The organism is Amycolatopsis sp. NPDC059021, from assembly GCF_042739895.1.
GTDB lineage: Bacteria > Actinomycetota > Actinomycetes > Mycobacteriales > Pseudonocardiaceae > Amycolatopsis.
Genome location: NZ_JBHYIQ010000022.1, coordinates 1 through 57,671, shown reverse-complemented (window position 1 = coordinate 57,671; position 57,671 = coordinate 1). Strand labels below are relative to the sequence as shown.

At 70.1% G+C, this 57,671-nt stretch carries 49 protein-coding genes (1 of these 49 running past the window's edge); 35 read left to right on the top strand and 14 right to left on the bottom strand.

What is annotated here, in order from left to right:
• Positions 1–420, bottom strand: the 5' portion of a protein-coding gene (locus ACFWX1_RS15855) for a PPOX class F420-dependent oxidoreductase (protein ID WP_378387815.1). Its footprint begins 18 nt before the window's first position; the window shows 420 of its 438 coding nt (coding positions 1–420); the start codon lies at positions 418–420; its stop codon lies off the left edge, out of view.
• Positions 421–483: 63 nt separating this feature from the next.
• Here ACFWX1_RS15855 and ACFWX1_RS15850 point away from each other — a divergent pair, with 63 nt between their 5' ends.
• From ACFWX1_RS15850 to ACFWX1_RS15820, 7 genes are read left to right on the top strand one after another with little or no spacing between them, the layout of a single operon-like run.
• A complete protein-coding gene (locus tag ACFWX1_RS15850; RefSeq protein ID WP_378387813.1) occupies positions 484–1,962 on the top strand; it encodes a hypothetical protein in 1,479 nt (492 codons plus the stop codon).
• Positions 1,962–2,762, top strand: coding sequence for a hypothetical protein (locus ACFWX1_RS15845; protein ID WP_378387811.1), 801 nt, complete (start codon positions 1,962–1,964; stop codon positions 2,760–2,762). The genes ACFWX1_RS15850 and ACFWX1_RS15845 overlap by 1 nt, the downstream gene beginning before the upstream one ends.
• Positions 2,763–2,778: 16 nt before the next feature.
• Complete coding sequence (locus tag ACFWX1_RS15840) at positions 2,779–7,254, top strand: hypothetical protein (RefSeq protein ID WP_378387810.1); 4,476 nt, start codon at positions 2,779–2,781, stop codon at positions 7,252–7,254.
• Positions 7,255–7,307: 53 nt separating this feature from the next.
• Positions 7,308–7,589: a type II toxin-antitoxin system Phd/YefM family antitoxin gene (locus ACFWX1_RS15835; protein WP_378387808.1), complete on the top strand. Its 282-nt coding sequence runs from the start codon at positions 7,308–7,310 to the stop codon at positions 7,587–7,589.
• Positions 7,579–8,004 carry a type II toxin-antitoxin system VapC family toxin gene (locus ACFWX1_RS15830; RefSeq protein WP_378387806.1) on the top strand — a complete coding sequence of 142 codons (426 nt, stop codon included), beginning with the start codon at positions 7,579–7,581 and terminating at the stop codon, positions 8,002–8,004. The genes ACFWX1_RS15835 and ACFWX1_RS15830 overlap by 11 nt, the downstream gene beginning before the upstream one ends.
• A gap of 29 nt (positions 8,005–8,033) precedes the next feature.
• Positions 8,034–9,137, top strand: coding sequence for an LLM class flavin-dependent oxidoreductase (locus ACFWX1_RS15825; protein WP_378387804.1), 1,104 nt, complete (start codon positions 8,034–8,036; stop codon positions 9,135–9,137).
• On the top strand, positions 9,134–9,952 hold the full coding sequence (locus ACFWX1_RS15820) for a TIGR03620 family F420-dependent LLM class oxidoreductase (protein ID WP_378387802.1): 819 nt from the start codon (positions 9,134–9,136) through the stop codon (positions 9,950–9,952). Before ACFWX1_RS15825 ends, ACFWX1_RS15820 begins: the two co-directional genes overlap by 4 nt.
• Positions 9,953–9,956: 4 nt before the next feature.
• Here the strand turns inward: ACFWX1_RS15820 and ACFWX1_RS15815 are convergent, their stop codons facing one another.
• Complete coding sequence (locus tag ACFWX1_RS15815; protein ID WP_378387800.1) at positions 9,957–10,445, bottom strand: YybH family protein; 489 nt, start codon at positions 10,443–10,445, stop codon at positions 9,957–9,959.
• 37 nt (positions 10,446–10,482) lie between these two features.
• Here ACFWX1_RS15815 and ACFWX1_RS15810 point away from each other — a divergent pair, with 37 nt between their 5' ends.
• Positions 10,483–10,863, top strand: coding sequence for an ArsR/SmtB family transcription factor (locus ACFWX1_RS15810; protein ID WP_378387798.1), 381 nt, complete (start codon positions 10,483–10,485; stop codon positions 10,861–10,863).
• A 343-nt stretch (positions 10,864–11,206) separates the two neighbouring features.
• Here ACFWX1_RS15810 and ACFWX1_RS15805 read toward each other — a convergent pair whose 3' ends face one another.
• Complete coding sequence (locus tag ACFWX1_RS15805; protein ID WP_378387797.1) at positions 11,207–11,851, bottom strand: LysE family translocator; 645 nt, start codon at positions 11,849–11,851, stop codon at positions 11,207–11,209.
• Between the two features lie 44 nt (positions 11,852–11,895).
• Here ACFWX1_RS15805 and ACFWX1_RS15800 point away from each other — a divergent pair, with 44 nt between their 5' ends.
• Complete coding sequence (locus ACFWX1_RS15800) at positions 11,896–12,387, top strand: hypothetical protein (RefSeq protein WP_378387795.1); 492 nt, start codon at positions 11,896–11,898, stop codon at positions 12,385–12,387.
• 55 nt (positions 12,388–12,442) lie between these two features.
• On the opposite strand, the gene ACFWX1_RS15795 is transcribed toward ACFWX1_RS15800, so the two are convergent.
• Positions 12,443–14,011: a hypothetical protein gene (locus tag ACFWX1_RS15795; RefSeq protein ID WP_378387793.1), complete on the bottom strand. Its 1,569-nt coding sequence runs from the start codon at positions 14,009–14,011 to the stop codon at positions 12,443–12,445.
• 9 nt (positions 14,012–14,020) lie between these two features.
• On the bottom strand, positions 14,021–15,640 hold the full coding sequence (locus ACFWX1_RS15790) for a hypothetical protein (RefSeq protein ID WP_378387792.1): 1,620 nt from the start codon (positions 15,638–15,640) through the stop codon (positions 14,021–14,023).
• Positions 15,641–16,302: 662 nt separating this feature from the next.
• Here ACFWX1_RS15790 and ACFWX1_RS15785 point away from each other — a divergent pair.
• The 6 genes from ACFWX1_RS15785 (at position 16,303) to ACFWX1_RS15760 (ending at position 21,482) form a co-directional block, all read left to right on the top strand.
• The gene (locus tag ACFWX1_RS15785) at positions 16,303–17,499 is read left to right on the top strand and encodes a winged helix DNA-binding domain-containing protein (protein ID WP_378387790.1); all 1,197 of its coding nucleotides are present in this window, start codon (positions 16,303–16,305) and stop codon (positions 17,497–17,499) included.
• Positions 17,500–17,682: 183 nt separating this feature from the next.
• Complete coding sequence (gene gap / locus ACFWX1_RS15780) at positions 17,683–18,687, top strand: type I glyceraldehyde-3-phosphate dehydrogenase (RefSeq protein ID WP_378387788.1); 1,005 nt, start codon at positions 17,683–17,685, stop codon at positions 18,685–18,687.
• Positions 18,688–18,692: 5 nt separating this feature from the next.
• Positions 18,693–19,916, top strand: a complete 1,224-nt coding sequence (locus ACFWX1_RS15775) for a phosphoglycerate kinase (RefSeq protein ID WP_378387786.1) — start codon at positions 18,693–18,695, stop codon at positions 19,914–19,916.
• Positions 19,917–20,702, top strand: a complete 786-nt coding sequence (gene tpiA / locus ACFWX1_RS15770; RefSeq protein ID WP_378387784.1) for a triose-phosphate isomerase — start codon at positions 19,917–19,919, stop codon at positions 20,700–20,702.
• 116 nt (positions 20,703–20,818) lie between these two features.
• Entirely contained in the window at positions 20,819–21,049 is a 231-nt protein-coding gene (secG, locus tag ACFWX1_RS15765; protein WP_378324964.1) for a preprotein translocase subunit SecG, read from the top strand.
• An 88-nt stretch (positions 21,050–21,137) separates the two neighbouring features.
• Positions 21,138–21,482, top strand: a complete 345-nt coding sequence (locus ACFWX1_RS15760) for an RNA polymerase-binding protein RbpA (protein WP_378387782.1) — start codon at positions 21,138–21,140, stop codon at positions 21,480–21,482.
• Between the two features lie 9 nt (positions 21,483–21,491).
• Here ACFWX1_RS15760 and ACFWX1_RS15755 read toward each other — a convergent pair whose 3' ends face one another.
• Positions 21,492–22,658, bottom strand: coding sequence for a sensor histidine kinase (locus ACFWX1_RS15755; RefSeq protein ID WP_378387904.1), 1,167 nt, complete (start codon positions 22,656–22,658; stop codon positions 21,492–21,494).
• 211 nt (positions 22,659–22,869) lie between these two features.
• Positions 22,870–24,348 (bottom strand): FAD-dependent monooxygenase, encoded by a 1,479-nt coding sequence (locus tag ACFWX1_RS15750; RefSeq protein ID WP_378387780.1) that lies wholly within the window; start codon positions 24,346–24,348, stop codon positions 22,870–22,872.
• Between the two features lie 75 nt (positions 24,349–24,423).
• On the opposite strand from ACFWX1_RS15750, the gene ACFWX1_RS15745 reads away from it, so the two are divergent.
• Entirely contained in the window at positions 24,424–25,176 is a 753-nt protein-coding gene (locus ACFWX1_RS15745) for a TetR/AcrR family transcriptional regulator (protein ID WP_378387778.1), read from the top strand.
• A gap of 63 nt (positions 25,177–25,239) precedes the next feature.
• On the opposite strand, the gene ACFWX1_RS15740 is transcribed toward ACFWX1_RS15745, so the two are convergent.
• Together ACFWX1_RS15740 and ACFWX1_RS15735 are read right to left on the bottom strand one after the other, a co-directional pair.
• Positions 25,240–26,184 carry an NmrA/HSCARG family protein gene (locus ACFWX1_RS15740; RefSeq protein WP_378387776.1) on the bottom strand — a complete coding sequence of 315 codons (945 nt, stop codon included), beginning with the start codon at positions 26,182–26,184 and terminating at the stop codon, positions 25,240–25,242.
• Positions 26,185–26,302: 118 nt separating this feature from the next.
• Complete coding sequence (locus ACFWX1_RS15735) at positions 26,303–27,217, bottom strand: alpha/beta hydrolase family protein (RefSeq protein ID WP_378387775.1); 915 nt, start codon at positions 27,215–27,217, stop codon at positions 26,303–26,305.
• A 153-nt stretch (positions 27,218–27,370) separates the two neighbouring features.
• On the opposite strand from ACFWX1_RS15735, the gene ACFWX1_RS15730 reads away from it, so the two are divergent.
• Positions 27,371–28,240: a helix-turn-helix domain-containing protein gene (locus tag ACFWX1_RS15730; protein ID WP_378387773.1), complete on the top strand. Its 870-nt coding sequence runs from the start codon at positions 27,371–27,373 to the stop codon at positions 28,238–28,240.
• Positions 28,241–28,691: 451 nt separating this feature from the next.
• On the opposite strand, the gene ACFWX1_RS15725 is transcribed toward ACFWX1_RS15730, so the two are convergent.
• The 5 genes from ACFWX1_RS15725 to ACFWX1_RS15705 all read right to left on the bottom strand — a co-directional run bounded on the left by ACFWX1_RS15725 (position 28,692) and on the right by ACFWX1_RS15705 (position 34,932).
• On the bottom strand, positions 28,692–29,489 hold the full coding sequence (locus ACFWX1_RS15725; protein WP_378387772.1) for a pentapeptide repeat-containing protein: 798 nt from the start codon (positions 29,487–29,489) through the stop codon (positions 28,692–28,694).
• A 255-nt stretch (positions 29,490–29,744) separates the two neighbouring features.
• Complete coding sequence (locus ACFWX1_RS15720; RefSeq protein WP_378387770.1) at positions 29,745–30,548, bottom strand: thioesterase family protein; 804 nt, start codon at positions 30,546–30,548, stop codon at positions 29,745–29,747.
• 94 nt (positions 30,549–30,642) lie between these two features.
• Entirely contained in the window at positions 30,643–33,717 is a 3,075-nt protein-coding gene (locus ACFWX1_RS15715) for a toll/interleukin-1 receptor domain-containing protein (RefSeq protein WP_378387768.1), read from the bottom strand.
• Positions 33,714–34,610: a DUF4231 domain-containing protein gene (locus tag ACFWX1_RS15710; RefSeq protein ID WP_378387767.1), complete on the bottom strand. Its 897-nt coding sequence runs from the start codon at positions 34,608–34,610 to the stop codon at positions 33,714–33,716. Before ACFWX1_RS15710 ends, ACFWX1_RS15715 begins: the two co-directional genes overlap by 4 nt.
• Positions 34,611–34,737: 127 nt before the next feature.
• The gene (locus ACFWX1_RS15705) at positions 34,738–34,932 is read right to left on the bottom strand and encodes a hypothetical protein (protein WP_378387765.1); all 195 of its coding nucleotides are present in this window, start codon (positions 34,930–34,932) and stop codon (positions 34,738–34,740) included.
• Between the two features lie 176 nt (positions 34,933–35,108).
• Between ACFWX1_RS15705 and ACFWX1_RS15700 the strand changes: the two genes are divergently transcribed.
• The 18 genes from ACFWX1_RS15700 (at position 35,109) to ACFWX1_RS15615 (ending at position 57,600) form a co-directional block, all read left to right on the top strand.
• On the top strand, positions 35,109–36,806 hold the full coding sequence (locus ACFWX1_RS15700) for a phage tail sheath family protein (RefSeq protein ID WP_378387764.1): 1,698 nt from the start codon (positions 35,109–35,111) through the stop codon (positions 36,804–36,806).
• Between the two features lie 20 nt (positions 36,807–36,826).
• On the top strand, positions 36,827–37,351 hold the full coding sequence (locus ACFWX1_RS15695; RefSeq protein WP_378324847.1) for a phage tail protein: 525 nt from the start codon (positions 36,827–36,829) through the stop codon (positions 37,349–37,351).
• A gap of 2 nt (positions 37,352–37,353) precedes the next feature.
• Complete coding sequence (locus tag ACFWX1_RS15690; RefSeq protein ID WP_378387762.1) at positions 37,354–38,067, top strand: hypothetical protein; 714 nt, start codon at positions 37,354–37,356, stop codon at positions 38,065–38,067.
• Positions 38,064–38,843 carry a hypothetical protein gene (locus ACFWX1_RS15685; RefSeq protein ID WP_378387760.1) on the top strand — a complete coding sequence of 260 codons (780 nt, stop codon included), beginning with the start codon at positions 38,064–38,066 and terminating at the stop codon, positions 38,841–38,843. Before ACFWX1_RS15690 ends, ACFWX1_RS15685 begins: the two co-directional genes overlap by 4 nt.
• Complete coding sequence (locus ACFWX1_RS15680) at positions 38,840–40,066, top strand: DUF4255 domain-containing protein (RefSeq protein ID WP_378387759.1); 1,227 nt, start codon at positions 38,840–38,842, stop codon at positions 40,064–40,066. Before ACFWX1_RS15685 ends, ACFWX1_RS15680 begins: the two co-directional genes overlap by 4 nt.
• On the top strand, positions 40,063–42,138 hold the full coding sequence (locus tag ACFWX1_RS15675; RefSeq protein WP_378387757.1) for an ATP-binding protein: 2,076 nt from the start codon (positions 40,063–40,065) through the stop codon (positions 42,136–42,138). The genes ACFWX1_RS15680 and ACFWX1_RS15675 overlap by 4 nt, the downstream gene beginning before the upstream one ends.
• The gene (locus tag ACFWX1_RS15670) at positions 42,120–42,383 is read left to right on the top strand and encodes a hypothetical protein (protein ID WP_378387755.1); all 264 of its coding nucleotides are present in this window, start codon (positions 42,120–42,122) and stop codon (positions 42,381–42,383) included. Before ACFWX1_RS15675 ends, ACFWX1_RS15670 begins: the two co-directional genes overlap by 19 nt.
• Complete coding sequence (locus ACFWX1_RS15665; RefSeq protein ID WP_378387754.1) at positions 42,373–44,337, top strand: DUF4157 domain-containing protein; 1,965 nt, start codon at positions 42,373–42,375, stop codon at positions 44,335–44,337. Before ACFWX1_RS15670 ends, ACFWX1_RS15665 begins: the two co-directional genes overlap by 11 nt.
• Positions 44,338–44,347: 10 nt before the next feature.
• Positions 44,348–44,980 carry a hypothetical protein gene (locus ACFWX1_RS15660; RefSeq protein ID WP_378387752.1) on the top strand — a complete coding sequence of 211 codons (633 nt, stop codon included), beginning with the start codon at positions 44,348–44,350 and terminating at the stop codon, positions 44,978–44,980.
• Positions 44,981–44,989: 9 nt separating this feature from the next.
• Positions 44,990–45,322, top strand: a complete 333-nt coding sequence (locus ACFWX1_RS15655; RefSeq protein WP_378387751.1) for a LysM domain-containing protein — start codon at positions 44,990–44,992, stop codon at positions 45,320–45,322.
• Positions 45,315–46,436 carry a hypothetical protein gene (locus ACFWX1_RS15650; RefSeq protein WP_378387749.1) on the top strand — a complete coding sequence of 374 codons (1,122 nt, stop codon included), beginning with the start codon at positions 45,315–45,317 and terminating at the stop codon, positions 46,434–46,436. Before ACFWX1_RS15655 ends, ACFWX1_RS15650 begins: the two co-directional genes overlap by 8 nt.
• Positions 46,437–46,512: 76 nt before the next feature.
• Positions 46,513–47,034 (top strand): phage baseplate assembly protein V, encoded by a 522-nt coding sequence (locus tag ACFWX1_RS15645; RefSeq protein WP_378387747.1) that lies wholly within the window; start codon positions 46,513–46,515, stop codon positions 47,032–47,034.
• A gap of 10 nt (positions 47,035–47,044) precedes the next feature.
• Positions 47,045–47,368: a hypothetical protein gene (locus ACFWX1_RS15640; protein ID WP_378387746.1), complete on the top strand. Its 324-nt coding sequence runs from the start codon at positions 47,045–47,047 to the stop codon at positions 47,366–47,368.
• Positions 47,369–47,373: 5 nt separating this feature from the next.
• Positions 47,374–47,745: a GPW/gp25 family protein gene (locus ACFWX1_RS15635; protein ID WP_378387744.1), complete on the top strand. Its 372-nt coding sequence runs from the start codon at positions 47,374–47,376 to the stop codon at positions 47,743–47,745.
• Complete coding sequence (locus tag ACFWX1_RS15630) at positions 47,742–50,600, top strand: putative baseplate assembly protein (protein ID WP_378387743.1); 2,859 nt, start codon at positions 47,742–47,744, stop codon at positions 50,598–50,600. The genes ACFWX1_RS15635 and ACFWX1_RS15630 overlap by 4 nt, the downstream gene beginning before the upstream one ends.
• The gene (locus ACFWX1_RS15625; RefSeq protein WP_378387742.1) at positions 50,597–53,932 is read left to right on the top strand and encodes a putative baseplate assembly protein; all 3,336 of its coding nucleotides are present in this window, start codon (positions 50,597–50,599) and stop codon (positions 53,930–53,932) included. Before ACFWX1_RS15630 ends, ACFWX1_RS15625 begins: the two co-directional genes overlap by 4 nt.
• A complete protein-coding gene (locus tag ACFWX1_RS15620) occupies positions 53,929–56,046 on the top strand; it encodes a hypothetical protein (protein WP_378387741.1) in 2,118 nt (705 codons plus the stop codon). Before ACFWX1_RS15625 ends, ACFWX1_RS15620 begins: the two co-directional genes overlap by 4 nt.
• 9 nt (positions 56,047–56,055) lie before the next feature.
• The gene (locus tag ACFWX1_RS15615) at positions 56,056–57,600 is read left to right on the top strand and encodes a DUF6519 domain-containing protein (RefSeq protein WP_378387740.1); all 1,545 of its coding nucleotides are present in this window, start codon (positions 56,056–56,058) and stop codon (positions 57,598–57,600) included.
• The last annotated feature ends 71 nt before the right edge of the window (positions 57,601–57,671 follow it).

Genomic DNA, 57,671 nt, shown 5'->3' with positions numbered 1-57,671 from the left:
GCGCGCGATGACCTTCGTGATCTTCGCCCGGACGAGCGACTCCTCGGGCACGGCGTTGCGCTTGCCGTACGCCTCGGCCTGGTCCTCGCCCATGTAGCGGCCGCCGAGCCGGGTGGCCCAGTCGAGCATCTCGGGCAGGTCGTGGGTCAGCCGCGCTTCGGCGGTGAACTGGACGTAGGAGTAGGGCGGCCGCTGGTCGTCGACGCACAGCGAGATGCGCGGGTCACGGCGGATCGCCTTGCCCTTCAAGGTGTCCGTGCCCGTGGTGAACACCAGCTCGTCCCCGTCCGGGGTCTCGTCCAGCAGGAACCAGACCGGCGTCACGATCGGCGCGCCGTTCGCGCGCACCACCGCGAGCATGCCCGTGCGGGTCCCCTCGGTCGCGAACTCCCACCACTCGTCCCTGGTCATCTCGTGCATGCCCCCGACCCTAGAGGGTCACCCGTGCGTGCGCCCGGGGAAGGCCGACTAGCCTGGCCTGCTGTGCGAGACGACGAACTGACGGCGGCGGGGCTGGCCGACGAGGGCCTGACGCGGCGGCTCAAGGCGCTCGCCTGCACCGCGCCGTTGCACGACCTCGACGCGCGCAAGGCGAAGCTGGACTGGGCCGACGCCACGATCTACCAGATGGCCGAGATCGCGCTGCACACGATCGACCAGGTCACCATCGCGATGGACTTCGACACCGGCGCCGGGCACGACGAGGTCATCGACCGGCTGCTGCCGTTCATCGCGCTGCAGGCCCCGTCGCGGATGCCCGAGGAGCACGTCCGGGTGGCCAAGTGGGTGCTCGACAACATGATCAACGTCGGCACCACCGACCGCGGCTTCCGGCGCGTCTACGGTTCGCTCGGGCCCGGCGGCTACCAGCGCCGTCAGTTCGACTTCAAGCTGCTGGTCGAGCTGGCCGCCCCGGACGGCGAGGTCTACCTGCGCGCCACCGACGAGGCGATCAACGTCCTGGTCGGCGCGCTGGACACGGACGTCGAGTCGGCGCAGATCGCGGCCGAGGTCAAACTGGAGAACCTGATCAACCGCGGCCGCCTCGCCGACGCCAAGCTGGCCGCCGAGCAGGCCCGCTACCGGACCGTCCAGTACGGCGAGACGCTGCGCGCGAAACTGGACGCGACGCGCCGCGACGTCCGGGCCGTCGACTGGGAGCGCGAGGTCCCCGAGCTGCTGGACAACGCGCTGAGCCACATCGAATCCCGCTTCCGCGCGGAGAACGCGATCCTCAAGAACATCACCACCGCGCGCGACGAGACCGAGGACCTCGACCGCAAGCGCCGCGCGGCCGAGCTCGTCGACATCGTGAGCGACTGCATCCGGCGGCACACCCGGCTGCAGTCGCGGCTGGCCGACGCGGGCGCGGTGTTCCGCGCCGAGCAGGATCGCCAGCAGTTCTCCGGCCCACCGCAGCGGGCCACGCTCGACCTGTTCGGCCAGCTGCTCGTGCCTGCCCTCGGCCTGCCGCTGGCCGACGCGGTCACCCCGGCCGAGTCGTTCTTCCACGCCGCCGCCGGGATCACCGCGCCGACCGTGCCGTCGCTGTCCGCGCTGGTTTCGCTGCTGCTGCGGCCCGCGCCGGAACGCGAGCAGCTCGTCGGCGAGATCCCCGAACCCGAGCTGATGCCCGCCGAGGACACCGATCGTTTCGGCGACGAGATTTGGCGCCGCGCCGACGAACTGCTCGACCTGCCCGAGGTGCCGCGCCGGCTGTCCGGTCTGCTGGAGGAGGCCCGCCGGATCGACCCGGCGCTGCCGTCGCTGGTCGCGCTGCGCGCCCTGCACGCCTACAGTCCCGAGGTCGGCGCCGCGCGGCGGCAGGGGGAGCGTCAGGTGCTGCTCGCCGTCGACGACGGCACGCTGCTCGACGATCCGGACTTCGGCGGCGCCGATCTGCTGCTGTCCACCGCGCAGCTCGACCGCGCCGACGACGAAGAGAACGAGGAGGTCGCCTGATGGCCGTGTCCCACAGCAGCCTGGACGCCGAGGCCGCCGCCCGGCTGGTCGCGTACGGCATGCGGCCCAAGCAGCTGCCCGCGCGCGACGTCGTGTACGGCGAGCTCGTGCGCCGCTACGTCGAGGACAACGCGTTCAAGGCGCTCACGCACGCGGTCGCGGCCGGGCTCGGGCTCATGGTGCTGGAGGTCAACCACCAGGCGGGCGCCGTGCTGGCCGCCACCGACGAGTCGGTGTTCGAGATCCGCATGGACAGCTACGCGCGGCAGAGCAAGATCCGCGAGCGCCGCGAGACCGAAAAGGTCCTGCACGGGCTCATCCACCTGGCCACCGCCGCGCTCGGCTACCCGCGCCCGGACGACCTCGCCAACGACACCTACATCGGCCGGGTCAGCGTCGAGCAGGTGGACGCGATGGTCCGCGAGGCCGCGCGCATGCTCGACGAGCGCGCCGCGGAGGCCGAGGCGAACAACGACCCCCTGGCCGACGCGCCCGAGCTGGAGCAGGCGTGGCGGGCCTACGCGCGAAGGCCCGCCGCCGCGGCCACCAAGGACGGCAGGCTCGCCGCCGACACCACCCGCGGCATGGTCTCCCGCGCGCTGCGTTTCCTTGCCGACCAAGGGTTCCTGGTCCCGGTGAGCGACGAGCAGGGCGGTACCTACCGGACCACGCCGCGGTACCAGATCCAGGTCCGCGAACTGGCCGCCGACGCGGCTTTCGACGACCTGCTGGCGTTGAACGTCGTCGCGGTCGCCCACGACGGGGGCACGCTGCGCGCGGCCGCTTCCGACACGCTGTAACCAAGAGGGGACACGGATGTACGAGCTTTCGCGGGTCCGCCTGCACTCGGTGGGCCCGGCGGGTGCCCGCTACCAGGACGTCGTGCTCGACTTCAGCGGTGCCGGCGCGAAGATCACCGCGCCCCAGCAGGACGCGCTGTTCACCGCCGGGATCCACGCGGGCGCGGGCGAGGTCTACCGCCCGTCGCCTGCCAGCGTGCTGTTCCTGGAGAACGGCGGCGGCAAGTCGGTGCTGATCAAGCTGATCTTCTCGGTCATGCTGCCCGGCCGCCGCCAGGTGGTGGGCACGACGAACACCAAGGTGCTGGAGAAGTTCGTCGGCGGCAAGGACGTCTCGCACGTCGTCCTGGAGTGGCTGCACGTGGAGACCGGGCAGCGGATCATCACCGGCAAGGCCTCGGAATGGCGCGGGCACGTGGTTTCCGCGGACTCCGAGAACCTGATCGACTCCTGGTACTGCTTCCGCCCGACCGCCAGTCTCGACCTCGATTCGCTGCCGCTGATCGAAGACGGCCGCTATCTCACGATGTCGGCCTTCCACGGCAGGCTCAACGACGTCTTCGCCGCCGAGCCGGAACTGGAGCTGTTCTGGACGCGGCGGCACCACGAGTGGACCGGCAGGCTCGACGGGATCGGCCTGGACACCGAGCTGTTCCGCTACCAGCGCGCGATGAACGCGGGCGAGGGCGAGGCGGCCGACGCGTTCGCGTTCTCCACCGACGAGGCGTTCGTCGAATTCCTCTTGCGCGCAGTGCTTTCCGAGGATGAGCCGAAGGACCTCGCCGAGGTCGTCGCGACCTATGCGCACAACCTCGCGCAGCGCGGGGATCTCATGGCGGAACGCGATTTCGTCGCCGGGGCACTGGATCTGCTCGGCCCGCTCGCCGAAGAAGAGGGCGTCGCCGCGGCGTCGCGCAAGATCGCGACCGCCGCCAAGGCGGAGATGCAGGAGCTGGCCGGACAGGTCGTCGCGCGCAACGAGCTGGAGAACGCGCGCCTGGGCGGGCTCGAGGAGCACGTCGCCGAGATCGCGTCCTCGGAGAAGCTCGCCGAGGGAGATCACCGGCGGCTGGCCGCGGCGGTCACCGAGCTGCGCCGCCAGGTCGCGGTGCTGCGGCTGGACGAGGCGCAGGAAGCACGCAAACGCGTCGACGCCGAACTGGCCGAGGCGAAGACGGCGGCCGAAGCCTGGCGTGAGACGGCGACCGTGCTCAACCAGCTCGGCGCCGCGCGCAAGGCCCGTGACCTGCGTGAGCTGGTCGGCAACCGGGAACAGAAGGCCCAGCCCGCGCTGGTCGCGCGTAACGCGGCCGCCTCCGCGCTCGCGCGCGGGCTGCTCGCGCTGGTCAAGGACGCGCAGCGGCAGGCGGACAAGGCCGAGGCACACGCCGGGGCGTTGCGGGCCGAGGCGGAGAAGGCGCAGACCGAACGCGACGAGGCCGCGAACCTCGCCGCCGCTCGCCGGGCGGAGGCGCGCGGGCTGACGACGCGGATCGCCGAACTGCGCGAGGAGATCACCGAAGCCGTCCGTGCCGGGCTGCTGACCGCGGGCGCCGACGTCGGCGAGGCGGCCCGCGCGGCGCGTTCGGCGGCCGACGCCGCGTCCGCCGAATTCACCCGCCGTGAGTCCGAATTGGACCGTGTCGGCGAGGAACTCCAAGCGGCGCAACGGACCGTGAACGAGGCGCATCAGCTCGCCGGGTCCACACAGGACAGGTTCGAGCGGGCGACCGAGGAGCTGGACCGGGCCCACCGCCGCACCGATTCGCTCGCCGCGGAGGGGCGCCTGATCGAACTGCTCGGCGCCGAGGACATCGTGCTGGAGAACGACCTCCCGGTGCTGCAGGAGCGGCTGCGGGAGGCGAGCGCGGCGGTCGAGAAGGAACAGACGGCGCTGCGCATGGAGGAGTCGGCCGACGAACGGGCGCTCGCCGCGCTCGGCTCCGGCGGCCTGCTGCCGCCGCCCGAGGACGTCCAGGCCGCGCTGGAAGCGCTGGAGGAGGCCGGGATCACCGCGTGGTCCGGCTGGCGCTATCTGTCCCGTTTGGACACCGCGCGCCGCGCCGAGGTGCTGGAGACCCTGCCGCAGCTGGTTTCCGGTGTCCTGCTCAACGACGCCGCGCAGGTGGACCGGGCCCGTGAGGTGCTCACCGCGCGGCGGCTGCTGCCGAGCGCGATCATCGCCGTCGGTACCACGGAAACCGTTTACGCGGAAGGACTTTCCGCGGCCACCGGCGTCGAGTTCCTGGTGCCGCCGAACCCGGCGATGTACGACGAGGAGGCCGCCGACGCCGAACGCGAGGCGATCGCGTTGCGGCAGGCCGAACGCCAGCGGCGGCTGGAGCGGCTCTCGGAGTCGCTCGCCACCGACGGCGCGTTGTCGTGGAAGCTCACGACGTGGCGCGAGGACTACCCGCCGGGTGCCATCGCGACACTGGCCGAGCAGGCGCACACCGCCCGCACCGCACGCGAAACCGCGCGGACGGCGCTGGAGCAGGCCGACGCGGAACTGGCGCGGCTCAAGGAAAAAGCGGCGACGCTGCGCGAGAAGGTCCCCGCGCTGCGGTCGGCGCTGGCCGAGGCCGAGGAGAAGGCCCGCAAGCTCGGCGAACTCGCCACCCGCACCGCGCGGATCCCGGAGTGGACCGAGGACTTCGAGCGCGCCACCGAGATCGCCGAGCGTGCCGACGAAACCGCGTCGGAAGCCGCCGGAAAGGCCGCGCGGCTGCGGGAACAGGCCGCGGAGGAGCAGCGCACCGCCGACGGGCACCGCCGCACGGTGAGCACCGCGAAGGGCGAGCTCGCCGAGGTTCCCGGCGCGGGCGAGGTGTCGGAGGACGACCCGGCGCCGGACGAGCCCGTGGACGCGTTGCGGCGGACGTTCGCGTCGGCGTCGGAGGCGTACGGGAAGGTCGAGGTCGGCAGCGATCTGCGGGCCGAGCTGGACCAGGCCGAAAGTGCCGAAGCCGCGGCGGGCGCGGCGGTCGAGGCGCTGGACGACGCCGTCCGCGCGCGGGCGGCCGAGCTGCTGGAGACGCCGGACGGTTCGGACGCCTCCGCCCGCGCGGCGGCGCTGGCGCGCGCGAAGCGGGTCGTCGCGACGCTGGAGGACGAACGCACCGAGGCGATCGGCCTCGTCTCGACGCGCAAGGCCGAACTGGAGCAGTTCCCCTCGCAGCCGAGCGCGGCGGGGGAGCGGCCGCGCGACATCGAGCACGGCCTCGAACTCATCGACGCGGCCGGGCTGGAAGCCTCGGCGGCCGCGCGGAAGTGGGAGGAACTGCAGGAGCGGCGGGCCGCGGCCGAGGCGACGCTGGAGTCGGCGAAGGCGTCGGCGTCCGGGTTCGCCCTGCTCGCGGAGTCGATGGCGCATCTGGTCACCTCCGACGGCGAGGCCGCCGCCTACGACGGCGACGTCGATTCCGCGCGGGCACGGCACACCAGGCTGCACACCGCGTTCACCGACGCGCAGGACGCCGCCGACGCCGGCGATCGCAGGGTGCGCGCGGCGGCCGATCAGCTGGCGCAGTACGCGACCGAGAAGCGGTTCGAGAAGCTCAGCACCCCGGTGCGGCAGCAGGTGATCTCGGTCAAACGCGACCAGCTGCCCGCGCACGCCGCCGAATGGGCCGAGGCCCTGCGGCCCCGGCTGCGCACGCTCACCGACGACCTCGCGCAGATCGACCGGCACCGCGGCGGGATCATCACGCGGTTGCAGGGCATGGTCGACGGCGCGCTGCGGACACTGCGGTCCGCGCAGCGCGTCTCGCGGCTCCCGGACGGGCTCGGCGACTGGTCGGGCCAGGAATTCCTGCGGATCCGGTTCACCGAACTCGAGGACAACGCGCTGGCCGAGAAACTCGGCGAAGTCGTCGACGAGGCGGCCGCCGGCAAGACCGCCGACGGCCGCGACGTCAAACGCGACGGGCTTTCCCTTGTCCTGCGCGGAGTCCGGGCCGCGGCGCCGAAGGGCTTCCGGGTCGACATGCTCAAGCCCGACTCGGTGCTGCGGACCGAACGCCAGCGCGTTTCGGAGATCCGTGACGTGTTCTCCGGCGGCCAGCAGCTGACCGCCGCGATCATCCTGTACTGCACCCTCGCGGCGCTGCGGGCCAACAACCGCGGCAAGGTGCGGAACCGGCATTCGGGCGTGCTGTTCCTGGACAACCCGATCGGCCGCGCGTCGGCGGGCTACCTGCTGGAACTGCAGCGCGCGGTCGCCGAGGCGCTGGGCGTGCAGCTGATCTACACGACGGGCCTGTTCGACGCGGGCGCGCTGGCGGAGTTCCCGCTGATCGTGCGGCTGCGCAACGACGCCGACCTGCGCGCGGGCCGCAAATACCTCTCGGTGGACGCGACGATCCGCAACCCGCTCGACGAACTGGGCGATCCCGACGGCGTCGCCCGCTTGTCCGCCACCCGCTTGTTCTCGCGTCCTGCTTCGGACCAGGATGAGGCGGACCAGGACACGGAGATCGCGCGCGAGGCGTGAGAACCCAGTGCCACCCTGTGGCACTGGGTGGCACCTCCGCGTATCATGTGCTTATGACCGCTTCGCACGAGGCTGCCCGACCGGAGATCACTCAGCGTGATCTCCGTGGGAGATCCGGCGAGATCATGGACGCCGTCGAGCATGGTGAGGCGTTCGTCGTCACACGTAGTGGCATGCCGATCGGTGAGCTCATTCCCCTGCGTCGCCGCCGTGTCGTGACGCGAGAACAGTTCGCGGCTATGTCGGGCAATGCACCTGTCATCGATCCCGAGCGGCTTCGTGCCGACTTGGACGACGCGTTCGACGGAGAGTCGCGGGATCCGTATGACCGATGAGCTGCACGGGCTGCTCGATACGAACATCCTGATTCTCCGGAGACTGATCAATCATGAGCAGCTGCCGGATGTGATGTCGATCAGTGCGGTCACTCTCGGCGAACTGTCTTCCGGGCCTCATTACGCCGACGACCCCGAAGAGCGGGCTCGTCGGATGGATCTACTCCAACGTGCGGAGGCCGAGTTCGATCCGTTGCCGTTTGATGCCGAGGCGGCTCGGATCTTCGGCCGGGTTTGTGCGGCTGTCCTCGCTGCGGGGCGGACGCCTCGGCGACGTATCGCCGACTTGATGATCGCGAGTGTGGCCATCGCCCACCGGCTGCCCCTGTACACGACCAACCCGCAGGACTTCGACGGGCTGAAGTCCTTGCTGGATGTCGTGCCGGTTACGCGACCGGCGGATCTGGGCGGCTGAGACTCGCGAGGCGTGAGAACGGGGGCCGGATGCACACCACCGACACCAGCAGGCATGCCGAGTTCGGGGTGTTCATGCCGGTGGCGAGCAACGGGTTCCTCTTCTCCACCACCGCGCCCCGGTTCGAGCCGAGCTTCGGGCACAACCGCGACATCGCGCGGCTCGCGGAGGAGGGCGGGCTGGATTTCATCTTCTGGATGGGAAAGTGGCGTGGTTACGGCGGGACGACCGGGTTCTGGGACCAGTCGCTGGAGCCGCTGACACTCGCGACCGCCGTCGCGGCGTCGACCGAGCGGATCCGGTTGTTCGCGACCGTCAGCCCATTGTTGCTGCATCCCGCGGTGGCGGCGAAGACGATCGCGACGGCCGACGAGTGCAGCGGCGGTCGCTTCGGGATCAACATCGTCACCGGCAACACCCTCGACGAGTACCTGCAGATGGGCCTGGTCCCCGAAGGCTACGACGGCGCGCGATACGAGTACGCGGACGAGTGGTGCGAAGTCGTGAAGCGACTGTGGGCCGAGGACAGCGTGACCTTCGACGGCCGGTTCTTCCATCTCTCCGACTGCGTGTCGCGGCCGAAACCCGCCCGGCGGCCGACGATCGTGTGCGCCGGGCTTTCCGACGAGGGGCTCGCCTTCACCGCGCGGCAGGCCGACTACTCCTTCGTCGGCAACGCCTCGCCCGCGGTGGCGAAGGTGCGTGAACTGGCGGCGCGGGCCGGGCGCGGCATCCGCGTCGTGACCAACCTGTTCGTGGTCCAGGACAGCACCGACGGGCAGGCGCGGGCGCGCTTCGACCGGATCCGGGCGGGGCTGGACAACGAGGCGCTCGACAACGTGATCGCCGGGTTCACCCGCAGCGACCGGTCCTCCGCCGAATTCCGGACGCATTTTCTGCGCGCACCCGATACGGTCGGCTTCGGGACCGGGACGACGGTCGTGGGAGGCGCGGAGACGGTGGCGGAACGGATCGTGGCCGAGGTGGTGGACAACGACGTCGACAGCGTCCAGTTCACCTTCCCCGACTACCTGCCCGATCTCCGGGCGCTCTGCGCCGACGTCCTGCCGATCGTGCGGGAACGCCTGGCACGACAGGGAATCACCACAGGGGAAGGCGGTCGGCGAGGATGACGGAGCTGGGCATGGTCGGCGCGGTGAGCGTCGATCTCAACACGGCCGAACTCGCCACGGCCGTCGACACCACGAAAGAGCTGGAGGCTGCGGGGTTCTCGACCCTCTGGCTGCCCGGCAGCGGCGGCGACAACCTCGAACGGGTCGCGCAGCTCGTGCGCGCGACGAGCGGGATCGGGATCGCGACCGGGATCCTCTCGGTCGACGCGGTGTCCGCCAACGAGGTGGCCCAGGCGTACGCGGAGCTGGAGCGGGACCACCCCGGCCGGTTCGTCGTCGGGCTCGGCGGCGCGCACGGCCCGCGCCCGTTCGCGACGATGCACGCCTATCTGGACACTTTGGACTCAACGCCGCCACGGATTCCTTTGTCCGCAAGGATTCTCTCCGCGCTGGGGCCGCGCATGCTCGATCTGGCGAGGGAGCGCGCGGCGGGCGCGTTCCCGTATCTGATCACTCCGGAGTACGTCACGACCGCGCGCGAAGCGCTCGGTCCCGGCAAGAAACTGCCGGTGTGGGTGGAGGTGATCCCGGAGACCGATCCGGACACCGCGCGGGAGCGGGCCCGGGAGGCACTCGGCTTCTTCCTGACGCTGCCGCACTACGCCACCAGCTTCCGCCGGATGGGTTTCACCACCGATGAAATCGGCTCGGCCGCGCCGCGGCTCATCGACGGGCTGGTGGCGTGGGGCGACCTCGGCGCCACCGTGCGACGGTTGCGCGAATACCTCGACGCCGGAGCCGATCAGGTCGCGGTCAATATCGACCGCGTGCCTCGCGAGCTGTGGCGCCCACTGGCCGACGCCCTGCGTTCCTGACGCTTCAGCCGCGGATGGCCGCCTGGTAGGCGGCGAGCGCGCCGGCGTCGTCGATGCTGCCGTGGTGGTGCACCTGCGCCCAGCGGCCTTCCTCGTACCGGAAGTAGCGGCTGGTGCGGATGGCCAGGGGGACGGCGGGGGCGTCGCCGACGCGGTACTCGCCGGTCTCGCGTCCGGCGAACAGCGCGTGGTCGTCGCCGGTGTACTCGACGATGTCGCCGAAGGTGACAGTGACGCGTGCGGGGCCGGTGAACACCTTGTCGTACAAGGCGGCGATCGCCTCGCCGCCGCGCAGGACGCCGCCGAGCGGGTTGTTGAGCTGCGCGAGCGGATGCGTGGTCCACACCCGGCGGAAGACGTCCAGGTCGCGGTGGTTGAAGGCGAAGTAGAACGACTCGAGCGCCGCCAGCGCTCCTTCACGTCCGGGTCGCGTTGCTTCGGAAAGCCGTTCGCGGGCGTCGGGGCCGAAGCTGAGCGCGAGATGCTGGGGCATGGGGACTCCCGTAGAGTGTTCGATGGAGGTCGACCAGATGAGTGTACGACATACATCGAACACCGACCACGTTTCCGCGCGGGCCCGTGGACTGACCCACACCGAGCCGGCGGACGTGCCGTTGCAGGACGCGCTGACCGCCGTCGCCGACCCGATGCGCCGTACGATCGTGCGCGCGCTGGCGGAGGTGCCGGACTGGGCCAAGGCCTGCGGCACGTTCGACCTGCCGGTCACGAAGGCGACTCGCAGCCATCACTTCGCGGTGTTGCGCGCGGCGGGCCTCGTCGAACAGCGCGACGAGGGCGCTCGACGGCTGAACCGCTTGCGCCGCAAGGAATTCGACGCCGCCTTCCCCGGCCTGCTCGACCTGGTGCTCCGCGAGGAAGCCTCGCGCGAGGTTGCCAAGCCGACGTCCTGAAGGCTCCCTTCAGGGCGTCCACCCGGGATCCGCCGGGGTCCTGAACGCGTCGTAGCGGACGTTCATCGTCTCGAACGACGCGTTCGAGACACACGCCGCCGCGCTCCGGGGCCGCGTCGCATGCCGTGAAGGGGGCCTTCACAGCGCTCAGCGCCAGTAAGGCCCCCTTCGCAGCGTCACAATCCACAAAGGACACTTCGCCGTGCGGGTGCTGTGAACGACGCGTTCGAGACGTTCACCGTCGCCAACGGCGCGTTCAGGACATCGCGATGGAACGGTGGAGCAAGGCTCAACGTCCCCGAGGGGGCTTTCGAACAGGGGAGCGGGCAAGAGGGCCCCGCGCTCAGTCCTTGCGGCCGGTGAACGCGAGCGTCGTGCCGAGGCCGATCATCACCAGCCCGCCGGTGCCCCCGACCAGCCGGAGCCGCCGGGGCGAGCGCGCGAACCAGGCCCGCGCGGTCCCCGCGACGAGTGCCCACACCGAGTCGCTGATGAGCGCGATCACCGGGAGGCAGATGCCGAGCAGGAGCATCTGCGGCGGCACCGACCCGGCGTGCACGTCGACGAACTGGGGGAGGATCGCGGCGAGGAACACGATCGACTTCGGGTTCGCGAAACCGACCACGAACCCGTCCCGCAGCACGGTCAGCGTGCGGCCCGGCGTCACGCCGACCTCGGCGGCGAAGGCGTCGGCGAGCTTGCGGCGGTGCCGGAACGCCTGCACCCCGAGGTAGACGAGGTACCCTGCGCCGCAGAGCTTGACCACGGTGAACACCGTCGCGGACGTCGTCACGATCGCGCCGAGCCCGAACGCCACGGCGACCACCTGGGTGTACACGCCCAGCGCGTTCCCGGCGACGGTCAGCAGCGCCTCCCGCCGCCCGACCGTCAGCGCCCGGCTGATCGTGAACAGCACGCTCGGCCCCGGCACGACGATCATCGCGAAGGCGAGCGCCGCGAACGTCCAGAAGTGACTCGTCGACACCATGCGGCCAGCCTAACGCGGGTGCGCGACGGATCGTGCGGAGATCGATGACCTTTCGTGAAAGGGTGTGCACCGTGGCGTTCGGCGTGACGATCACCGGTACCCGCTCGCTCGGCGATACGGCGAAAGCCTGTCTTCCGGAACTTTTCCACCGGTATGTACGGCCCTTCACCGGGCCCGGGAGCCATGTCTACATCGGTGGTGCGATCGGCATCGACACCAACGCGCTGAACTGGCTGGCGATACACACGCCGGCGAGCCTCACCGTCGTCGTGCCTCGCACAGTGGCCGACCAGCCACGGGACGCCGCGGCCGCGATCCATCAGTGGAGCAAGCGTGGACGCCTTGGCGACGTCGTGGAGTTACGAGCCGACGAACTCGACACTGCCGCGTACCACGCGCGAAACCGATGGATGGTCGACCACAGTCAATTCGTGGCCGGTTTCCCGCGAGCCGGAATCGCACCCGTCAGCGGTACCTGGTACACCCTGAACTATGCCGCCGCCCAGGACAAGCCACGCCTTGTGGTCCCGGTGTGACGAGCCGATTCGGTGATGCCGCAAGGGATCGAGTCGTTGTGACCAGGAGATGGGGCTACTTCGTGTGGTAGACCTCGGCCGTCTGGGCCGCCGCCGCGGACGGCACCTCGATCACCGGGATCGGCTTCCTGCTGGGATTGCCGCTTTCCGCTGCGCGGTAACTGAAACTGAGCTGACCGGACGCGCCGGGGACCTCGTCGAGGCTGTTCAGGTTCAGCATCTGGTTGAGCACGTCGCTGTGGCTCGGCACCGCGTGGTCGGGATGCGAGCGGGTGGACAGCCGCGCCGCCTTCGCCGCGATGAACAGCGCGTCGTGGACGGAGATGGCGCCGCCGTCGTCCAGGTCGGCCGGGGCGAACCCGAGGCGGCCGAACTGGTCGTGGAACTCCTTGAAGAACCGGGGAGTCCCGGGCGCGCCCTGCGCCCAGCCCTGAGGGTCGGTCTCGGTCGCGTAGACGATGCTGATGTTCTTCTCCCGCAGGTCCGCTTCCTTCGCACGGAGTTGCAGTGACCCGAAATCGGCGCCTGCCACGACCGCGGTCACCGGCGAATCCGGGCAGACCCGGTTGCGCAGCGACTGCAGGAAGCTGGGGAAGTCGACGACCCGCCCGGCGTAGAGCACAGCCTTGGGCTTCACCGCGCACACGTTCGTGGTGATGTTGGTGAACAGGTCCGGGCTCGCCGCCGTCGGCCCGGACATCCCGACGTAGTTCTGCGCCGGGTACTTGATCAGGTTCCCGAACCCGGCGGCGAAGTCGTCGCGCAGCGAGCGGGTGAACAGGTCCGCGCCGGAGGCCGTCCCCGGATCGGGATTGACGTCGGAATTGGCGTCGTAGACCATCATCGCCGAGTCGAGGCCGGGATGGTGCCGCAGATAGCCCTGGAGCGCCGCGACGTATTCGGCGTTGGCGGGCGACGCGCGCAGGAACCCCCGGATGGCGCCGTAGTTGAGCTGGTCTGCGGTGGCGATGGCGCTCACCATCGGGATGTCGTGCTGGGCGAGGTGTTTGGCCGCCTGCTCGGTCTGCACCGTGGACAGCCGCAGGCCGACCACGGCCACCAGCGGCTCGGGGTCGTGCACCTTTCCTTCCAGTCGCTCGACGACGGTCTGCCAGTGCAACTCGTGACTTCCCCAGTTGGCCAGCACCAGTTTCACCAGGGGGCGCTGGTCGCCGACGGCCGCGGTGTGGTTGACCCGGTACTGCGCGGTGTAGGCGCCTTCCAGTTCGGTGCGGACCTGATCGAGCGTCACGGCCGAAGTTTCGTTGACTGTCAAGGGATCCAGCAGCGCGATGGTCACGGTGCGACCGGTGCCGCTCACCGACGCGTTCTCCTCGGCGATCTTGCGCTGCACGTCGGCGAGGGACTCGTGGTAGACGTAGCTGCCGTCGGTGACGCCGACACATTCCCCGTCGAGCTTCTGCACTCCGGAGTCCGAGCCCCCGCAGGCGTTGTCCGGCCAGAACACGGCGGTCAGCGCGCCCGCGGCGACGATCACCACCGCCACCAGCGAAATCAGGCGGACGTGGCCACGTACCCAGAGCCGCACCCGGGCCCGGAAGTCATCCGGCTCGGGCAGGCGGATGGCGTCGTCCGGACCGAACAGGTCGTGGTCCTCGGGCACGATCCCTCCTCAGCTCCACAGCTCGGCTTGCTTGCGGTGGTAGTCGGCTTCGTCCAGCAGTGGCTCCGGGTCGCCCTGCGCGAGCCCGGCGACGAAGTCGTAGTCCGCCGCGATCTGCCGGTGCAGGGCGCGGCGCCGGTTGGACACGAATGGATCGAAGGCGATCCACCGGGCGACGACCAGCCTGGTCAGCCGCTGCGACCGCTTGTCGATCGCGGCACGCAGCTGGTCCATCGGGGACAGGCCGGAGCCGAATCCGGCCGTCCGGGGCATCGAGGTCACCGAGCGCAGCAGCCGGACCCAGTCCTCCGGGTCGTCGGTGGCCAGCCGCTGCCGCAGGCCCTCGCACGCGGTCGCGATGTCCCCGGCGGCCATCGCGTAGTGCAGGACGCCCTCCTCGTCGCCGTCCTGCGCGCATCGCGTCCGGAACCAGTCGACGACCGTGGCCCAGTTCGCCGCGTCGTCGTCGCCGCGCGCGGCGAGCTGCCGCACCAGCAACCGCCGCAGGACGACCGGCCCGGCACCGCCGGAGGCGGGCCACAGCACGGGGGCGATCTCGCGATAGCTGTTGATGCCGCCGACGAGGAGTTCCCCGCGCGCGGCCAGGAGGCTGGCGTGCTGCTTGGTCCGTGCCGCCGCGCAGGTGACCAGGTCGTCGTAGGTGTCCTCGGTGAATTCTCCGAGCAGCTGTTGCCGCAGGCTGTCCTTCAGCAGCGGACGGTCCGGGTCGCGGCCGGGTTCCGCGCGGTCGAGCAGCACCATCAGCGTGTCCCCGTGCTCGAGCGGGCGTTCGCGGATCGCCTCCACCAGTTTCGCGGTCGACGCCGGATGACCGCCGGCGAGGCCGTACACCATCGGCGTCAGCTGGTGGTGCCCGATCAGCGCGACGTTGCCGCCCTGGGCGGAAGCGAGCGCCGACACCAGGACGCCGGTCTCGCGCTCGCTCAGCTCGGCCAGCGCGTACCGGCACCACCAGTGGGGCTCGTCGTGCGGGTCGTTGGTCAGCTCGTGCTCGGTCCCCGAACCGGTGAACTCGACCAGTTCCCGCCGGGGCACGCCCGAGAGCAGCTCACCCCGGCTGGTCGCGACGACGGTGAGCGGATCGGCCGGGTCCATCCCGAGCGCCTGCCGGTCCTTGCGCGCGTCCACCAGGCCGTTGACGAATTCCTGCCCCAGCGGGGTGTCGCAGTCGTCGAGCACCACCACGCAGTTGAGCGTCATCTCCGGCGCGTGCCGCGACGTCCGGAAGTCCTCGCGCAGGTCCGCGAGGAACGCCTCCCAGAGCAGCTCGTTCACCTGGTGGGTCAGCCCCTCCTTGGCCCAGCTGTTGAGATCGACCAGCACGTCGAGCGGGTCCTTGTGGAGGTCACGGTCGCGATGGCCGTACCAGTCGGGGGACAACGACTTCGCGCGGCGGAGCATCCGCAGCGCCGCCTCGATTCCCAGCCGGGCCATCGCCCGCACGATGGCGGCGACCGGGTCCTCCGGGGCGAGCATCGGCGCGAGCCCGTCGGCGGCCTCCCAGAGGATCGCCCGCATCGCGTCCAGGTTGACCCCGGACCGGAGCAGCCGCCGGATCGTCTCGCGGGCTTCCTGCCTGCTTTCCGGCAGTTCGGCTCGCATGGCCATTCTGCCTATGGTGAGCAACGGAAATCGCAGCGAACCATACCGTTCGCATCGCATTCCCAGCTGAAAGGCCATCGAGGACAACACTTTCGGCACGGTCGCTCCGCGATAGTGTTCGAAATCGACCCTGGCGTGCGGAATGCGCTCTCCGAACCGGTGCGCGAGGGCGTCGGCCAATGCCGTCTTGCCGGAGCCTCTCGCCCCTTCGAACACCACTACCGGATGGCTCAGGCTGCGCGTCGCGCCGCGATGCGGTTCGCGCTCCATGAGCCGCCGCACGAGCTGCGTCGCCCGGCGGTGCCCGAGAGTTTCCCCGCCCTGGATCACGGTGTAGTTCTAGTCGATGCGCGGCGGGACCCGTCCCGTTTTGGCGAATCGGGCCGTCGGCGGTGCCCATGACCACCCGGATGGCGGCAGAGATCGTCACACGCGGCAACCCGGCCGCGGCCATCGAGGGGAACCGCTTACCGCTATGAGTGAAGATTCTTTCCGATCCGCCGATTTTTCCGCGCCGGTATTGGTATCGCATCGGCCGCGGCAAAGGGTCGTCAGTGACACATTCACGGTGTCGGACATCTCCGGCGCGGCATTCTGTGCGGGGGTTTCCCAGGGCGCCGTCCGGTGCGTACGCGGAACTTGTCGGTGGGGTCTGTTAGGAAGATCGGGTGACCCCGAAGTTCACCATCGACCAGCGCAGGGCCCGCCTCGCCGTGCGCCATCGCCTCGCCGCCCCGGCAGCCACCGCCGAGGCGGCGGCCGATGCTGTCGTCGCCCTGCACGCGACCGATACGGCGACGGTGTACCTCTCCGCCCGTGCCCGGCTGGCGGAGAAGGACACCGCCGTCGAGGACGTCGAGCGCGCGCTCTACGCCGAGCGCGGGCTGCTGCGGCTGCTCGGCATGCGGCGCACGATGTTCGTCGCCGGGCTGGACGTCGCGGCGCTGATCCAGGCGGGCTGCGCACCCGAGGTGGCGGCGAAGCAACGCAAGCTGCTGATCAAGCAGCTCACCGAACAGGGCCATCCGGAGAATGTCCCGGACGCCGCCCGCTGGCTCGCCGAAGTCGAACAGGCCACCGAAGCGGCCCTCGCCGCGCGCGGGCAGGCTCCCGCGCAGGCGCTCGCCGAGGACGAGCCCCGGTTGCGGCAGCAGCTGATCATGGCGAAGGGCAAACCGTACGAAGCGGTCACCAACCTCACCAGCCGCGTGCTCACCCTGCTCGGTGCCGACGGCCGGATCGTGCGCGGGCGGCCGCGCGGGAGCTGGCTCAGCAGTCAGTACCACTGGGCCACCCTCGGCACCTGGCTCCCGGCCGGTCTCACGGAATGGGAGGCTCCGGCGGCCCGCGCCGAACTCGCCAGACGGTGGCTGCACGCGTACGGGCCCGCGCCCGCCGAAGACCTGCGCTGGTGGACGGGCTGGACCGTGGGCCAGGTGAAACAGGCGCTGGCCCGGCTCGGCACCGTCGAGGTCGCCCTCGACGGCGCGCCCTCGAGCACCGGCCTGGTGCTCGCGGACGACCTCGAACCGGTCGCGGAGCCGGGGCCGTGGGTGGCGCTGCTGCCCGCGCTCGATCCGACGCCGATGGGCTGGGCGGCACGCGACTGGTACGTGGGGGAGCACCGGGCCGCGTTGTTCGACCGCAGCGGCAACATCGGGCCGACGGTCTGGTGCGACGGCCGCGTCGTCGGCGCGTGGGCGCAGCGTACGGACGGTGAGGTCCGGATCGGCCTGCTCGAGGACATCGGCGCCGGGGCGAAAGCCGCGGCCGAGGCCGAGGCGGACCGGCTCGCCGGGTGGTTCGGTGTGGTCCGGGTCGTTCCGAAGTTCCGCACTCCGCTCGAACGCGAGCTGGCGGGGTGACGCCGTGACCGACCGGACCACGCCGTACCACTCACCCCTTCTGGATCGATTCTTGACCCGTTCGCCGAGTGGTGGAAGTCTCGTCGGGGCGGCGATAGAAGCCCAGGCCAGCACGCTAGGGTGACGCCCGAGCCCACAAGTCTTCCGGGGATGTCCCGGGCGAGTCTCAAAGGAGTGGCAGCAGTGACCGTTCGCGTAGGTGTCAACGGCTTCGGCCGGATCGGCCGCAACTTCTTCCGTGCCGTGCAGGCGAGCGGCCACGACATCGAGGTCGTCGCGTTCAACGACCTCGGCGACGTCGCGACGATGGCCCACCTGCTGAAGTACGACTCCATCCTCGGCCGTTACCCCGAGGAGGTCACCGTCAGTGACGAGGGCATCGTCGTCGGCGGCAAGACCATCAAGGCCCTCGCCGAGCGCGACCCGGCGAACCTGCCCTGGGGCGACCTGGGCGTGGACGTCGTCGTCGAGTCGACCGGCTTCTTCACCAACGCCGACGCCGCCAAGGCGCACATCGCCGGTGGTGCCAAGAAGGTCATCATCTCCGCGCCCGCCAAGGGCGAGGACCTGACCGTGGTGCTCGGCGTCAACGACGACAAGTACGACGGCTCGCAGACCATCATCTCGAACGCCTCCTGCACCACCAACTGCCTCGGCCCGCTCGCCAAGGTCCTCAACGACGCCTTCGGTATCGAGCAGGGCCTGATGACCACGATCCACGCGTACACGCAGGACCAGAACCTGCAGGACGGGCCGCACAAGGACCTGCGCCGCGCCCGCGCCGCCGCGCTGAACGTGGTGCCCGCCTCGACCGGCGCCGCGAAGGCGATCGGCCTTGTCCTGCCGGAGCTGCTGGGCAAGCTGGACGGCTACGCGCTGCGCGTCCCGGTGCCGACCGGCTCGGCCACCGACCTCACCGTGACCCTGAAGAAGTCCGCCACGGTCGAGGAGATCAACGCCGCGTACAAGGCCGCCGCCGAGGGCCCGCTGGCCGGGATCCTGCGCTACTCGGTCGACCCGATCGTGTCGGCGGACATCGTCACCGACCCGGCGTCCTGCATCTACGACTCGCCGCTGACCAAGGTGATCGGCAACCAGGTCAAGGTCGTCGGCTGGTACGACAACGAGTGGGGCTACTCCAACCGCCTCGCGGACCTGATCAAGCTCGTCGGCTCGAAGCTCTCCTGAACCCGATGACCGTCAAGAATGTCGAAAACCTGCTGGGCGAAGGCGTTCAGGGCCGGTACGTCCTCGTGCGTTCCGACCTGAACGTCCCGCTCGACGGGGACAAGATCACCGACGACGGCCGGGTCCGCGCCGCGCTGCCGACGATCAAGAAGCTCGCCGACGCGGGCGCCAAGGTCGTCGTCACCGCGCACTTGGGCCGCCCGAAGGGTGAGCCGGACCCGAAGTTCTCGCTCGCTCCGGTCGCGAAGCGGCTGTCCGAGCTGCTCGGTGCCGAGGTCCCGCTCGCCGGCGACCTCGTCGGCGACTCGGCCAAGGCGATCACCGCCGGGCTGGCCGACGGCGGCGTCGTGCTGCTGGAGAACGTGCGGTTCGACGCGCGCGAGACCAGTAAGGACGCCGTCGACCGGTCCGAGCTGGCCGCGGAGCTGGGCGCGCTCGTCCCCGGCGGCGCGTTCGTCTCGGACGGCTTCGGCGTCGTGCACCGCAAGCAGGCCTCGGTCTACGAGATCGCCTCGGTGCTCCCGGCGTACGCGGGCGGTCTCGTGCTCGCCGAGCTGGACGTGCTGAAGAAGCTCACCGACGACCTCGCCCGGCCCTACGTCGTCGTCCTCGGCGGCGCGAAGGTGTCCGACAAGCTGGGCGTCATCGCCAACCTGCTGACCAAGGTCGACCGGCTGCTCATCGGCGGCGGCATGGCTTACACCTTCCTCAAGGCCCAGGGCCACGAGGTCGGGAAGTCGCTGCTGCAGGAAGATCAGCTGGACCAGGTCAAGGGCTTCCTCGCCGAGGCCGAGAAGCGTGGCGTCGAGCTGGTGCTGCCGGTCGACGTGCTCGCGGCCACCGAGTTCGCGGCGGACGCCGCGTACGACGTCGTGGACGCGGCGGCGATCCCGGCGGACCGGCAGGGCCTCGACATCGGCCCGCGCAGCCGCGAGCTGTTCGCGAGCAAGCTGGCCGACGCGGCGACGGTGTTCTGGAACGGCCCGATGGGCGTGTTCGAGTTCGAGGCGTTCTCCGGCGGCACCCGTGCCGTCGCCGAGGCGCTCGTCGCCAGCGAGGCGTTCACCGTGGTCGGCGGCGGCGACTCGGCCGCGGCGGTCCGGCAGCTCGGCCTGCCCGAGGACGGGTTCTCGCACATTTCGACCGGTGGCGGTGCGTCGCTGGAGTACCTCGAGGGCAAGACATTGCCAGGGGTCGTGGCTGTGTCTCACTCGGAGGAGAAGAACTAAGTGGCACGCAAGGTCCTCATCGCCGGCAACTGGAAGATGAATCTGAACCACCTCGAGGCCATCGCCCTGGTGCAGAAGATCGCCTTCGCGCTGCCGGAGAAGTACTACGCGAAGGTCGACGTCACGCTCCTTCCGCCGTTCACCGACATCCGCAGCGTGCAGACGGTGACCGACGGCGAGAAGCTGTCGTTCACCTACGGCGCGCAGGATCTGTCGCCGTACGATTCCGGTGCCTACACCGGGGACGTGTCGGGGCCGATGCTGGCGAAGCTGGGCTGCAGCTACGTCGTCGTCGGGCACTCGGAGCGGCGCGAGTACCACGCCGAGACCGACGAACTGGTGAACAAGAAGGTCAAGGCCGCGCTCAAGCACGGGATCACGCCGATCCTCTGCGTGGGCGAGAAGCTCGAGGTCCGCGAGGCGGGCGAGCACATCGCGCACACCACCACGCAGCTGGTCGAGGGGCTCAAGGGCCTCAAGACCGAGCAGGTCGCGAACGTGGTCGTCGCGTACGAGCCCGTCTGGGCGATCGGCACCGGCAAGGTCGCCACCCCGGCGGACGCGGAGGAGGTCTGCAAGGCCATCCGCGAGACGCTGCGGGAGAAGTACGGCGACGAGATCGCGGCCGGTGTCCGGGTGCTCTACGGCGGTTCGGCGAAGGCGAACAACGTCAGCGACCTGGTGGCCTGCGAGAACGTCGACGGTGCGTTGGTCGGTGGCGCGAGCCTGGACGGCGACGAGTTCACCAAACTCTGCGCACTGGCCGCGGGCGGGCCGCTGCCCTGATCGTGGCCACGACCGGGTAACCTGTGTATCCGGTCCGTCACAGCAGTGGACGAGTCCAGGGGTACGGTGGATCCTGCGCCGTACCCCTGCATTCTCCGATGAGCACAGAGGATGACATGAAGCTGTTCCTGCAAATTCTGTTGATCGTCTCCAGCGTGCTGCTGGTCGTGGCCGTGCTGCTGCACCGCGGCCGGGGTGGCGGTCTGTCGTCGCTGTTCGGCGGCGGCATGCAGTCCAGCCTGGCCGGTTCGAGCGTGGCCGAGAAGAACCTCGACCGCATCACCGTGCTGCTCGGTTCGGTGTGGCTGATCAGCATCGTGGGCCTCGGCCTGCTGCTCAAGGTCTGATCGGATCGGGTGCGGGTGTCCTCCGGGACACTGAGTGATCCGGCGTGCCCGTGGGGGGCGCGCCGCCGACTCCTAGGTGTGAGGATTCATGGTTGGCGGTAATGCGATTCGGGGCACCAGGGTGGGTGCCGGTCCTTCGGGCGAGTCGGAGCGGGGTGAATCGGCACCGCGGCGGCGCATCTCGTACTGGTGCGCCAACGGGCACGAGGCTCGCCCCTCGTTCGCGATGGACGCCGAGATTCCCGACGAGTGGGACTGCCCGCGCTGCGGTCTCCCCGGCGGGCAGGACGAGAAGAACCCGCCTGCGGCGCCTCGGACCGAGCCCTACAAGACTCACCTGGCGTACGTGAAGGAGCGGCGCAGCGACGCCGACGGCGAGGCCATCCTCGCCGAGGCGCTGGAGCGTCTGCGCCAGCGCCGGGAGCTCATCTGAGGCTTCTCGTCACCGGTCGAGCGGGTACCGGGCACGCACCCGGAACCCGCCGTCCTCGGTGTCGGACGTCTCGAAGCTGCCACCCAGCAGCCGAGCGCGCTCAGCCAGTCCGGTGAGCCCGTGCCCTCCCGAGGGCAGGGCCGCACCGGGCTGCTGGGCGCGCTCGTTTTTGACCTCCACCTTGAGCGCGCCGTGCTCGCCGTGGATGCGGATGGTCGCGGTCGCGCCGGGCGCGTGCTTGTAGACGTTCGTGAGGCATTCCTGCACGGTGCGGTAGGCCGCGGCGGACACCTGGTTCGGCAGGAACTCCGGCAGCTGCTCCACGGTGAGGTGCACCGGGACGTCGGTGGCGCGGATCAGCCGGTCCAGCTCGTTGATGCCCGGCTGCGGCCCGTCGTCGTCCGATCCGGAGCGCAGCACGCTGACCAGCGAGCGCAGCTCCTCCAGGGTGCGGGTGCTCAGCTTGCGGATGACCTGCGCGGTCTCCAGCGAGCGGGTGTCGGTGGTCTGCGCCTGCAGCGCCCCGGCCTGCATCGCGATCAGGGTGATCTGGTGCGAGACGACGTCGTGCATCTCGCGCGCCAGCCGGGCGCGTTCCTCGGCACGGACGGCGTCGGCGTGGAACCGGCGCTCGCGGTCGCGGCTCGTGGCCAGCTCCGCGAGCTTGTTCGAGATCTCGGCCCGCGCCCCGATGAGCATGCCGATCGCGATCGGCATGCCGGCGACGAGGACGCCGTAGATCCCGTCGAGGATGTGCTCACGCCAGCTGAGCTTGGCGAAGTCCTCCAGCGGCCACTGCACGAACCGGCAGGTGAACACCAGCGCCGCGCCCACCCACGTCTGCCAGTGCGACTGCCTGCGCGTCGCGAGCATGCCGAGGTTGATCATCGCGGCGAGCTGCGACCAGCCGGCGAGGAACCCGGGCACGGTGGCGAGCGTGGCGAGGAAGGGGAACTTGCGGCGGAACACGACCGCGAGGCACGCGGCCGCCGACAGGTAGGTGGAGTAGGGCTGGGCCTTGCCGGGGACCACCAGCCACACGTCGAGCACGGCCAGCAGCACCAGCGCCGCGTCGAAGCCGAGCGTCATCATCACCGGGCGTCGCATCGACGCGAACAGCCCGGTCAGGGCCCGGCGCCGGACGCGATCGGCGGCCCCCGCGCCGGGGCTGCCCATCGAGATGCCTGGAATCGAGAGTCCCTCTGTGCTCATCGGGCGACCTCACTCGTCTTGTGGACTTGATGATGAGAGGTGCTCGAGCCCCGAACGGGACGCGCAACTACGAACAAATGTGCGGATGCTAACGAGAAGGCGTATTAAGACGGTAAGTTTCACCCGTAAACCGGGTGTCGCTGTCCGGATTCCGTAACCGGCTGCTCCGTTCGGCTCAGCCGTCGCTGGTGCGCTGCCGCCCGGCGCCGATCCACGTCCGCAGCGCGGTTTCCCGGGTGACGTCGTCCAGGTGGCCGGGGGCCGCGGCCCAGGCGACGATTCCGTCCGGCCGGATCAGCGCCGCGGCGAGATCGCTTCTCCCGGTCGACGTCACGGCAACGGATTCAAAACCCGTCCACTGTGCGGCCGGGGCCGGATGGAGCATGAGCGGCCCGCCCTGGTGCGTCAGGTCGTACAGCCGGGTGGTGCCGCCACCCGTCAGGGTCAGCTCGAGGTCGGGACAAGGCCTTCCGGTCAGCGGGTGCGTCGCCGGGTAGGGGAAGTCGTGGCGCAGCCCCAGTCCGGACAGCATGCGGCCGAAGTAGCGGTTCACCTCGGGAATGTCCATCAAATCCGCGACAATGTCGCGCAGCGCGTCGCTGTGCGGCCCCGGGCGCAGCAACGCCGACTGGGCGCGCGTGTTGTGCAGGACCTCGGCGCCGACCGGATGACGTTCGTGGTGGTAGGTGTCGAGCAGCCCGGCGGGGGCCGTGCCCGCCACCGTCGCGGCGAGTTTCCAGCCGAGGTTGACCGCGTCCAGCAGGCCGAGGTTCAGCCCCTGCCCGCCGCTGGGCGAATGGACGTGCGCCGCGTCGCCCGCCAGCAGGACCCGGCCGAGGCGGTAGGAGCTGGCCTGCCTGGCCTGGTCGGTGAACCGGAGTCCCGCGCCCACCTCGGTGATGGCCACGTCGACGCCGGATATCCGCCGGACGCTGGCCTCGAGCTCCTCGGCGGTGATCGGACCGCGATGACGCTCGGTGTCGTCGAAGTCGAAGGTGGCGACCATGCCGCCGCCGTAGAACAGCGTGCCGCGGTCGTTCCGGCCGGGCGGCGGGAGCGCGGAGGTGTCCTCGATCCGTGCCGCGGCCCGCCGGACGGTCATCGTCGGTGGCGTGCCGGGGAAGCCGAACGGGACGAGTTCGCGGACCGTGCTCCGCCCGCCGTCGCAGCCGGCCAGGTAGGGGGAGCGGAGCCGCAACTCGCCCCGCGCGGACGTGACGGTCACCGTCACCCCGGCCTCGTCCTGGCCGAGACCGGTGACCCGATGGCCGTACCGGATCGGCACGCCGAGGCCGGTCGCGTACGAGACCAGGATCTTCTCGAGCTCGGGCTGCCAGATCAGCGTCCGCTCCCGGCCGGGCTCGTCCTGCAGGGCCGGGTCGATCTTGTGGATCGCCGCGAAGTGGCCGTTGTCGCTGCCGTGGTCACGGGCGAAGTCGGCGCGGCCCTGCGCGTCGTGCCGGGCGATCTCCTCGCCGAGCCCGCGACGTCGCAGCGCCTCGGTGGCGAGTGGCCCGATGCCGCGTGCGCGCTTCTCGTCGTTCGGGCCGTGCCGGGCTTCCAGCACGACGGGCTGAGCACCGGCGAGTCTCAGCTCGGCGGCCAGCAGCAGCCCGACCGGGCCCGCACCCACCACGATCACGTCGTTGTCCATGAGCTCCCCCTTCACGAAAACCCGGGCACAGTGTGCGCAGTTCCGAACGGTAGCATACTGCGCACACTGTTCTCAGTGATCGATCGGGGAGGCGCGGTGGCGGGTACCGGCGGCGACGAGGTGATCTGGCTGCGCTCGGGCAGAGCGGCCAGGGGCCCGCGGCCCGCGCACAGCCTCGCCGACATCGCCGGAACCGGTGTGCGGGTCGCCGACGCCGACGGTCTCGACGCGGTGTCGATGCGGCGGATCGCCGCGGAACTCGGAAGCGGCACGACGTCGCTGTACCGCTACGTCTCGTCGAAGGACGACATCCTCGACCTGATGTACGACGCCGTGCTCGGCGAGGAAGAACTGCCGCCCCCGCGCGGATACTGGCCGGCCGATCTCACCGCGATCGCGCACCGGATGCGGGGCCTGATGATCCGGCATCCGTGGATGACCGCGCTCGCGGGCCGGCCGTCGGTCGGCCCGAACGGGCTCTACGCCACGGAGCGCGCGCTACGCGCGGTGGACGGCCTCGGGCTGAGCATCGACGAGATGGTCGTGCTCATCGAGGCGCTCGAGGCGTACGTGCTGGGCTACGTGACCCGGGAACTGGCCGATCGCGCCGCCACCCGGCGGTCCGGCCGGGACTGGGACCAGTGGATGGCCGCGCACGCGCGGTACGGCCGGACGATCATCGACGGCGGCCGGTTCCCGTTGGTGGCGCGGGCTTGGCTGGACGCGCGGGAGCCGCATGCCAGGGATCGCCAGGAACGCGGCTTCCGGCACGGCCTGGAACGTCTGCTGGACGGAATCGGCGCCCGCATCCGCGCCGCCAGGGACTAGCGTCCTCGGTGGTGGCCCCCGAGTTCACCGTGAAGCCGGTGTTCAGTGGACTGTGGCATGGGTTCAGTTCACGTGCGCGATGTTGCCGGCCAGCCAGTCGTCGAAGCTTTTGAGCGCCGGGTTGAGCTGCCGTGCCTTGGTCAGGTCGCGGGCGTCGGTGAATTCCCGGTCGAAGTCGCCGTAGTACTGGAACATGTTGCCGACCTCGTCGGCGGCCGGGACGCCGAGGGAGCGGAAGACGTCGTAGGGCACCGCCTGGAAGCGCACCGGCTCGCCGAGCGCGGACCCGAACTTCTCCGCGTACTGCGCCCCGGTCAGGTGGTCGCCGGCCAGGCCGATGGTCTCGCCGATGAACCGCTCGCCGCCCTTGAAGACGGCGAATGCGGTGCGGCCGATGTCCTCGACGTCGACTCCGGCGAGCAGCTTGCCGTCCTCGAGGGGAAGGGTAAGAGTCAGCACGCCGTCCTCGCCGCGCCGGGGAGCGAAGTTCCCCAAGAAGCCCTGGAAGAAGAAGGTGGTGTTCAGGAATGTCGTGGGGATGCCGGCCTGCCGGAACAGCTCGTTCGCCGCACCCTTGGCATCGAAGTGCGGCACGTTGTACTCGCCCTGGAGGACGGGCATCCGGTCGTCCTCCAGGGGAAGCAGCTCGCGGGTGTCCTCAAGCGTCGACCAGACCACGTGCCGAAGGCCCGCCGCCTTGGCGGCCCGCACCAGGACGTTGACTTCCTCGGTTTCCTTCGCCGCCGAGCCGTGGGCCCAGAAATTGGTGACCAGGAAGGCACCGTAGGCGCCCTCGAATGCCTTGTGCACGCTCGGCTCGTCGTCGAAGTCGGCCCGGACGACCTCGGCCCCGAGCGCCGCGAGTTCCCTCGCCGCGGGTGAATCGGGGTTCCTGGTGAGGGCGCGCACCGCGAAGCCCGCATCAGGGTCGGCGAGGATCGCCCTGGCGGCACCGCCACCCTGACCTCCCGTGGCGCCGGTGACCGCGATGATCTTCTTGCCGTTCATGGCTGCTGCCTCCTGTGAAGCATCAAGCCGATGCTTCAATTCAATGAATTGCGGCCGATACTCGATTTCCTCGGCCGGCGGCGCTTCTTGCTCGACGAGACGGAACCGCTCCTCGGGTTCAGCCCATGTGCTTGTCGAACCATTCGAGCAGCTGCTCCGGGTGTTCGGGGAAGTAGGTGTAGCCGTCCCAGCGCCGGGTGCTGCCCTCGATCCAGAACAGCTTCTTGTCATCGACGGGGATGGCGTCGAAGATCGCCTGCACGTCTTCGGGCCTGGTCAGCACGTCGTCGCGCACCTGGGTGATGAAGGTGGGCACCTGGCAGTTCTTGGCGTACTCGATCGGCGACACCTGATCGATCGTGAAGCTGGTGATCAGCTTGAATTCCCGGTCCATGGCGTCGATCCGGTCCGCGAGCCCCATGGCTCCGAGGGCCTGCCCGGCCATGACGCGCAGCGAAACAGGCTGCGGGTTGACCATGCAGCGGACGTCCGCGAAGAGCTCCGGGTACCGGGTCATCGCGACGTAGGTGGCGTTGCCGCCCATGCAGCGGCTGAGCAGGCCCACCTTCATGGCGGCCAGGTCGGGGCGGGACTTGACGAACTGAAGGGAACCGGCGACGTCACGGGATTCGAACTGGCCCCAGGTGAAGATCCCGCCGTTGGCGTCGCCGCTCTGGCCGTGGTTGCGCGCGTCGTAGGTCAGCACGTTGTAGCCGGCATCGTGCAGGGCCTTGTACTCCGGCAAGAAGTTGACCTCGAAGTCGTTGCCGCCGGGAACCATCGACTTCCACGGCTCCAGATGCGAGGGGAACCCGTAGCGGCTCATCGGCAACGGGTGATTGGCGACGATCAGCTTGTCCGAGCCCGGAGCGGGGATCCACCACGCCTCCAGCGGCGTGCCGTCCAGGGACGGGAAGGTGACCTCCTCATACGCCATCCCGTACTCATCCGGCGTGTGCAGGATCGGTACCCGGACCGGGTGGGTGAACATCCCGCCGACCAGGCCCTTGATCATTTGCTGCGCATCCGCCATGCCAGTTTCTCCTTCTTTTCCGCTTGATTGTGAGATCGTCCGGTACTTCCTCTCGCCATAGGAACGTAACTTTCGGGCTGGGGGGAAGCCACTGGGGAAAGGTGTACTGATAGGGCATCCCTCTGTAGAGCGAACGCCGTTAAACTGGACACTGTGGACCACGCAGCCGAGATCCGGGCGTTCCTGACCTCCCGCCGCGCCAAGACCAGCCCACAGCAGGCCGGGCTGCCCGCCTACGGCAACCGCCGGGTGCCGGGACTGCGCCGCTCCGAGGTGGCCCAGCTCGCCGGGATCAGCGTCGAGTACTACTCACGACTGGAACGCGGCAACCTCTCCGGAGTCTCCGGTCAGGTCCTCGACGCCCTCACCCGCGCGCTGCGGCTGAGCCAGGACGATCGCACCCACCTGGAGGATCTCGCCCGCACCGCTGGTCCAGGACCCCGCCGCCGACGCCGCCCGGCCACCGCGTCAGTGCGGTCGAACGTGCGACGCCTGCTGGACTCCATGGCCGGCCCGGCGTTCGTCGTGAACGGCTGTGGTGACGTTCTGGCCGCCAACACCCTCGGTCGCGCCCTGTACGCCCCCATGATCGAAGCCGCCCGGGGCGCCACCCCCAACCACGGCCGGTTCATATTCCTCGACCCCCGCTCCCACCAATTCTGGGGCGACTGGGAACGTGCCGCCGACGACGTCGTCGCCCTCCTGCACGCCCAGGCCGGCCGCGACCCCTACAACAAGGACCTCACCGACCTCATCGGTGAGCTGTCCACCCGCAGCGACGAATTCCGCACCCGCTGGGCCGGCCACGACATCCGCCAGCACCACCAGGGCGCCAAACCCATCCACCACCCCGTCGTCGGCACTCTCCACCTCACCTACGAGTCCCTCGAGCTGCCCGCCGACGGCCTCGTCCTCTTCGCCTACGGCACCGAGCCGGGCAGCGACTCCGAAGACGCCCTGCGCATCCTGGCCAGCTGGGCCGCCGACCACGATCCCGAGCCGGCCGAGCACTCCCACGGGTAGGGACGAGCAGCGGCCGGCGACCAGACGTTCGGCGAAACGCCCCGCGTGCGACCGACGTCCCTCGATGGGGGGATAGCTCAGCGCGGTGGCGCGGGCTCTGTCATTCAGGTACCTGCGCCGCACTAAGGACTAGTGCGGCAAGAAAAATCCGATGAGTGCATGCATTACGCCCACGGCGCCCACCAAAGGCAGCAAGGTCGGTGCAAGAAGCATTCCTCTCATCTCCTTCGCGAGGTAGCGAAAACCAGATCCCCTCTGGAATACCACGTTCTCGTGCGGCTGGATTTGTTGTCACCCATACAAACGTCCTTTACACCCGTCCGCGTCGATCCCGCCCGTTTGGGAGCACTTCGGAATGACCCGGGCGGGTCCGCGCGCGTGCCGAGCTGCTGCCGGCCGCGATCGAGCGGCGTGTCATGGCGCTGTGCTGACTCATGACGCTAGGGCCGGTTCACCACCAGGCACCTTTCGTGCTGCCATAGGTCAAGACCGCCGCGACAAGGGTCTTGGCATCGTGCTTGGCGCCGCTCAGGTCCGCGCCGAAGAGAGTCGCGCCGCTGAGGTCCGCGCCGTAGAGATACGCGCCGCTGAGGTCCGCGTTGACGAGTTTCGCGCCGGTGAGGTCCGCACCGCCGAGATTCGCACCGCTGAGGTCCGTGCCGATGAGCGTCGCGCTGCCGAGTTTCGCGCCGCCCAGATTCACGCCGCCGAAGCCCGCCAAGTCGATGCTGGCACCAGAGAGATCCGTGCCGCCGAGGTCCGCGTTGCCGAAATGGGAGCGGGTGAGGTTCACGGCCTTCAGTCGGAGCTTCCCCATATCCGCACCATCGAAGCAGGTACTGCTGAGATCAATGGTGGTGTTGTTGTCGTGGCTGGTGTCGCGGCGCCCCAGGACGACCAGCGCTGCTCGGGTGTCTGTCGAGAGTTCCTGCTCCGGGCAGGCACCACGCGAGACGGGAGCAGTGGGGACGCGAGTGCGGGTGCTGCGGATGAACGCGGACAGGATCTCGATGATGGTGGGCTGGTCGCGCGGGGAGTCGTGGGCCAACCGTTCCAGGGCATAGATCGCGCCGAGACGGGCCTGCAAATGTCCGGGGCCGGTCTGGTCGAGCTGAGCGACGGCTTTGGTGTAGCGGTCGGTGATCTGTCCCTGTTCCGCCACTGCGATCTGGGCCTGCGTGGCCCGTAACGACAGGTTCGTGAACACCAGGGCTCCCACCGCGGTAAGGGCGGTGATCAGTGAGGCCATTGCCGTCCAGTCGACCCTTCGTCCCCTCCGCGGTGGAGATGCCCTGCGAACAAGACGGCGTCTACCCCGCCGAGGCGTATGCAAGCCAAGGCGGGATGTCCGGAAGCGGGGCGTGCGGCGCAGGGAGCTCATTCTCTCTCCAGTCGCTGATCCGGCCCGAACTGTAACGTCCGCTCGTATGGCGCGTCGACGACCGCAACCGCGGGCAACGTCCACGGCCGGGAAACCGCATACAGCCTGGCTTCCCGGGGAGGTTCAGTGCTCCAGCGGCCGGACGGTGAGGATCTGCTCCGCGCGGCCGACCGGTCCCCGCTCGTCGTGGAGCACCGTGCTGGTGACGCCCTGGCCGTGGCCGCCGAAGACGACACTGGTGTCGAGCCCGGTCCACCGGCCCTCGGGCAGGCGGTGCAGGTGGATCGACAGGTCGACGTTGGGGAACAGCCACTTGGTCGGCTCCTGCCGCACCGCGATGCCGTTGGCCGTGTCGACGAGGGCGACGTACGAGGCCGTCGGGCTCGCCTGCTCGCCCGCGACGAGGTCGATCGGGGTGGAGACCCAGGCGGTGGTCCGTCCCGGCTGGGGTGCGCCGGTCGTGCGGACGTCCAGGGACGCGATGTACCCGCCGGGCCACAGGTCGCTCATCGCCCACGGGGCGAGCGACCCGGGCGGCGGCAGCGGCGCGGGTTCGCCGCCGGCGACGATGCCGGTGTCCTGCGCGGCCAGGAGCCATACGCGCGCGCTGACCGCGGGACGTCCCCCGATGACCACGGTGGCCTCGGTCAGCTCGATGGTGCGGCCCGGCCGCGGCGTGGACACGTGGATTTCGAACTCGTCGAGCGCGATACGGCCGAGGATGTCGAAGGAGATACGGCTGATCAGCAGATCGGGCCGCTGTTCACGGGCGCGGGCGCGCTCGATCTCGTGGACGATGAGGCCGCCCAGCGGGCTGAAGTGCTGCTCGTCGTCCCGCCAGGCCCCGCCCGCGTGGACGGTGGGCGCGAAGCGGTGGGTGTCCAGCCGTTCGAAGTAGCTGGGTCGGGGGTCGGGGGTGTGGGTCAACGGTGGATCTTTCCTCGCTTGTGACAGGTGCGGGTCCAGCGTTTCACAGCGGCGAAACCGCCTACCCGGTGACGTCCCCGATCCAGGCTCACTGTTACGAGCACGGTTGCCGGTAAGGCAGCTCAGGCACGTGCCGGCTCCACTCGTCCGGGGTGAGCGGGCGTTTCACCGCGGTACACAACGTCGAGTCGACATTGTGTGTGAAACTCGTGTCCCACAGCCGTAGCGCGCCGTCTTCTCCCGCGCTGGCCAGTGTGGTCCCGTCCGGACTGAATCGGACCGATCTGACCGGCTGGTAGTGGCCGAGGTAGGGCGGGCTGATCTGCCGGTGTGCCGCGATGTGCCAGACACGTACCGAGTTGTCGCCGCTGCCGGTGGCCAGGAAGCTGCCGTCCGGACTGAACGCGAGTGAGTAGACGGCACCGGTGTGCCCGGTCAGGGGTTCGCCGAGCGGCTGGTGTTTTTCGACGTCCCAGAGCCGGATCGTGCCGTCGTCGCCGGTGGATGCGAGGGTCCTGCCGTCCGGGCTGAACGCCACCGAGCCGACCGGGCCGGTGTGACCGCTCAGCGGTTCGCCGATCGCCTGACGGGTGTCCGTGCGCCACAACCGCACCGCTCCGTTGCCGCTTGCGGTGGCCAGCATCTGTCCGTCCGGACTGGCCGCCACGGAGTAAACGGTGTCACCAACGTCGAGGGTGCCGACCTGTTTTCGGGTCTCGACGTCCCAGAACGAGACGCTGGGTTTCGCTTCGGGGCGTGCTTGATCGGTTTTCGCATCGGCGGGTGCGGGTGCACCCGCCGCGACCAGCGTCCTGCCGTCCTGGCTGAAGACCGCGGACCTGACGGCGCTCATGGGCTCGGGCACGGGTGCGCCGAGTTGTACCCGGTTCACCGGGTCCCACAGATTCGATCCTGCGCCGTCGCCGCTGCTACCATTCGGCCCGCCGGTGGCGAGCACACGGCCGTCGGGGCTGAACGCCACCGCGAGGACCGGTCGGCGGCTGTGGGTGCGCAGGTCGGTGATCGGCCTGCGGGTGCGGACGTCCCACAGCATGATCGTGCGCGGTGGCCCGGTCGGAGCCGGACGCTTCTGTCCCGGATTGTCGTACAGCAAGATCGTGCTTCCAGCGCCGGTGACGCTGACCGCGCCGCCACCGCCGGAGCAGATGCCCCAGCCGTCGTGACCACACGCGTATCGGCTGGTGTGGTCGCCGACAGCTCCGCCATCGTCGCCCCCGGTGGCGATGGTGCTGCCATCCGGGCTGAACGCCAACGCATAGACGGCGCCGGGCGAACCGAGCATCGGGTTGCTGACCTGGAGGTGAGCGCCGAGATCCCAGAGCCGGATCGTGCCATCCTGCGCGCCACTGGCGAAGGTCCGTCCGTCCGGGCTGAACGCGACCGACGTGACCGCGCGGGTGTGGCCGGCCAGTGGGCTCCCGATCTGGGCCTGCCTGCCGACATCCCACAGCCGGATGGTGCCGTCGTCACCGCCGGTCGCCATGGTCTTCCCGTCAGGGCTGAACCCGAGGGACGGAGGCAGCGTCACGCGATCGGGCCGGGTGTGGGCGGTCAGCGCCCCGCCGACCGGTTTCCGGGTGGCCGTGTCCCACAGCTGGACCTTCCCGTCGGTCCAGGCAGTGGCGAAGGTCCTTCCGTCCGGATTGAACATCACCAGCGGGCTGATGAAGCTTGCGGTGTCGCCGACGTGACCGGCGAGCGGCGCACCGATCTGCTGGTGTGCCGCGCTGTCCCAGAAGCGGACCGTTCCATCCGTTCCGGCAGTGGCCAGCGTTCTCCCGTCCGGGCTGAACGTGACGGAGGGGCTCGTCGTGAACGGTGTGGACGGGTGATCCACCGCGATTTCCCCTGTTTGGGCTTGGCCGCCGAGGTCCCACAACCGCACCATACCGCCGACGTCGCCGATGGCCAGGGTTTTCCCGTCGGGGTTGAACGCCGTCGCGGGAGCGACGTGCAGGAGTGGCGATGAGTCGGCAGGGGCGGCGGGGGCGCTGATTTGCTGGTGCGTACCCGCGTTCCAGAGCCGCACCACGGCGTCGTACCCCGAGGTGGCCAGCATGCTGCCGTCGCGACTGAACTGCACGGACCGCACGGCCTGGGTATGACCGGCTAGGGGAGCGGCGATTTGCCGGTGCGTGGTGACGTCCCACAGCCTGACGTCGTCGCTCCCGGTGGCCAGTGTCTTCCCGTCCGGGCTGAAGGCCACCGAATTGACAGCGCCGTGCCCGCTGCTGATCCGTGCGATGCCCGGACGCGCGGCGGCGATGAGCATGCCCGCCCTCGCCTCCGGTGTCGGGCTGATCCGCCAGGCGGTCACGCTGAGCAGCCGTGACAGTTCCGGGTCGGTATCGCCCAGCGACTCGCTTCGAGCCGCGAGCGCGCGGGAGATCGCCTGGTTGCGTTCGTCGATGGCGGCCGACCTCTGGACCAGTGTCACGACGCCGAGCACCGTCGCCGCGACCAGGAACACCATCAGCCCGGTGGTGAGCGCCCGGCGTATCCGGGTTGCCACCCGGAACGCACGGATGTCGTCACTCTCGAGTTCCTCTTTCTCCTTGCCGTGGACCGGCGCGGCCAAGGTGGCCATCTTGGACCGGAAGTCACTGTGCCGCACTGACAACTGAGCCGGGTCCTGGGCGTGGGACAGGTCCACCCAAAGCGGCTCCGCCGCGAACCAGCCGCGCAGGCCTTCTGGCAGGGCTGTCGTCCGCGCCCAGTCGAAGTCGTTCGCCGTGTGGTCCCACACGATGCTGCCCGCGGTGAGCGCGATCAGGAATGTTTCGCGTTCGCGTTCGTTCCGCCAGTATTCGACCTCGCGCCCCACCCAGATCGACTTCGCGGAGTCGGGGGACGCCATGAGGACGAAGTAGCGTGACGATCGCAGGGCACGGTCGATGGTCGCCCACAGGTCGGGGTTGGCGGCAAGGCTTTCCTCGTCCCGGAACACCCGCAGCGCCCGCACTTGGTTCCAACGCCTCGCGAGTTGATGGAAGCCCCGCAGGACGGCAGGAGCGAGCCGCCCGTCGGCCGCGTGACTGTAGGACAGGAAAGCGTCGTACTGCGGTCTTCCCGGTGAGACCGAGTCAGTGTGGTCGTCGATCGGGGTCATGGTGTGCTGGGGCTCCCGTTCGTCGGAGTGGCCGGTCATTCACCATGGGAAGCGCGCCAGAGGGTGTGTTCGCGGCTGATGGCGTCCTCGGCGTCGGCCACCGTGGCGGCCCATTCCGCCTCGCTCATTTCCCGGCTCAGCAATTCGCGGATCACGCTGAGTTCGTGAGAAGCGACGGTGTACGCGGTGGCGGCCGTGGTGTGCTGACGGGCTTGGGACCATGCGGACAGCCCCGCGACGGAGGCAGCCACGATCCCGGCGAGGTCGAAACTCACCAGCGCGAATGCCTTCGCCAATGCCGCGCTCACTCCGGTGACTTCCAGCAGCAGCACCACACCGCGCAGTATCCGGGCACGACGTCGGTGATAGTCGGCCTTGGTGGCGTACCACCGTTGCTGGTCCTGGATTCTCCCTGTCAGGTACGCGCTCGTTCGTTCGGCGCGCGAGGCAGCGCGGATTTCGCGCATTCGGTCGCTGATCACGCCTCGGGTGGTCGGCAGAAGCGGTACGGACGGCAGATCGGCTTGGAGCGCTTGGACCCGGTCCAGCAGGACGCGGTCCGCCTCGGCCTCGGACAACGACAGCGCGCACGGCGTGCCTCCGACCGCGTAACGCCATGCCAACGTCTTGACCGACTCGGAGAGAGCGCGCCCTTCGTACCACGTGACGTTCGGGCGACTTTGCCGCACCGACAGTTCGACGACGATCGCGGTAACGAACGCCAACGCGGTCACGACTGCCGCGGCATCGAAGGATCGGCCGACGGTCACCGTGAACGCCGCGGAAGCCGCGGCCACGGTGGTGGCGGTCATCCTGAGCTGAAGCGAACGGAGGAAGGACCGTTGTCCGCGCAGCGAGGCACGATCGGCGGCATCGAAAAGGCCGGGGTAATCCATGGGGCCCAGGCCGACCGCGGGCCTTGTTTCAGTCATGACGGATCATCACTCCCTCACCACGCTGACTGAACGGTAGCGAATCGATCACCGAGGGGGGTGAGGACGACCGGCAGTGCGGGGAGCTACCCCCGAACAGAGCAACGCGGGGCCACGGTACGGGGCCTTACCCGGTGACGTCCCTGATCCAGCCGCGCACCAGCTCGACGAGTTCGTCCGCGGTACTCGCGACCACGCTCTTCGGCGCGCCGTAAGGGAGTTCGCCGACTCCGACGAGCCGGGCGCGGAACCCGCTGCCGGGCTCGGTCCACAGCCGGATCACCAGGACGGCCGCCCGTTCCTTCTCGGCTGGTTCGTCCACCGGGCCTCCTCCGGACGGCATCGGCGGAGTGTGCCCGTCGTGATGTCACCGCCGCGTCACGCGGATAACGGATGGGCGACGCGCGCGGGTGGTGACGCCACGGTGACGCACCACCCGGAAGGTGAGCGGGCACAAGGGCCTTTGCGAAAGACGGCCTTGCGAAGGGAGCCATGGCCATGCCCATCAGTCCTACCTTTCCGGGCGTCTACATCGACGAACTGCCGAGCGCGGTACGCACCATCATCGGGGTGCCGACGTCGGTCGCGGCGTTCATCGGTACCGCGCCCCGGGGCGCCACCGACCGGCCCGTGCACATCACCGGCTGGGCCGACTACGAGGCCGAGTTCGGCGGGCTGGACAAGACCAGCGACATGAGCCACGCGGTCTACCAGTTCTATCTCAACGGCGGCAGCGAGGCGGAGATCGTCCGCATCGTCCGCGACCACAACACCGAGGACGAAGACAAGCAGAACCCCGCTCCGAAAAAGGCGGTCAAGGCCAAGGTCGAGCTGAAGAACAAGGCGGGCGACGCCAAGGTCACCCTGCACGCGGCCAGTGAAGGCCAGTGGGCCAAGGACAACCTCCGCGTCCGGGTCGACTACGACACCTTCGTCAAACCGGCCGAGGGCGGAACCCGGACCACCTACAACCTGACCATCCGGGACAAGACCACCGGGATCACCGAACGCTATCTCAACGTCAACGTGGACCCGACCGATCCGGACGGCCTGGTCAAGGTCCTCGCGTCCTCGCGTCTCGTCAGCACGGTCGAAGGGGACATCGCAGGGCAGACCGTGCTGCCGAACGAACACGTTCCGGAAGGCAAGCTGGACGAGCAGAAGAAGCCGATCGGTCCCGCGGTCGGGGCCGACCCCTTCCTGGACGACACCAAGGGCAGCGCCGCCCTGGAGAAGGCCTGGTACACCGAGGCGGTCGAGGGCGCCGACGGCGACGCGCCCGGGGTGGACAACTACCTTGGCGGCAAGACCGGGGAACGGGACAAGAAGGGCCTGTACCAGCTGCTCAAGGCCGACATCGTCAACATCATCTGCCTGCCCGGTGACCTCGGCCAGGTCGGTAAGCCGATCGGCATCGTGCCCGAAGCGGCGGCTTACGCGCTCAAGCACCGGTCGATGCTCCTGCTCGACCCGCCGACGAGCTGGGGGACGGTGGAGCAGGCCGCGACGGGTGCTCGCGCCGGGCTGCCGGTCACCGGTGACCTGGCCAAGAACGCGGCCGTCTACTTCCCGCGGGTCAACCTGGCCGATCCGAGCCAGAAGAACGCCATCCGGGACTTCCCGCCGTGCGGCGTGATGGCCGGGATCTGGGCCCGCACCGACGTCCAGCGTGGCGTGTGGAAGGCACCGGCGGGGACCGACGCGTCGCTCAACGGCGTCACCTCGCTGGCCGTGACGATGACCGACCCGGAGAACGGGCGGCTCAACCCGCTCGGCGTGAACTGCCTGCGGCAGCTGCCGGTGTTCGGCCACGTCGCCTGGGGCGCGCGCACCACCAAGGGCGCCGACCTCGCCGCGGACCAGTGGAAGTACCTGCCGGTCCGGCGGCTCGCGCTGTTCCTCGAAGAGAGTCTCTACCGCGGCACGCAGTGGGTCGTCTTCGAACCGAACGACGAGCCGTTGTGGGCGTCGATCCGGCTCAACGTCGGGGCGTTCATGAACAACCTGTTCCGCCAGGGCGCTTTCCAGGGCCGCACGCCGCAGGAGGCGTACAAGGTCACCTGCGACAGCACGAACAACCCGCAGAACACGATCGATCAGGGCATCGTCAACATCCAGGTCGGTTTCGCGCCGCTCAAGCCCGCCGAGTTCGTGATCATCCACATCCAGCAACTCGCCGGCCAGATCCAGGTATAGGGCCAGGGAGGAAAACAGTCATGGCCGACAGCAAGACGAAGCGGCGCGACCCGTACAAGAACTTCCGCTTCCGCGTGAAGTTCTCCGGGGGCACCGAATACATCGCGGGCGTGAGCAAGGTGACCGGCTTCAAGCGCAGCACCGAAGTGGTCAAGCACCGTGACGGCGGCGCACCGGGCACCAGCGTCAAACTGCCGGGGCGCACCGAGTACGACGCGATCACGCTCGAACGCGGGGTGACCAACGACAAGGTGTTCGAGCAGTGGGCGAACCGGGTGTGGAGCTTCACCAACGCCTCGGGCGGGCTGGAGACCTCGCTCAAGGACTTCCGGCGCGACCTGCTCGTCGACGTGTTCAACGAGGCGGGGCAGAAGGTGCTGTCCTATCAGGTCTTCAACTGCTGGGTCTCGGAGTACCAGCCGGTGTCCGATCTGGACGCCAACGCGAACGCCGTCGCCATCCAGCACATCAAGCTGGAGAACGAGGGCTGGGTCCGCGAGGACCTGCCGGAACCGCCCGAAGTCGGCTTCGAAGACCCCGCCTGACCATGACGGCGCTCACCGAGGCCGGCCTGCTCGCGGTCTGGGAGGCCGGGCTGGGGAAGGGGCCGGTGCGGCGCGCGCTGGCGCTCGCCACGGCGGGTGGCGCGGATCCGGCCTCGGTCGCCGATCTGTCCGTCGGGCGGCGCGAGGAGTTCGTCCTCGCGCTCCGGGAAACCTGCTTCGGCACGGTGCTCCCGTGCGCGGTGGACTGCCCGGAATGCGCCGGGGAGCTCGAACTCGAACTGACCGTCGACGACGTCCGCGCCGGGGAACCCGAGCAGGGCACCACGGTTTCGGCGGACGGGTTCGAGGTCGAGTTCCGGCCGGTCACCAGCCGGGACCTGCTGGCCGTGCCGGCGCGGGCCCCGGACGCGCGGCGGCGGCTCCTCGGCCGGTGCGTGGTCACGGCGACCGCGCACGGGGAAACGAAAACGGGCGACGAGCTGCCGGACACCGTGCTCGACGCCCTGTCCGGCGCGTTGGCGGCCTGCGATCCGCAGGCCGACCTCGCGCTGGAGCTGGACTGCGCGAGCTGCGGGCACGAGTGGCGCGCACCGTTCGACATCACGGCCTATCTGTGGGGAGAGATGGACACCTACGCCCGGCGGTTGCTCTACGACGTGCACGTCCTCGCCAGCGGATACGGCTGGTCGGAACGCGAGGTGCTCGCGGTGAGCCCGGCCCGCCGCCGCTTCTACCTGGAGCAGGTGACACCGTGACCGACTTCGCGAACCGCCTGCTCGGCAACGCGGGCGGAGCCACCATCCGCCCGCTGCTGCCGACGCTCTTCGAGCCGGTGACCGCACGGGAACCGGAACCGCTCCCGCCGATGGGCGCGGTCACCGTCGACCGTCCACACCGGACGGACAAGCCGGAAACCGCGGTCCCCGCGCGGCACCAGGACACGCCGTTGCCCTCGGTGACGTCGTTGCCCCACAAGGAAACATCGACGCCCGCCGCACCGCGACGCGAACCGCGGGTGGTGCCCACTCCGTCGCCCGCGGCCGGGCTGCCAGTCACGTCAGTAGAGTCCACTGTGGATGGACACCCGGTCGTGCCGCCGGGCCGGGTGCCGGAGATGCCCGCGGCCGTGGTGGCGCGGACCGTCTCGCGGGAGGTGCCGGTTCCCTTCCGGCACACCGAAACCCGGACGGTTCCGGTGACCACGCGGGAAATGGCCGAGCCGCCCGAACCGGTCTCGTATCCCGTCGTCGTTCCCGGCAGGGCGGACGCGGTGGAGCCGGAGCAGGCCGAGCGTCCCAGCGCCGGGCGGCCCGCGGTCCCGGCGCGCCGGAGCAGGAAGACCGCTCCTGCGGCGCGGCACGCGGAACCGGCCGCGGAACCGGTCGTGCACATCAGCATCGGCCGGGTCGAGGTCAAGGCCGCCGCGGATCCGGGGAAGAACACCGCGCCGAAACGGAAGGAAACCCCGAAACAGCCGGTACTCGGGCTCGCCGATTACCTGCGCGAGCGGGCGGGAGGTGGTTCGCGATGAGTGACGCACGAGCCATCGAGGCGGTCACCGAGACCCTGCAGATGATCATCCAGCGCGGTGTCAGCGAGGTCCGGTCCGGCGCGCTGGTCCGGGTTCTCCCGCCCCACGAGGTGGACACCGGCCAGCCGGAGCAGGTCAACCTGTATCTGTACCAGGTCGACGTGGCCGCCGGGCTGCGCAACGAGGATCCGCTGGACGTCCTGCCGGGCGAGACGGCCGATCCGGCGCTTCCCCTGGTGCTGCACTACCTCCTGACGCCGTACGTGCACGGCGGCGACGACCTGATCGCGCATCGCATGCTCGGCGGCGCGGTGCGCGCGGTGCACGAACATCCCGTGCTGAGCCGCGCCGACCTGCGGCATCTCCCGCACTACAGCGACGTCGACCAGCAGCTGGACCGGGTCCGGCTGACCTGGCAGCCGCTGGAGGAGAAGGACATCTTCTCGCTGTGGTCGGCCTTCCAGACGCCCTACCGGCTTTCGGCCGCGTTCGAGGCGCGGGTCGTGCTGATCGATTCCCGGCGGCAGCGCCGTACTCCGGTTCCGGTGCTCACCCGGGGCAAGAACGACACCGGCCCGGTCGCCGGCGGCAGCGTCGCCTCGCCGTTCCCGGAGCTGACCGACGCCGTTCCCGCGCACGGCCAGCCGTCCGCGAAACCCGGGGAAACCGTGACCCTGCGGGGAAAGAACCTCACCGCGGACACCGTGGAAGTCGTGCTCCGGCATCCGCTGGTGCCCGCGCCGGTCGTCGCCGACGTCGGGACCAGGTCCGCCACCGAAGTCCACTTCGGACTCACGCATCCCGGCAGCGATTATCCGGCGGGGTTGTGGTCGGTCGCGCTCCGGCTCACCTCGGGCACCGGGACCGACCGGAGCACCACCGTCACCAACGACGTCCCGCTCGCGATCGCGCCCACCGTCACGGCCGGGTTCGGGGGCACGGTGAACGGCGGGCCGAAGCACACGTTCGACCTCGACGTCACCTGTACGCCCGTGCCGTTGCCGGGACAGCCGGTGTTCCTGCTGCTCGGCTCCCACACCGCCGCGCCGGTCGTGGACACCCAGCACCCGAGGCCGCTCGACAGCCCGCGCTTCCACTTCACCGGCGTGGAGCCGGGCCGCTATCCGGCGCGGCTACGCGTCGGCGGGGTCGACAGCCAGCTGGTGAACCGCTCCGGCGAGCGTCCGGTGTTCGACGGTACGCAGGTGGTGACCGTGACATGACCGGTACCGATTGGGAAGCGGCCAACGCGTGGTTCCTGTCCGCGTCGCTCACCTGGCTGCGCCTGCTGCTGATCCAGCACAGCGACGTCCAGCACGGCGAGAACGGCATGACTCCGCCGGACGCCGTCGCGCCGAAGGAACCGCCACGCAGACGTCTTTTCGGCCGCCACGACGAACCGGCTCCCGCGCCGCCCGCACCTTCGGCGCCCCGGGAACGGGTGACCGCGGATCAGCTCGCCGCCGCGGCCGACGCCGTCCGGCAGGCCGAGGCGTCGAACCCGCCGCCGGCGCTCGTCGCGCTGGCCGAACGGCTGGAGCTGACCCGCTTCGAACGCGACACCCTGTTGCTGTGCGCCGCGGTCGAACTCGACCCCCCGATCGCCGCGCTTTGTGCCGCGGCGCAGGGGAACCCGGCGATGACCTACCCGACGTTCGGGCTGGCGATGAGCCTGTTGCCCGGCGCAGCGTGGGAAGTCGTGTCACCGCACCGCGGGCTGCGGTACTGGCGGCTGATCGAACTCACCGGACGCGCGGCGCAGGGCGTGGTCGGCAGCCCGCTGCGGGTGGACGAGCGGATCGTCAACTACCTCAAGGGGTTGAACCATCTCGACGACCGGCTGGCGCCGCTGGTCTCGCGGCTCGACCCGGCGGCGGGGACCGGGCTGCCGCCGTCGCAGCAGGCGGTCGTCGACGAGATCGGCAGGCACTGGCACGCGGCGGGCCCTGGCCCGGTCGTCCAGCTCGCGGGCGCGGACGAGCAGGGCAAGCGGCTCGTCGCGGCACACGCCGCCGTGAGCAGGGGCATGGTCGTCCAGCGGCTCTCCGCGACCCTGCTGCCCACCGCGCCCACCGAACTCGACGAGCTCGCGCGCCTGTGGCAGCGGGAAGCCCAGTTGCTGCCGCTCGCGCTGTATCTCGACGTCGAAGACGGCGGTGTCGTGGACTACGCCGGTCAGACCCACGCGTCGGTGACGCGGTTCCTGGGCCGGATCAGCTGTCCCACGGTTTTCGCGGCCAGGGAGAGCTGGTCGGAGCTGGGCAGGCAGTCGCTCGTGCTGGACGTCGAACCGCCGACGCCTGCCGAGCGGGTGGTGGCCTGGCGGTCCGTGCTGGGGCCGTCCGCGCCGCAGGCGGAGATCGATTCGCTCGCCGCGCAGTTCGCCCTCGAAGTGCCCGCGATCCTCGACGTCGCGGCCGTCTCCGGCGGAGACGCCGTCGAGGCATGGCGGGTGTGCCGGGCGCGTACCCGGCCGAGGATGGACTCGCTCGCCCAGCGGCTGGAGCCGAAGGTCGGCTGGGAGGACATCGTGCTGCCGCCGGACGGCCTGGCACTGCTGCGCCGGATCGCCGAGCAGGTCCCGCAGCGCGCCAAGGTGTACGACGCCTGGGGGTTCGGCGACCGGATCACCCGGGGGCTCGGGGTGAGCGTGCTGTTCGCCGGGCCGAGCGGGGTCGGCAAGACGATGGCCGCCGAGGTGCTCGCCCGGCAGCTGCGGCTGGACCTGTACCGGATCGACCTGTCCGCGGTGGTGAGCAAGTACATCGGCGAAACCGAGAAGAACCTGCGCAGGCTGTTCGACGCGGCGGAGGGCGGCGGCGCGATCCTGCTCTTCGACGAGGCCGACGCGTTGTTCGGCAAGCGGACCGAGGTCAAGGACTCCCACGACCGCTACGCCAACATCGAGATCAACTTCCTGCTGCAGCGCATGGAGGCCTACCGCGGCCTCGCGATACTGGCCACGAACATGCGCGGCGCACTGGACGGCGCGTTCCTGCGGCGGCTGCGGTTCATCGTCGACTTCTCCTTCCCCGGCACGGCCGAGCGCAAGGAGATCTGGCGGCGCGCCTTCCCGGAGAAGGCACCGCGCGAGGACCTCGACTTCGACCGGCTCGCCCAGCTGCAGACCTCGGGCGGGATGACCCGCAACATCGCGCTCAACGCCGCTTTCCTCGCCGCGGCAAGGGGTTCCGGCATCACCATGCCGATCGTGCTGGACGCGGCACGCGCCGAGTTCGAGAAGCTCGAACTGCCGACGCGCGCGCGGGACTTCGCATGGGAGGCGACGTCGTGAAGATCCACCTGCGCATCGACCGCGTCGTGCTCGACGGCGTCGGATCGCCGTCCGATTCGCGCGCGATCCATGAGGCGTTGCAAGCGGAACTGGCCCGGCTGGTCGCGACGGCGCCGTCCTCGGCGTGGTCCGAATCGCGGGGACAGCGGCGGGTCAGCGCGCCCGAAGTACGGCCCGGCTCGCCGGCCGCGCTGGGCAGGGACATCGCCGGATCGGTGTACCGGGCGGTGGGCCATGGGCACTGAACGTGTGACCCGGCCCGCCGGGCAGCCGGTGCACTGGCCGGACGCCGTCGCGCGGCACGCATGCGAGGCGGGGCAGGAGGTCCCCGCACAGGCCGGTCCGGGTGCGGCACTGCCGGGCCCGGTCCAGGAGCGGATGGGCGCGCGCTTCGGTCACGACTTCAGTGACGTGCGGGTGCACACCGGCGCGGACGCGGACGCGTCGGCGCGCGCGGTGGACGCGCAGGCCTACACCGTGGGCCGGGACGTCGTGTTCTCCCAGGGGACGTTCGCGCCGGAGACACGCGAAGGGGAGCGGCTGCTCGCCCACGAACTCGGCCACGTCGTCGAACAGCGCACCGGCTCGCACCGTCTGGCGCGGCAGGTGGCAGGCCAAGCGGTCGCCGCCCCGAACACCGGGCAGCGCGACTACGTCACCGCCGTGATCGCGTCGCTGCGCGGCGCCGCCGAGCACTACGGGGCGCGGGGCCCGATCGGCCCGCGTGACCAGCGCATCGCTCCGCTGGTGTCGATCGACCTCGCCGCCGTACCGGGAATGCTGCGGAACTGGCTGAAGGAGCGCGACGAGGCCGCGAAGATGATCACCACGCACCTCGACGGCGACCCGGTGCTCACCACTCAACTGCGCGAGGGCTACCGAGACGCCGTCCGCGCGGTGCTCACGTCGGCGAGTTCCCGGGTGCAGCGCGGCCAGCCCGGAGAGGTCCAGCGTCCCAGCACCGACGAGCTGTACCTCCAGCACCAGCAGCTCATCCACGACTGGGCGTGGCCGGAAGCGCAGCTGGACCCGCACCGCAACGAACTGCTCGACGCCCTCCCGGAAGCCGAACGCGCGCAGATCCGCGAGGACACCGCGGACGTGAACATCGGCGGGCTGGCGAACGTCTTCAGCCCGAACGCTCTGCTCCGCCCGCTGCCGAGGGGCACGACGATCACCCTTGGCCAGGGAATCCCGGTGGCGGCCCAGCCCGCGTTGCGCAATCTGGCCCAGTTCCTGGTCACCGAGCCACCCGTCATGCTCGGGGTCAACCGCACCACCACGTTGCGGCTCGACCTGAGCGCCCACGGCGGCACGCGGTCGACCTACCGGTTCACCCAGGTCCGGCACGCGGCCGTGAGGCGGCAGGCCGCCACGAGCGAGGTGCTCGTCGAACAGCTCGCCGCGCTCGGCCCGGAGCGGGACCGCACGCTGGTGCGGCCCGGCGGGCAGGAGCTGTTCGACCGGCACCGCTTCGTCCGCGATGCCAGCTGGACCAGCGGCACCGAGTACGCCCAGCTGCTCGGCGCGCTCGCCACGATCCCCGAATCCATGCTGGCCGGGCTCGACGGGATCAGGTTCCTCCGGGTCGCCGCGATTCCCGACGCCGCCGCGGAGTACCGCCTCGCCCCGCACGAGATCGCGGTGGCGGACAACGCGTTCGCCTCGGCCGGCGCGCTTCGCGCCTACCAGGGACCGCGGCAGGCCGCCCCCGACTTCGACCGGCTGATCGCGCACGAGATCGGGCACGCGATCGACCAGGCGGCGCTGCGGGGACCGCTGACGGCGTCGAACCAGGCGAAGGACGCCCAGAACGCCTTCCTTCGCCAGCACGGAACGCCCCGCCGCCGTGGCGGGTTCCTGATCCCGCCCGCGCAGGTGGCCGCCTGGAACCAGGTGCGGCAGGCCGAACGGGCCGCACGAACCGCGCTCGAGGCCGTCGATGCGGAATCCGGCGCGCGGTTCGACAACGGACAAGCCACCGACACCCTGCGACCCAGGACTCGCAACGACTTCCGTGACGCGGCGGGCCATGGCGGAGCGAGGCGGATCACGACCTACTCCGACAAGGGGTGGCGCGAGTACTACGCGGAGGCCTTCGCTCTCTACGTCACCGATCCCGAAGGGCTGAAACGACTGCGGCCGCACGTCTACGACTTCTTCGCCCGCCACCATCCCGACCCGGACCGGCTGCCATGAGGAGCACACGATGACGACGTTTCCCGAAGCGGGCAGGCCGGTGCGCGGCGGGTTCGTGCTGCTGAACCCGGAAGACAGCACGCCGATGAACACGATCCCGTTCCAGTTCAACCCGGACACGCTCACCAGGACGCTGCAGCCGCAGGGGATCGGGGGCGAGCCGGGGGACCGGCTGGAAGCGTTGCGGCTCAAGGGACCGCCGCACGAGACGTACAAGTTCGACGCCGAGTTCGACGCCACCGAGCATCCGGAGGCCTATCCCGACGGGCTGCTGCCGGTGCTCTCCGCGCTGGAGCTGACGATCTACCCGACCAGCGTTCAACTGTCCAATGAGGACGACCTGGCCGGTAAGGGACAGCTGGAGATCGCGCCCGTCGAGGCGCCGCTGCTGGTGCTGGTGCTCGGCCCCGGCCGGCTCGTGCCGGTGCGGATCACCGACTTCAGCGTCACCGAGGAGGCGTTCGACACCGCGCTCAGCCCGATCAGGGCGAAGGTGAGCGTCAGCGTGCGGGTGCTGACCGTGGACGACCTCGGGTATGTCCACAAAGGAGGGCGGCTCTACCTCGGCTACCAGGGCCAGAAGGAAACTTTCGCGAAGAAGGCCCAGCGGCCCATCGCCGACGTCGGCCTCACCACGATCTAGGAGACCGCCATGCTCGCCACCACCAGCCGGTACCAGGGGATCCCGACCGCCGTGCACGAGACCGCGGACGGCCGCAAGATCGTGTACCTGCGCCGCCGTATCCTGCCGCACCCCGAGGACCTCGCCCAGATCGGCGAGCACACGGTGAAACCGGGGGAGCGGCTGGACAACGTCGCCGCCAAGGAACTCGGCGACGCCGAACGGTTCTGGCAGGTCGCCGACGCCAACCGCGCGATGGACCCCGCCGCGCTGACCGTCCACCCCGGACGGAAGCTGCGGATCACCCTTGCCCCCGGCACCCCGGGCGGCAGCTTCCCGCTGGCGGTACCCGGCAATGGCTGAGAACATGCGGCTGCTCCTGCTGATCGGCGGGATCTTGCCGGAGAAGGCGCCGCACGAGGTGATCGAGGCGCTGCAGTCGGTCTCGGTGCACACCGGGACCGGGGAGCAGGGCGGATTCCAGCTGAGCTTCGCGGTGAGCAAGCGGTCGATGCTCACCACGACGCTGCTGCCGATGGGCTATTTCGACCCCGGCCGCCGCGTGGTGCTCGCCACGATCATCCGGGGCGAGCAGACCGTGGTGATGGACGGGATCATCACCCGCCAGGAGATCGGGCCCAGCGACACCCCCGGCGCCTCGACGCTGACGATCACCGGGCTGGACATGACCGCGGTGTTCGACATGGTCCACGTGGAGTTCACCTGGCCGGAACTGCCGTTGTTCGCGCAGGTCGACCTGATCTGCCTCAAGCACGCCATGTACGGGATCGCGCCGATCGCGGTCCCGTCGGTGTTCAACCCGGTCGAATCGGTCCTGCGCCGGAACAGCGTCCAGTCCGGCACCGATCTCGAGTACATCAGGGAGCTGGCGTCGAAGGCCGGGCACGTGTTCTTCGTCGAACCCGGGCCGGAGATCGGGACGAACATCGCCTACTGGGGCCCGGAAGCCCGGTTCGGGCTCATGCAGCCCGCGCTGTCGGTGAACATGGGGGCGGCGTCCAACACCGAATCGATGTCGTTCGCCTTCGACGGGCTGTCCGCCACCCAGTACTCGATCATCGAGGTGGAACCGCACACCGGCATCGGGTTCCCGATCCCGATCCCGGACGTCAGCCTGCTGCGCCCGCCGCTGGCCGCGCGGCCGGCGCTCAAGCTGAAGCACCAGAAGATCGATTTCGGCGCCAACAAGACCCTGCCCGAAGGGCTGCTCTACGGCCTCGCACACTCCGCGAAGTCGTCGGACGCGGTCAGCGGCCAGGGCAAGCTCGACGTCCTGCGCTACGGGCACGTGCTCAAGGCGCGGCGGCTGGTCGGCGTGCGCGGCGCCGGAACCGCTTACGACGGACTGTATTTCGTCACCAAGGTGACGCACGAGATCAAACGCGGCGAGTACAAGCAGAGCTTCTCGCTGAGCAGGGACGGGCTGGTGCCCCTTCTGGAACAGGTGAGCGCATGAGCGAAGCTTGCGAGCGAATCGAGGATGTCATGCGCCAAAAAGGATTGAACACAGTCTCATGGAATGAGGCGATCGCATGAGTGAGGTCGGCAAGTTCGTCGGGAAGTTCCGCGGCTCCGTGGTGTCCAATGTGGACCCGCTGCGGGAGGGTAGACTGCTGGTCAAGGTGGACGACGTGCTGGGTGCGATCCCGGCGTTCTGGGCGAGGGCGGCGACCCCGCTGGCGGGCACGGCCAGCGGCATGTTCGTCACCCCGCAGCCGAACGCCAAGGTGTGGGTCGAGTTCGAGCAGGGCGACCCCGAACGGCCGATCTGGACCGGGTTCCTGCGCGGCGGGCCCGAGGACATGCCTGCGGAGGCACTGGCGATGACGCCGGGCGTGCCCGCGGTGGTGCTGGCGACCTCGCCGCAGAACGCGATCTCGCTCAGCGACACCCCGGGGCCCGCGCCCGGCGGCATCCTGATCCGGCACGGCGCGGCGTTCATCGCGATCAACGACGCCGGGATCCAGATCTCGAACGGCCAGGGCGCGACGATCACGCTCGGACCCGGCCCGCTCGTCAACGTCAATCTCGGCGCGCTGACCGTGCTGACCTGAGGGGGTCGTGATGCCTGGCTTCATTCTCCATCAGGGCGCGGTGCTGACCTGCCCGCACGGCGGAAAGGTGACCGTGGTGCCCGTTTCACCGCCCCGCGTGCAGGTCACCGGGCTGCCGGTGCAGGCCGCCGCCGACCAGCTGACCGTCGCCGGCTGCACGGCGACGATCTGCGCCACCGTGCAGTGGCAGAACCTTTCGGCACGGGTCATGGTGAACGGCCAGCCGATCGCGTTGCAGGCCCCGCCGGGGCCGGGCAAGGGCGACGGCTCGTGCCTGCCGCCCTTGGTGCCGCCGCTCGTGCTCGCCATCCAGCCTCGTGTGATTGCGACGTGACCGCCATGAACAGTCCACTGTGGATAGACTTCCCGCTCCATTTCGACGCGCGCGGGCGCACCGCCGAGACGTCCTACGCCGATCACGTCCTCGACATGATCAAGCAGGTCCTGTTCACCACGCCGGGGGAGCGGGTGAACCGGCAGGACTTCGGCTGCGGGCTGCTCGACCTGGTCTTCGAGCCGAACAGCGTGGAACTGGCGGCGACGCTGCAGGCCACCACCGCCGGGGCGTTGCAGCGCTGGCTCGGGGACGTGATCACCGTGCAGCGGCTCGAGGTCACCGCCGAGGAATCGACCTTGCGGGTCGACCTGAGCTATGTGCTGGTCGAGACCGGCGAAGAACGCACCGAAGTCATCGAAGGGGGAATCCGATGACGTGCACCGAAGATCGTCGCATCACGAAGGCGCGCCGCGACGGCTACAACGGCATCGACACGATCAACGCCGACCAGGACCAGCTCACGGTGATCTTCTTCGGCAAGGCGCCCGAGGAGCTGACGCCGGAGAACTTCCGGATCGAGGGCGGCCGCCGCGTCACCGGGATCCTGGTGACGGACGTGAAGATCTGCGCCGAGGACGATCCCGAGCTCGAGGACCGGGTGATCCTCACGGTCGACCGGCCGGGAGATCTGTCGGTCTATCGGCTCTGCGTCGTGGAATCCGACGGCTGCGGACGCCCCGGCACCGAGCCCTACCCCGGATTCGATCCGCGCTATGCCTGTCTCGACTTCACCTTCGTCCGGTGCGACGACGTCGACTGTGGACGGTCCTGTGACTGTCCACAGAAGACTTACGACGAGCCGGAGATCGACTACCTCGCCAAGGACTACGCGAGCTTCCGGCAGCTGCTGCTCGACCGCCTGACGCTGACCACGCCCCGCTGGACCGAACGGCACGCCGCCGACATCGGCGTCACGCTCGTCGAACTGCTCGCCTACGAGGGCGATCGGCTCAGCTATCTCCAGGACGCCGTCGCCACCGAGGCCTATCTCGACACCGCCCGCGAGCGCGTCTCGATCCGCAGGCACACCCGGCTGGTCGACTACCCGATGCACGACGGCTGTGCCGCGCGGACGTGGGTCTGTGTCGACACCACTGAAGACGTCAAGGTCAAGACCGAGGATTTCCGGTTCGTCACGCTGCCCGACGGCGTGCTGCCCGGCCGTCCCGCTCTGTCCGAAAAGGACATGGAGCAACGGGGGATCCCGCCGCACGAGGTGTTCGAGCCGGTCGGGTCCGGTGAGGTCGTCTTCCGCCCCCGGCACTACGAGATCGACCTGTGGACCTGGGGCGACGTCGGCCGCTGCCTGCCCGAAGGCGCCACGTCCGCGACGCTGGTGGACAGCGCGCCCGGCAGCGAGGACCGCATCCTGCGCCTCGCACCGGGCGACGTGCTCGTGTTCGAGGAGATCGCCGGGGCGAAAACCGGCAACCCCGCGGACGCCGACCACACGCATTGCCAGGCCGTGCGCCTGACGTCGGTGTGCCGAACCCGCGACGAGCTGTACTGTCAGCCGCTGCTGGAAGTCGAGTGGGCGATCGAAGACGCATTGACGTTTCCCCTGTGCATCAACGCCCGGGGCGGTCCGAAGTGCGCCGACATCAAGGTCGGCGTCGCGCGCGGCAATGCCGTCCTCGTCGAGCACGGGAAGCGGTTCGCCGAGGAACTCGGCCCGGTCGAAGGACCGCCGGCCGGTGAACCCGGCTGCCCCGATCCGGTGTGCTTCGGCTGTCCCGGCGATCCCGGCCCGGTGGCCCGGCCCGCCTATCCGCCGCTGACCCCGAAGTTCGCCCCGGCACTGGGTGAGAAGCCGGTGACGCAGAGCGTTCCGTTCCCGGCCCCGGCGGACGTCGGCCACGCGCAGGCGCGGCGGCTGGCCGGGCTGCCGGACCGGGCGCGGGACCGGCTGCGCGAGATCCTGCGCGGCCTGCCCCACCACGGTGAACCGTCCACAAAGGACGTCGAGTACCTGACGACGTTGTTCGGTGCCGCGGTCCTGCACAAGCTCGACCTGGCCGAACATCCCCGGCGGGCCCTGCGCACGCTGCTCGCCCGGTTCGGCGAACTGCTGGCGCGCAAGCTCGAACGGCTGGACGAGCTGATCCGCCGCGCCCATTCCGGGCACGTCCTCGGGGCGGAGGACATCGGCTGGGAGATCGGCCAGGCCTGGGGCGAGGACGAAGGCAAGGAAATCGGCCCCGCGAGTCCGGCGTTCCACGGCCCCGCGATCCACGCCATCCGCACCGATCCGCGTGCCGCGCTCCCGGCGATCCGGTTGACCGGCAAGACCGGTGGCGTCTGGTCGCCCCGCCGGGACCTGCTCGACAGCGGGCCCGCGGACCGGCACTTCGTGGGCGAGACCGACGACGACACCGTCATGACGCTGCGCTTCGGGGACGGCCGCAATGGCGCGATTCCGGCGCCCGGAACCGTATTCGACGCGCATTACCGGGTCGGCAACGGTGTCGCGGGCAACGTCGGGCGCGGCGTGCTCAGCCGCATCGTGTTCGGCGAGCTCCACCAGAGCGGGATCCGGCTGGTCCGCAACCCGCTGCCCGCGACGGGCGGCACCGATCCGGAACCGGTCGCCGAGGTGCGGCAGCGCGCGCCGCTGGAGGTCCGGCACCGGCTGCTGCGGGCGATCACCGCCGACGACTACGCGCGGCTGGCCGAGACGGTGCCCGGCATCCAGCGGGCCGCCGGGGATCTGCGCTGGACCGGCAGCTGGTACGAGGCACAGGTCGCGATCGACCCGCTGGGCGCGGAGGTCGCCCCGGCCCGGCTGCTCGACCAGGTGCGCGGCGCGCTGCACCCGTACCGGCGGATCGGCCACGACCTGTCCGTCGCCACGGCCACCCTGGTCCCGATCCACCTCGGCCTGTGCGTGGAGGTCCGGCCGGACTTCATCGCCGGGCACGTCCGCGCCGCCGTGCTGCGCGCGCTCGTGCCGGCACCGGGGGCACCCGCGCATCCGGCACCGCTGTTCCACCCGGACAACCTCACCTTCGGCACCCCGGTGCGGGTGAGCCGGGTGGTCGCGGCGGCCGCCGCGGTGCCGGGCGTGCGCAGCGTGCGGGTCACCCGGCTGCACCGGCTCTTCGGGATGCCCGGTGACGCGCTCGAACGCGGCCTGCTGGCGATCCGGCCGCTGGAAGTGGCCCAGCTCGACAACGACCGCTCCCGGCCGGAAAACGGCCGTATCGATCTGGAAGTGAGGGGTGGGCGATGAACTGCGACTGCCGGAACGACTGCGGCGGCTGCTGCGCCGGTGTCGAAGCCGTGACCCCGGTGCCGTCGTACAACCGGCCGGGACTGCCCGCGCTGTCCTACCGGGCGGGCACGCACGGCCGGTTCCGCGAGTCCATGCTGGCCCGGCTGTCGAGCAGGCGGGCACTGGACGGCCTCGGCACGCGGGACCCCGACGATCCGTCGATCGCGCTGCTGGACTGCTGGGCACTCGTCGGCGACGTGCTCACCTTCTACACCGAGCGCATCGCGAACGAGGGCTATCTGCGGACCGCGACCGAACAGGAATCGCTGGACCGGCTGGGCAGGCTCGTCGGCTACACACCGCGTCCCGCGCTGGGGTCGACCACCTACCTCGCCTACACCCTCGACGAGGGCAAGCAGGCGGTGCTCCCGGCGGGCTCGGGCGCGAAGAGCGTGGCCGAGCAGGGCGGGCTGCCGCAGACCTTCGAGACCACCGAGGAACTCGTCGCGCGCGGGGAATGGAACGCGCTCGCCGTGCGCCGCACCGATCCGCCGGACATCGTGTTCGTCCGGTCGCCGACGTCCTCGGACGTGCCGGGCGACGTCACGAAGATCCCCGGCCTGACCGTGGCCGGGACCAAGGCGCCGCTGAAGGGCGGGGACCGGCTGCTGTTCGTGTTCGGCCAGGACAAGGCCACCGGGGCCGAGGGCGTCGACACGGCGGTGCGGGTGGTGAAGGAGTCCAAACCGGACTTCACCGCCGACAAGACCGCGATCACGCTCGTCACCGCGGGCGCGTCCAGCCCGTTCGTCACGGCGGTCAACGCGCTCAAAGCGGCGATCCGCCGGGCCGAAGGCCGCGACATCGTCAAGAACGACCCCGACGCGAAGGATGTCGACAAGTCGCTGCTGGCGCCGTTGCTGCAGTTCCTCGAACCGCCGGACCCGGCCACCCCGGCGAGGACCCCGGAGGACGTGCTCGACGGCGTTCCGTCCTATTTGGACGACCTGCGGGAGCGGCGCGCGTTCGCCGAACTGCGGGAGGGCTGTGGTGTCCGGAAGTGGTTCCGTGCGGACATCGAGGCCGTCCTGACCGCCGGGGACGCGCTGGTGGCGCTGGCGAACCAGCTCACCCGGCGCACCCCGGACGAACTCACCCGGCTGCGGCGGCTGGCCCGCGACGCCGTCTGCCCGCCGTGTGACTGCGGGGGCAAGGCCGAGGGGACCGCGAACGGCGGATGTTGCTGCGGATGTAAGGAACGCAAGGACTGCGACCGGGCCGCCGCGCTCGTCGCGCTCACCCCGATGCTGCCCGCCCTGCGCAAAGCGCCGTCGCGCCCGCCGCGGCGGTCCCGTGATCTCGAAGTCGCGGTGGCGGACCAGTTCCGCGCCGACGCGGACGTCCACCCGAAACTGCTGATCGCCGCGTCCCCGCGGCTCGGCCCGAATCTGCATCGCGCGTGGGCGAACGAAGTCCTCACCGCGCCGCTCGCGGTATCGGACGTGCAAGTGTTGCGCGTCAAGGCCGTCACGGCCGATACCGACGTCAAGACCGGCAAGCTCACCCTCGACGCGGTGTACGAAGGGATTCTCCCGGGCAGCCGGATCGTCCTGGAGGCCGACAGCGGCGCGCCGTTGGTCGCGATGGTGACGGACAGCAGACAGGGCACGCGCGCGATCCCGGTGCCGGGTGCGCCGAAGGACGCGCCTCCCGTGACGGTCCCGGCCACGGTGCTCACGATCACCGGGATCACCCTCGCCGACAAGACCAAGTACGTCGTATGGGCGAAGGGAGAGTCGCTGACACCGCTCGGCGAGGCCATCACCGATCCGGTCGGCGGGCACGAGATCCCGCTGGAGCGGATGTACGAGGGCCTCACGCCGGGCCGCTGGCTCGTCGTCTCCGGCGAACGCGCCGACGTACCGCACACCAGCGGGGTCAAGGCGAGTGAACTCGCGATGCTCGCCGGGATCCGGCAGTCCGCCGACCCGGCGAAGCGCGGCAGTTCGGCGCGGTCCGTGCTCTTCCTCGCCAACGACCTCGCCTACACCTACAAACGCGACACCGTCACGTTGTCCGCCAACGTCGTCGCCGCCACGCAGGGGGAGAGCCGCACCGAACGGCTCGGCAGCGGGAACTCCGGCCAGGCCGGGCAGACCTTCAAGCTGGCGCAGGTGAGCGAACGCGCTCCGCTGACCTTCTCGCCGTCGGACAATCCGCTCGGGGCCGAGGATTCGCTGACCGTGCGGGTCGGCGGAGTCGCCTGGCACGACGTCGACAGCCTGATCTTCTCGGGACCGACCGCGCACGACTACACGCTGCGGATCGGGACCGACAAGACGGCGTCGGTCTCCTTCGGCGACGGCGTGCACGGCGCCCGGCTGCCGTCGGGCACGGAGAACGTCACTGCCGAATACCGCACCGGGGCGGGCAGCGCGGGCAACGTCGCGGCGGGCAAGATCACCCAGCCCGCCACGCAGCCCGCCGGGGTCAGCGGGGTGACGAACCCGCTGCCAGCCACGGGCGGCGCGGACGGCGACGGCCCTGCCGACGCCCGGATCACCACCCCGCTGCGGATGCTCGCGCTCGACCGGCTCGTCTCGGTACAGGACTACACCGACTTCACCCGGGCGCGGGCGGGAATCGGCAAGGCCGACGCGCGCAAGCTGAACGACGGGCGGCGGGAACTCGTGCACGTGACCATCGCCGGGATCGGCGACGTGCCGATCGACCCGTCCTCGGGGCTGTTCGGCTCGCTGGAGGCGGCGCTCGCGCGGTTCGGCGACCTCGGGGTGCCGGTCGAGGTCGCGGTGCGGGATCAGGTGCTGATCGTGCTGCGTGCCGGGATCAAGGTGCTCCCGGACTATTCCTGGGATCTCGTGCAGCCCGCCGTGCTCGCGGCGGTGCGGGCCGAACTCGGTTTCGCCGCGCGGGAACTGGGCGAGTCCGCGCATCTGTCCGACGTCGTCTCGGTGATCCAGGCGGTGCCCGGGGTGGACTACGTCGACGTCGACCTGTTCCACGGTATCCAGGGCGATGTCAGCCCGCTGGAGCTCGCGACGATCGTGGACGATCTGGACCTCGTCGACACCGCGATCCCGGCTTTGCCCGCGCGGTACGACGAGGTCGCGCTGGACTCCGAAAAGGACGGTCCGTTCCGCAGCCTCACCCACGTCGCACAGCAGCACGGCCTGACCGTTGACGAACTGGTCGCGCTCAACCCCGGGCTGACCGGTACCGATCTGTTCTCGGTGCGCAAACTGACCGTGTTCCGCGGGATCCGCCCCGCACAGCTCGCCGTGCTCCCGGCCGGGGTGCCGGAAGCCCTCACCCTGCGGAGGATCCCGTGACCCGCAAGCCCGACCGGCTCTACGAGCTGCTGCCCCGCTACGACCGGATCCGCGACCTCGAACAGGGCGGCCCGCTCCAGGCACTGCTCGGGGTCGTCACCGAACAGGCCGACATCATCGACGCCGACCTCCGGCAGCTCTACACCGACTGGTTCATCGAGACCTGCCAGGACTGGGTCACGCCCTATCTCGGCGACCTCGTCGGCTACCGGATGCTGCCCGGCGCGGACGAGGCGCTCACCGCGGACAGCGAGGCGGGCCGCCGGCTGCTGGCCGCGATCGCCTCGCGCCGGGACGTCGCGCACACCGTCCGCAACCGGCGTCGCAAGGGCACCCTGGCGTTGCTCGAAGCCCTCGCCGCCGACGTCGCGGGCTGGCCCGCCCGCGCTGTCGAATTCCGCAGGCTGCTCGGTGTCACGCAGTCGGTCCGGCTGCACGGCCGGGATCCGAGGGCCGACCGGCGGCGGCTGCACCGGGGCAGGCTCACCGATCTCCACGACGTCGATGCGCTGGACCGGCTCGACGGGCCGTTCGACTCGCTCGCGCACACCGCCGACGTCCGGCGGATCACCAGCGAGCGTTCGCCGGGGCGTTTCGACATTCCCGAAGTCGGTCTCTACCTTTGGCGGATCCGGCCGTACTCGGTCACGAAAAGCCCGGCCTACTGTGAGGATCGCGCTCGCACGCATTTCACGTTCAGCATCCTCGGCAACGACACACCGCTGATCACGAAGCCGCCCGAAGGCGGGCCGGACGTCTCGCCGACCGAGGTCGCGGGGGAGACCGACGTGCCCGCGTTCATCCGCCGTCGCGCGTTCGCCGAGCGCACCGCGAACTATTACGGCCCCGGCAAGAGCCTGTGTATCTACCGGGACGGCGGTAAGGCGGTGCCGCTGGACGAGATCGTCCCGGCGGACCTGACCGGCTGGCGATACCGGCCGAAGCGCGGGCAGGTCGCTGTCGACCCGGTGCTCGGCCGGATCGCGTTCCCCGCGCGGACGGCACCGGACACCGGAGTGTGGGTTTCCTATCACTACGGCCTTTCCGACGATCTGGGCGGCGGTGAGTATCCGCGTCCGATCGGTCCCGATCCCCGGAAGCCGTATCAGGTGGGGCCCGGCGACCGGATCATGGACGCGGTCAAGCTCTGGCGCGAGGAAAAGGCCACCGACCCGGCCAAACAGGAGGCGGTGATCGAGCTGACCGGGTCCGTCGCGTATTCGGAACAGCTCGAGATCCAGCTCGATCGCGGCGACCGGCTGACCCTGCGGGCCGCGCAGGGCGCCCGGCCGGTGCTGCGGCTGCTCGACTGGTACAGCAATCGCCCCGACGCCCTGCGTGTCCTCGGCCCGGAAGACGAGGAAGAAGACTGCGCGCGGCCGCTGCCGAAGATCGTGTTCGACGGGCTGCTGATCACCGGGCGCAGCGTGCGGGTCCAGGGTGCGGTCGGACAGGTGGTGATCCGGCATTCCACGCTGGTGCCCGGCTGGTCGCTGGACGAACGGTGCTGCCCGGAACACGAGGAGGAGGCGGGCATCGAGCTGTCGGACACCCCGGCGTGCCTTCAGGCCGAGCACAGCATCATCGGCTCGATCCTGGTCAATGTGGACGAGGTGCACGGCGAGCCCAACCAGATCTGGCTCTCCGACAGCGTTCTCGACGCCACGCGCACCGATCTCGCCGCGCTGTCCGCCCCGGAGGACCGGCACGCGCACGCCGTGTTCAACGCCCGGCGCAGCACGGTGTTCGGCAGGGTGTGCACGCACGCCGTCGGCTTGCTGGAGAACTCCATTGTGGACGGTGAGGTGCACGTCGCGCGGCGGCAGTCCGGCTGTGTCCGGTTCTGCTGGCTGCCCGAAGATTCGTGCACACCACCGCAATTCCACTGTGTACACGGGGAACCGCCGCCGTTCACCAGCACCCGGTACGGCACCCCCGGTTATGCCCAGCTCGCGCCGGGCTGCCGGGACGAGATCCGGCGCGGTGCCGAGGACGGCTCCGAACCCGGGGTGTTCCACGACCTTTTCCAGCCCCAGCGCGAAGACAACCTGAAGCTGCGCATCGCCGAATACACGCCAGCCGGCTGCGATGCCGGAATCCTGATCGTCACCTAGGAGAACGCCATGCAAGCCGACCTTTCCCGTGTCACCTTCGACGCGGCCAAGCACTTCTCCGCCGTGCTGTCCCAGCAGGGCCGGGTCCAGCTCGACGCCGACTTCAACGAGCAGGCGGCGATCCTGCTGCACCAGCTGCGCACCACGGTCGCCGACCTGATCGGCGCCGCCGGGGCGCCCGCGAACGCGGCCGGGTTCGCCATCAAGCCCATCCCCGATCCCGACGCCGACAAGGCGATCACCGATCTCGAGATCGGCCCCGGCCGCATGTATGTCGACGGGATCCTCGCCGAGAACGAGAATCCGGTCCGGTACTGGAAACAGCCGGACGGCTACCTCGAAACCGACGCCGACGGCGACCGGCTCCCGCAGAAGACGCCCTACGTCGTGTACCTGCGGGTGTGGGAACGGCTGGTGACCGCGTTGCAGGACCCGGCGATCCGCGAAGTCGCGCTGGGCGATCCCGGCCCGGACACCGCCGCCCGCGCCAGGGTCGTCTGGCAGGTCGCCCGGCGGGATTTCCCGAACTTGACCTTCGAGACCGCGCCCGGGGAGTTGAAGAAGTGGCTGGACGGGCTGAACCCCAGCCGCGGGCTCCTGACCGCGCGGGCGCTGCGCCCGCGTGACGTCGAGGAAAAACCGTGCGATCTGTCGCCGGAAGCCCGGTTCCGTGGCCCGGAGAACCAGCTTTATCGTGTCGAGGTCCACACCGGCGGAACCGCCTGGCGGGATTCGAACACCAAGGGCACCTTTCTTTCCGGGGCGACGTTCAAGTGGTCACGGGAAAACGCGTCCGTGGTCTTCCCGGTCCTCTCGGTGTCCGATCAGGACATCAAGCTCGCCACCCTCGGCCGCGACGGCAAACTGGCCCTCGAAGTGGGAGACTGGGTCGAACTCGTCGACGACGCCACCGCCGCCCGCGTCGCCGACGACGTCCCCCTGACCGGCCCCGTACGCGCCGCACCACCACTGCGCCGCGTGATCGCCATCGACGCTGCGGATCGTCTGGTCACTGTGGACAGTCCTTTCGAGACGGATGACTGTGGCCCCGGCACGCGCACCGACCGGCATCCCTTGCTACGGCGCTGGGACCACACGTCGCCGGCGAACTACGGAACCCGCAAGACCGAAGTCGTCTCCGACGGCGCGCTCCCGATCGTCGAAGGCGACTGGATCGACCTCGAGGACGGCGTCCAGGTCATGTTCACGGCGCCCCCGAAGCCTCCGGGCGCGGCCGACGCCGACGCGGTTTCGCGCGGCACCTACCGCCGGGGCGACTACTGGCAGGTCCCCGCGCGCACGATCACCGGCGACGTGGAATGGCCGGACAACCCCGACGGCAGCCCCGCCGCGCGGCTCCCGCACGGCGTCGACTACCACTACGTTCCGCTGGCTTTCGTCGACACCGCCGGTGCCGCCAAGGACCTGCGGCCGAAGTTCGCGGCGGGCGCCACCCCGGTCTGGCCGCCTGCTACCCCTCTCGCCCCGGAGCCCGCCGCCGCACCACCCGCCACGTCCAGCCGCTCGAAGTCGCGCCCCGCCTCCCGCGAGTGACTCCGACGCGGCCGCGGGCGCGCGGTGCGGGGATGTCGCGAACGACGCGTAAGGGACGCTCAACGTCCCCA

Coding starts and splice junctions, on each gene's coding strand:
- ACFWX1_RS15845 (WP_378387811.1), top strand. CDS start 1,962: ATGGCCGTGTCCCACAGCAGCCTGGACGCCGAGGCCGCCGCCCGGCTG.
- ACFWX1_RS15840 (WP_378387810.1), top strand. CDS start 2,779: ATGTACGAGCTTTCGCGGGTCCGCCTGCACTCGGTGGGCCCGGCGGGT.
- ACFWX1_RS15835 (WP_378387808.1), top strand. CDS start 7,308: ATGACCGCTTCGCACGAGGCTGCCCGACCGGAGATCACTCAGCGTGAT.
- ACFWX1_RS15830 (WP_378387806.1), top strand. CDS start 7,579: ATGACCGATGAGCTGCACGGGCTGCTCGATACGAACATCCTGATTCTC.
- ACFWX1_RS15825 (WP_378387804.1), top strand. CDS start 8,034: ATGCACACCACCGACACCAGCAGGCATGCCGAGTTCGGGGTGTTCATG.
- ACFWX1_RS15820 (WP_378387802.1), top strand. CDS start 9,134: ATGACGGAGCTGGGCATGGTCGGCGCGGTGAGCGTCGATCTCAACACG.
- ACFWX1_RS15815 (WP_378387800.1), bottom strand. CDS start 10,445: ATGCCCCAGCATCTCGCGCTCAGCTTCGGCCCCGACGCCCGCGAACGG.
- ACFWX1_RS15810 (WP_378387798.1), top strand. CDS start 10,483: ATGAGTGTACGACATACATCGAACACCGACCACGTTTCCGCGCGGGCC.
- ACFWX1_RS15805 (WP_378387797.1), bottom strand. CDS start 11,851: ATGGTGTCGACGAGTCACTTCTGGACGTTCGCGGCGCTCGCCTTCGCG.
- ACFWX1_RS15800 (WP_378387795.1), top strand. CDS start 11,896: ATGACCTTTCGTGAAAGGGTGTGCACCGTGGCGTTCGGCGTGACGATC.
- ACFWX1_RS15790 (WP_378387792.1), bottom strand. CDS start 15,640: ATGGCCATGCGAGCCGAACTGCCGGAAAGCAGGCAGGAAGCCCGCGAG.
- ACFWX1_RS15775 (WP_378387786.1), top strand. CDS start 18,693: ATGACCGTCAAGAATGTCGAAAACCTGCTGGGCGAAGGCGTTCAGGGC.
- secG (WP_378324964.1), top strand. CDS start 20,819: ATGAAGCTGTTCCTGCAAATTCTGTTGATCGTCTCCAGCGTGCTGCTG.
- ACFWX1_RS15760 (WP_378387782.1), top strand. CDS start 21,138: ATGGTTGGCGGTAATGCGATTCGGGGCACCAGGGTGGGTGCCGGTCCT.
- ACFWX1_RS15755 (WP_378387904.1), bottom strand. CDS start 22,658: ATGGGCAGCCCCGGCGCGGGGGCCGCCGATCGCGTCCGGCGCCGGGCC.
- ACFWX1_RS15750 (WP_378387780.1), bottom strand. CDS start 24,348: ATGGACAACGACGTGATCGTGGTGGGTGCGGGCCCGGTCGGGCTGCTG.
- ACFWX1_RS15740 (WP_378387776.1), bottom strand. CDS start 26,184: ATGAACGGCAAGAAGATCATCGCGGTCACCGGCGCCACGGGAGGTCAG.
- ACFWX1_RS15735 (WP_378387775.1), bottom strand. CDS start 27,217: ATGGCGGATGCGCAGCAAATGATCAAGGGCCTGGTCGGCGGGATGTTC.
- ACFWX1_RS15725 (WP_378387772.1), bottom strand. CDS start 29,489: ATGGCCTCACTGATCACCGCCCTTACCGCGGTGGGAGCCCTGGTGTTC.
- ACFWX1_RS15715 (WP_378387768.1), bottom strand. CDS start 33,717: ATGACCGGCCACTCCGACGAACGGGAGCCCCAGCACACCATGACCCCG.
- ACFWX1_RS15710 (WP_378387767.1), bottom strand. CDS start 34,610: ATGACTGAAACAAGGCCCGCGGTCGGCCTGGGCCCCATGGATTACCCC.
- ACFWX1_RS15700 (WP_378387764.1), top strand. CDS start 35,109: ATGCCCATCAGTCCTACCTTTCCGGGCGTCTACATCGACGAACTGCCG.
- ACFWX1_RS15695 (WP_378324847.1), top strand. CDS start 36,827: ATGGCCGACAGCAAGACGAAGCGGCGCGACCCGTACAAGAACTTCCGC.
- ACFWX1_RS15690 (WP_378387762.1), top strand. CDS start 37,354: ATGACGGCGCTCACCGAGGCCGGCCTGCTCGCGGTCTGGGAGGCCGGG.
- ACFWX1_RS15680 (WP_378387759.1), top strand. CDS start 38,840: ATGAGTGACGCACGAGCCATCGAGGCGGTCACCGAGACCCTGCAGATG.
- ACFWX1_RS15675 (WP_378387757.1), top strand. CDS start 40,063: ATGACCGGTACCGATTGGGAAGCGGCCAACGCGTGGTTCCTGTCCGCG.
- ACFWX1_RS15670 (WP_378387755.1), top strand. CDS start 42,120: ATGGGAGGCGACGTCGTGAAGATCCACCTGCGCATCGACCGCGTCGTG.
- ACFWX1_RS15665 (WP_378387754.1), top strand. CDS start 42,373: ATGGGCACTGAACGTGTGACCCGGCCCGCCGGGCAGCCGGTGCACTGG.
- ACFWX1_RS15660 (WP_378387752.1), top strand. CDS start 44,348: ATGACGACGTTTCCCGAAGCGGGCAGGCCGGTGCGCGGCGGGTTCGTG.
- ACFWX1_RS15655 (WP_378387751.1), top strand. CDS start 44,990: ATGCTCGCCACCACCAGCCGGTACCAGGGGATCCCGACCGCCGTGCAC.
- ACFWX1_RS15650 (WP_378387749.1), top strand. CDS start 45,315: ATGGCTGAGAACATGCGGCTGCTCCTGCTGATCGGCGGGATCTTGCCG.
- ACFWX1_RS15645 (WP_378387747.1), top strand. CDS start 46,513: ATGAGTGAGGTCGGCAAGTTCGTCGGGAAGTTCCGCGGCTCCGTGGTG.
- ACFWX1_RS15640 (WP_378387746.1), top strand. CDS start 47,045: ATGCCTGGCTTCATTCTCCATCAGGGCGCGGTGCTGACCTGCCCGCAC.
- ACFWX1_RS15635 (WP_378387744.1), top strand. CDS start 47,374: ATGAACAGTCCACTGTGGATAGACTTCCCGCTCCATTTCGACGCGCGC.
- ACFWX1_RS15630 (WP_378387743.1), top strand. CDS start 47,742: ATGACGTGCACCGAAGATCGTCGCATCACGAAGGCGCGCCGCGACGGC.
- ACFWX1_RS15625 (WP_378387742.1), top strand. CDS start 50,597: ATGAACTGCGACTGCCGGAACGACTGCGGCGGCTGCTGCGCCGGTGTC.
- ACFWX1_RS15615 (WP_378387740.1), top strand. CDS start 56,056: ATGCAAGCCGACCTTTCCCGTGTCACCTTCGACGCGGCCAAGCACTTC.